Origin of the sequence: Spirosoma liriopis (assembly GCF_023196085.1) — a bacterium.
Taxonomy (GTDB): Bacteria; Bacteroidota; Bacteroidia; order Cytophagales; family Spirosomataceae; genus Spirosoma; species Spirosoma oryzicola.
Genome location: NZ_JALPRF010000010.1, coordinates 57,672 through 115,342 on the forward strand (window position 1 = coordinate 57,672; position 57,671 = coordinate 115,342).

Genomic DNA, 57,671 nt, shown 5'->3' on the forward strand with positions numbered 1-57,671 from the left:
ATTCTGAGAGGCCAGATCCCGAATCTGTTGGTCAGCCTGCGTGCTCATTGTGCGAAACTTAAGCATGTTGAACACGTAAAAATTTGTCCCTGCCCGCTTCGATTTATAGACGATTGGTCCTTTAGAGTCAAGTTTAATCAAGATTGCCACCAGTACAAGTAAAGGTGACAGGAGAAGCAGAATAGAGAAAGACACGGTAATGTCGATTGCCCGTTTCCACCAAGGCAGAACAAAGCGACTACTGGTTACCAAACGGCCATTGCTGGGAGCCGATAGTACTTGCTTGTTTAGTTCTAGGTAATAGCGTATCTGCGACTGCAATGCATAAGCGTCTTTATCAATCGACAGTATATCAGTAACACCAGCGTTGATGGCTGTTTTGAGCAGGGCAGGTTTGATGGAGTAGCTGGTCATCAAAACCGGAACGGACCGATAAGAAGTTCTACTTCTTACCATCGTTGCTACTGCCTGCCCATTATCTGTATCCGATATAATCAGATCGATCGACGGCTCATTCCGTAACCATTCCTGGGCATCCTGAGCGCTTTTGAACCGTACGACTGAACAGATTTCCTCGAGTAGTGATACAATTTGGCTAGCAAGCTGGTCATCTTCCTCAATTAAAAGGAGGTAAGGCAAGGGAGCTATATCCACAAAGTTCAGTTTGAGCAGGCTATCTATCATCGCGCTTTCGGGCTTTGGCATGTATTTTGTTGCCAACCTAAATGCTAACTCCAAGGTGAATGATGAGTTAGCTTCTGTTTACTTTCACCAGTAGTTGTTGACCATTGTTTGGCTTTTAGCGGAAATAGGTATTCTCAGACAACACATGCTCTTTGCTACTTATTACTCTTGACGATTCGTGAGTTCATACGTAACCATTTGACTTTCATTGCTACGTGTGATAACGTTATCGCAGCAAGATCAAGAGATCAGTCTACAAGCGTTGCTCAGCTACAAGATGTATGCTTCTACGTCTTGGTGACTTTGCAAAGCTGGCACACGTTTTGCTGAGTAACTAGGTAAGCTACACCATAGAGGTTAAGCACTATGCGTTGCGAGGGAGCCCCTAAAAAGTAAAGAAAGAATTCGTGATTTAGGAAGCCAGAAGGGTTTGTCTTCGGGCTGAAGACGCGCGGAGGCTGGCTCACGAATCTCATCCCGCGACGAACGGCGTAAAATAGCGTGGATTTTGGCTTTTACTTCCAAGGGATTAAAAGGCTTGGAAATATAACTGTCAACGCCCTGCTCTAAACATTCTATACGAGTGTTGCTGTCAGGAGCATTTGAAAGAACAATTATTGGCGTCTGGAAGATCAGCTTACTCATACGAATAAGTTTGGTCAACTCAAGACCACTAAAAATCGGTAAGTTAAGCTCAGTAAGTACACAGTCAAACCGCTGACCTTGGATTAATAGCCGAGCTGCATCCTGACCTGTGTTCGCTACAGTAATAGAAAAGTCTGTCTTCAAAGTCTGGACAAGAATATCAGCTACGTATGGATTTTCATCCACGATTAGCAAATGATATTTTGGATTCATTGTATTGGCCGTTAAGTTCCAAATGGGGTTAGATCTAAGTTTTAGACTACTTACATCACCTCAGGTTACCTACACATGAAAAAAAACCATAGTTAGCTTCGTTTGCTATTTACTGGTTTGCAGTCGCTGAATAACTCCTCTCTTCGTAGTTTTATAGTTAACTGCTTGGTTTTTAGTATACTTTCTGGTTCTCCTCTTTAGTTTATACGCCTACCAATTATATAGAATCGAACTTGTTTGCGAGTCACTTATAACCAGTAAAATTTTAACACAAAGCCATCTATCGACTCTCATCTATTTTTTATACAATTTTAATTTCGCTTACTACGCTATGAATAAAGCAGAGTTGTAACAAATAAAATACTGTTACAGATGCAGTGAATACATCAACGCTTCACCTTCTTCGGTCTGTGTGAATCGTGTCTAAGGCCGGTCTGGCAAAGTTCAGCTACACATCGTTCAACGATAGGGAGTGGTTCCCATAAAAAAAGGGACCTTTAAGGTCCCTCTCCAATTCAAAAACCTTCTTTTTCGGCTTCTTTGTCTTTTTTCTTTTCTTCTTTCTTTTCCTCCTTCACTACCTTCTGTCCCGGCTGCGGTTTAGGCTTGGGAGCAGGTTTCGCTTTGGTCTTGTACTGATCCAGATACCGCTCGACGAAAGCCGTTTTCTCATCAGCGGTGGCAGGAACGATTTCAACCGTTGCTTTGGCGCTGTTTTTGGTACCTGCCATGAGCCGATCATTGATCTCCTGATCTGACGTAATGATGGCAAGCTGGCCGATTGCGGTAGGGGTGCTTCCTGGTTTGTAATCGTAAAAAACCCAAACGTCAGGTGAGGATTCCAGATAAATACTAGCCTCATCACCGTTGGCCGTTTTTCGGATTTCTACGAAACCGTCCATCTGGGCGTTGATATCTGTTGCCGACATGTTAGAGACGCCTAACTGACCCGTGCTGTAGAATGCGCTGAACTTATCAGACCACCGCAGGTTTGCATTAGCAAGTACAAGCGTCCCGGCTAGTTTGGGCGATGCCTGATTAAGTGGCACATGCTGGTTCTGGGCTTTCGTTCGGTACGCATCGACCGCCTGCTGGCCAATCAGCGGAAGTAACTTATCCGAAAGCCGGTTCAGATCGTCGTCAGCCGCTTCGTCGTTCTTTTCTTCCTGATTGCTTTTAACCAACTTGTCGGCAATACTGCTGTTCAGCGGATCGGGTACTGGAAACGAAAAGGCTAACAGGGTGTTTAGCCGATATTGACTGCTATCGATGTTGATTCGTGCCGAGCCGGAGGCCAGCAGGTATTCGTTCGGACCGGCATTCAGCAGATTCATCTTGCCTTTAAACGTCATCACACCACGGCTATCATTGAATGTAAAGGCGTTTTCAACATCATCTGAACTCGCTGCGCTGCTATCCGAGCGACTTGCGATGTCGGCAGAAGCAATTGCTAAAGCTGGTTGTCCAACTGGTGAGTCATTGCCTTTGGACGAAATCCGGTAAACCTTGTCTTTTTCGTCATAACTCATAATCCCTGTTGCCGAAAAAAGGTCCTCATCTTTCGGATCTTCTTTTGGTGACAGGAAGGTTGGGTAAAGACCGGCGTTACCAACTCGGAAGTGAATACCTGCTACCAGTTGTTGATTGCCTTCGTTTTTCAGGTTTTTATCGACTTTGATTTCAAGGCGCTCTCCAATTTTCTCCTTGAATGGAATCCAACCACTGATCAGATCCTGACGCTTCTTGAGAGCGGGTTTTATAAAACCGTCCAAGGATAAGTCGCGTTCGGGAGCTTGCATGGCAATTGTCCCTTTGTAAAGCATTTTGGGCGCTAATTGCAGATTGTCGTCTTCGTCGACTTCGGCGCGGGCTACCGTAAAGTAGGTGGTTGCGGCCTTTTGCGAGGAGTTGCGTTTGCTTCGAGTGGGTTTCTTGGTATCGGCGGTCAGCGTTGGCGCTTCTTTCAACTCGAAGCTACCCATCTTGATGCTGGCGGTGTCGCCTTTTGCCGTTGCAAACTGGTACGTCGCATCACCAGCAAAACGCGTGCGGGACAACACCTGAATATTACCGTTCTTGAGTCGGTGAAACAAACTAACCGTATCCAGTTCTAAACGGGCATTCTTTAGCGCCAGCATTTCACCGTTACGCCGGATGGCCACGGAGCCTTTATCGGGATAGATTCGAGCGTCTGCCGATGTAATGTACGGCACACCGTTGATGTTGAGCATCATTTTCTCAACGTCATATACAGCCGCCGATCCGTTGAATGTTAAGCCTTCCTGCTCTTCTCCGGTAGCCGTGAAGGTAGACGTTTTTACGTCGCCTTTCATAGCAATTGTCTTCGCGTTTATATTCCACTGGGCGCGGTTGATATTGGTTTTGTAAGCGGCAAATGGAAACTCAACGCTCGACCCTGCCAGAGTATCATCAAGGGTCGTATTCTTGTTAATGGCCAAACTTACAATTCCTTTCGTCTGGTTGAAATCAACGTTGATGTCGTTACCCAGGAGAATAGGCCGGTTGGCATCTTTATCCGACAGGATTTTGAACTGAGCCTTGTCGGCTACGAAACCTTCTTTGTTGAATTTGATACTCTTTGAAATGGCTTCGGAGTCTTTCCGGCGGAGCGTTCCGTTACCGAATAAGCCCGATGACCGTACCGCCAGACCACCTTCCAGGTTCGTTGTTGCTCCGTAGAAGTTAAAGTTATTCTTCTGCGTGGTGATGACCATACTATCGGCTTTGGGCCACCACTTCATGCTGAAATTATTCAATTGCACTTGCGGGAAATACCCCTTGCCGACAAGGCCTTCCTTAATCTCGCCTTTGTCGCCGGACGCGATCAGTGAATCGGTCATGAACAGCATTCCTTTCGTGTTCAGGCTGGCAGTAAGGTGGTTCAGGATACCTTCTGCCCGTAGTCCCGTTTTGTCCATGACCAGCTCGCCCGTAAACTTCACGTTCGATGGAGCCGTTCCTTTTTTGGTACTGTAAACAGGATAGCCAGTAGCCGGAGCTTTATGCACAAAGCCCAACGTATTGTCAGGCATGGTTTTCAGCTCGGCTTTGAAGGGCGGAAAAATACCGTCAGAATGGAACGTACCTATAAACGAAATGTCTCCTTTGCCTAAGCTGTCGTTGTCAATGGCCGGTATTTTGAAATAAACTTTCTGGTTGTAGGTAATATCTCCGCGAACGGGCTGGTTAAAATAAACGGTCATCCCCTCCGGCATCACCAGCCGTTGGGTGGTCTTTTTCCCCGCAATACGGCCCGATTTGTTGTCGGCACTCCCGAAATACACCATCCCCGGGTTCTCGTACTTGATGTCGCCCCCTACTTCGCCTTCCTTTCCCTGAGCCGCCAGCTTCTGCGACGAGAAGGTGATCGAATCGATTTTGTTGAGGTTCATGGCGAACTTGTCGTAATCGAACTTTAGATCCCGGCCCGCGTAGCGAAGTGTTCCCGCCTTGAATTGTCCATTCAGCGTAAAAGCCCGGCCTTTGCCAATCCGCAATGTTTTGTCAGAAGGAATACCGAATATTTTAAGCGAGTCGGATAAGGTAAACCGTTCAACGCCCCGAATGGTCAAAAGCTTGTCGTCCAGGTTGATGGTTGCGTTTTTGGTGCTGTCGTTTGACGCAAAGATTGACTGAACCTGGAAGTTGTCGTAATCGCGCTTGCCGGTATAAGCCAGCACGTACAGGTACCCTTTACGGCTCAGGCGCATCAGGCTTGTTCTCGGATCGCGATCAAGGTAACCTTCGAGCACCATACGGTTCAGCGATCCGCGTAGCGCAACCGGACTAACCTTGGCAAATCGAACAATGTCGTCGTCGAGAAACGTTTGCTGCTTCTTGGTCGAAATATAATTGGCTACGATCTGCAACGGATGAAAGCCGTAATCGACTGTCAGGTCCGAATAACGCTGTGGCTGAAAATAATCGAACGACTCAAAGCGAACGGGTACTTCCCGTTTAGCACCGACCTGATAAAAATCAACTTTTCGGCGGGGTAAGTCCCAGCGTACCACTTCCGGCAAAATGTAAAACTTGTGGTACGAATCGGCGTAGGGAACGCGGGCGTAGTCGGTGCGCTGTTCACGATCAAGCCAGGCAATACGCTGATTTTTATCGTACCGGAATTTTACGGATGGATGCGTAATTGAATCGGTATCGACATAGCCAACGAAGGATGCCGAATTAGCCGAAATCAATGGTTTTGCACTGCCCGTTGTGCCACCGAATCCAGCTGTAGTGGTATCACTCGTGCTAAAGTCGAACCGTCGGCTAGTTGCCGTAAACGCTGGCTTGCCATTGTACTTGACGGTTAGCTGAGCGGGTTGGCTACTCGCCGATGCACCGACTAACTGCGTACCCGACAGCGCCAGCCCTCCGCGGTAATCGATATCGGTGCCTAAGTCCGGTAGTTTGGCGTCGTTTTGCCACGACATAAAACGCGGATAGGTAACCGGACCACCTTTCTTTTTGCTGACGTATTCAAAAACGCCTTTAACAGGCTTCGCCGAACCAGTTGGGTAGGTAAGAGTCACATCATCGGCGGCTAGCTTCGGACTCGTCGCCGACATGGAATAGTCGCTGAGTGTCACGAATATGTCCGGTCGTCCGGCGGTCTCCCACGTAAACTTACCGCCCTGACCGACCCAAACGCCGTCTTTGAGCATAAAATCGCCACTGGTGTTGGCCAACGTAGCCGAATCACCATTGGCAACAATCGCCAGCGACGCATCTTTCAACGAAATAACCGCACCCGATACCGTTGGGATAGGCCGACGCTGAGGAATAAACTGAACACCTATCGTTTTGGGTTGCGTAGAGTCCGACGAAGCGGGCGTGTCCCAGCCGTCGAAGCGCGAACGCTCCGCAGCGGCTTTGGCGGCTGCCAGCGAGTCGGCAGGCGTCGCTACACCCGTGGTGCTAACCGGTTGAGCTGCATCTACGTAACGAATCTGGTAAGAACCGCCCTGTGCGTAAAGCTTGTTGTAGTTACTGGCGTAGAGTTCATGCCGGTCAATGAACCGTCGAACGGTTTCCATACTTCGGGCGAAGACCTTCGGATCATTCGCTTCGAACAGCTTTTCGGCTACCGTCAAGATACCGTCGACGTTGGCTGACGAACCGCCCGACTGCTGGCTGTTGCTGGCCTGGTATAAGGCTTCGTAGAGTGGAGCAAAATGGGCGGCTGCCTGAAGCCGTTTCTGGTTCATTTTGCGACTCAATGCCATAACGCGCTCCTGCTGCTGAGCCGATAAGCGGTTTTCGGACCATAACGATTGTAGATTTGTCCCGGCCCGAACAGCTCCCGCTCCGCCCGTTGCCATCAGTTTCTGCACTTCTGCCATAAATTGATCTGGCTTATCCGAAAACCGGACAGCCTGACCAAAAGAAGGAGATACCGACAGGAAAAGCACAAGCAGAAGTATAGTCTGTAGCGGGGCAACCCATGCGCAGGGTGATTTCCTGTCATAGTTTCTGCTAGGATACAGCTTGTATCGGGCGGTAAAGTAGATGCCGTTCATTCGTGATTTGTTGCGAAAAATGTCTGCGTAGCGTCTGGTGGCTACGCCCTGTTCTATGCTACTTTTTAAATCGGATCGAGGTCCATTCCCGAACCGACTTTGTTTTTTCGGCCCAAAGGCCAGCGTCAATTGCTTTTTGCTGAATATCGGGCGCGTCGTGTTCATAAAAACCGCTGACCAACAGATAGCCGCCTTCGTTCAGTAAGTGTGTGTAGAGTGGGATTTCTGCTAGTAATACGTTTCGGTTGATATTGGCCAGTATCACATCATACCGTCCCTGCTCATCCTTAATGTCGTCAATCGTTCCCTGAAATACCGAAATCTGGGGGCAGTCGTTGATGGCTGCGTTCTCAACCGCATTTTCAACCGCCCATTCTTCAATATCAAATGCCTGAACGGATCTAGCACCCATCTTGGCGGCCAGAATGGCCAGAATGCCGGTGCCGCTGCCAACGTCAAGTACGGTCTTACCCGCAAAATCAAGGTCAAGCTGTTGCTCCAGCATCATCGCTGTCGTTTCGTGATGACCCGTGCCGAACGACATTTTAGGATTAATCACAATGTCGTAACGAAACCGGGCGTCCGGTTCATGGAAGGACGCCCGGACCCGGACACTGTCAGCCACTTCAATCGGCTCATACTCTCGTTCCCACTCGGCGTTCCAGTTTCGTTTTTCTAACGAATTGACTTCGTAGGCTATTGCGGTTTGATTCGTGTATTTAGCAACAAGTTCTTCCAGGGCTTTTTCGTCAAAATCCGTCTCGATAATATACGCATTTAGTCCTTCATCAGTCTCGACGAACGATTCAAAGCCAAGTTCGGCCAGTTCAGCCGTGAGAATATCCGTGTAATCGGGGGTAACGTGCAGTTGAAGTTCAATGTAATTCATACCTCTAAGGTAATGAAAAAGGCAAGTCGTGTAAGCTGCTTCGCGCAGATGAATCCTAATTGGTGACGTTCTCAGCTAGCCGTATCAAAAGCATCCTGATTTTTGATTAGCTTCAGGAACACAAAAATTCATCATCCATGACTCCGGAAACTGCCTTTTCGTACGCCAACCTGCTCGTGTTACCGCAGTGGTTTTTCATGATTGTGGCTCCGCGCTGGCGGCTTACCCAAATGCTGGTGCAGCTGTTACCGATCCCCATGATACTGGGTGGTCTATACATGTATTACCTGCTGGTCGCTCCGGCAGCGTCGGGCGGGCCGGGTATCGATTTTGGGGCGTTTGGTTCGCTGGCCGGAATACAGGCGCTTTTCAAGGGGCCTAAAGAAATTGTGCTGGGTGGGTGGATTCATTACCTGGCCTTTGATCTGGTAGCGGGTAGCTACGTGCTCCGCGACGGACAAAGCCGGGAAATTGCGCATGGTTGGTTGATTCCCTGTTTGTTGTTGTGTTTTATGCTAGGGCCAAGCGGACTACTGCTCTACGGGCTGCTCCGGCTGTTTTTGTCAAACAAACCGGAAACAAAATTTTAATAATATTCTAAACATTTTTAATTGATTTTAGTTGCGCAAAACTCTATCTTCACCGTAGGATTACTATTCGAGCGAAAACACTCGCCTTTACCGTAACTCGTATCAATGAAGATAGGCCACATTCTTTTGTTTGTGAGTTTGCTAGCTGGTCTGGGCCGTCCAGTTGCTTTTGCTCAAACACTTACTCCTGAGCAGGCCCGCACCGATATCAATTACCTAAAGCGCAAGCTTGATCTACTGCATCCAGGCATGGGTTATTACACGCCCAAGCCGCGCATGGAGCAGCTATACGACTCGCTTTACAACCGGCTGACAGCACCCGTCGATTACTGGGCATTCTATCACCACGTAAGCCCTTTGGTTACGGCGCTTAAAGACGGACACACAAATCTGAATCACCGTAAAAATTACATCGGCAAAACGACGCGGTTTATTCCGTTCTATATCCGGCCCGTTGGCGAACAGTACTTCATCAGTCATAATGTGTCAGCCGATACCACGCTTGTGCGCGGTACAGAACTGGTGACGATTAATGGACGTACCATCGCCGATTTGCACCGGGAGTTGATGGAGGCCGATCACTCGGGATCCGATGGCGACAACCTGACCGGTCGACGTCAGTGGAGTTTGGTCCAGTTTGCCGATTATTATGCAGCGTGGTACGGTTCTGCCGATTCGATCAAAATAACATACCGGCTTCCCAATGATACGCTGGTTCGATACGCGCGTCTTGGCTGTTTAACCTTGAACCGGTTCCGGGCTACTGTTCAGCGTCGGTACCCGCAGGAAATCGACCGGCGACCCAATTTGTCGGTACGAATTGTCGATACACTCACGCATACGGCTGTACTTCGGGTGTCAACGTTCATGGGTATCAAAAAGAACGGTCCTTTTCAGTGGGCATTTAACCGGCGACTCAAGCGGGCGTTTCGGGAAATTCGAGAAAAAAACGTCCAAAATTTAGTGGTTGATATGCAGGGCAACGGTGGGGGCATTGTGCTTAATTCCGCGCGGTTGCTGCGGTACTGGATGCCGAAGCCGTTCACGATTATGCAGCACGAAGAAATGAAGCGGGCGGCTCGTAACGAACTCGTTACCCGATGGAATCCTTTTTCGGCGCTCAATTTTAGCTTACAGTACAAGGCCGCCGGCGTCGATGGCTTCGCCAGTCGCTCGTCGCGTCGGCGTTACCGGCCCCGGACCAAAACAGCGTTTAAAGGTAATCTGTACTTTATGATGAACGGGGCATCGTTTTCTGCTGCTACGACCGTACTCGCCAAAACGTTAGACGCTGGTATGGGAACGTTCGTTGGGGAAGCGTGTGGAAGTGCTTACTGGGGTGATTTTGCCGGTCACTTCAAAACAATTACTCTACCCAATTCGCACTTACAGGTTCGGATTCCGCTGAAGAAGCTGACGCATGCCGTCGTAGCTGACCGGGCGAATGGCTTTACCGTCGAACCAGATTTCAAGGTTGCGCGTTCTTATGATGACCTGCTCTCCAACCGGGATTATGTACTGGATTACACGCTCCGGCTAATTCGGGAGGGAGTTGTGGCTCGGCAACCGATCCAGCCAATTAAAGCCCGACCGTTGCAGGCATCACGCTAAAGCTGTACTTTTATACGGTATTCGACTTTCGTTAAATCGAATACCGCAAACCATTTCTGTGTGTATTGTATCGTTGACGTTGAAACCACTGGTGGGGTCAAAGGCCCTTCCCGGCTTACCGAAATCGCTATTTACCGCCACGACGGACAGCAAGTTGTCGATTCGTTTCACTCGCTGCTGAATCCCGAATGTCCAATTCCTCCTTTTATCCGCCACCTGACGGGTATCTCGGAAGAAATGGTTCAGGATGCTCCCCTGTTTGCCGATGTAGCCAACCGGGTCATAGATATTACGCAGGATGCTATTTTCGTCGCCCATAATGTCGGCTTCGACTTTAATTTCATCAAAAAAGAGTTGGAGTGGCTTGGCCATGATTACCTTCGACGGACGCTCTGTACCGTTCGGACGAGCCGAAAAGTCTTTCCTGGTTTTCCGTCATACAGCCTAGGCAAGCTTTGTAACTCGCTCAATATTCCGCTTAACAACCGTCACCGTGCTCAGGGCGATGCTGCGGCTACGGTTCAGCTTTTCGAATTGTTGCTTCAGCACGATGCGCACGGACTTATCCCACGCATTGGAACGGCGAAAGTCAGCATAGACGACTGATCGCTTTATCCATTTCGCTGAATCTCTTATTGATTTCCAGGTTGGTTAGCCTGGAAATTTTTTTTGCTGACTTCTGTAACCTTTCCCATCGTGTGCGGTTTCCAGTCCCAAATGCTGTAAATCCATTCCTACCCGATTGAATGCACTAACGGATAACTCACTCATGCTCCAGGTAAAAGCGGGCGATCTGGATAAGATGGGCTTGCTTTTCGAGCGCTACCATCGACCGTTGTTCGGGTTTCTGTTTCGCATGACGGGACAAACCGAAGCCAGCGAGGATATGGTACAAACGGTGTTTTATCGAATGCTGAAATATCGTCATACGTTCACGGGAGAGGGGGAGTTTCGAACCTGGATGTACCACCTGGCCCGGAATGTACTGGCGGATCAAATTAAGCTAAACAAACGCGCGGCTAATCAGGCCGACATCAATGAGTTGTCCGACCGGATTGGGGGAGGAACCGGGGCTGACGATCATTTGCAGCAGGAACAGAACCAGGATATGCTGAGTAAAGCGATGGAAAAGCTAAGCGGAGAACAGCGCGAAATCTTGATTCTGAGCCGATTTCAGGAGTTAAAGTACAGCGAAATTGCGCAGGTGCTCAATAGTACAGAAGGGGCGATAAAGGTACGGGTACACCGGGCGATCAACGAGTTAAGGCGAATTTATTTGTTACTAGAAACGGGTCGAAAAACACATGAACTGTGAACAGGCTAACGAGCAATTTACGGAATGGCTCAGCAACCAGTTGCCGGATGCTGAGCGGCTCGAAATGGAAGCACACCTGGCTACATGCCCTGACTGCCAGCGGGCAGCTCATGCAACGCAGCAACTCTGGAGCCAGCTGGATTCGTTGGCAGTACCCGAGCCTAGCGAACGGATGCGCGTACGATTCGATGCCATGCTCGATACGTATAAGGATTCCGTCAGCAGTGAACAGGCTACTGGCTTAACCAGCTTTGTGGCGAAACTGCGTACGTTCTGGACGCCACAGATGGCGCTACGTTTAGCCTACAGCCTTGCCCTGATCGGATTTGGAATATTAGTCGGGTACTGGTCGCCGAACCGGCCGGTGTTGGCCTATCAACAGCAAGTGGATTCCTTGTCTTCGCAAGTTCAGGAGATGCGCCAGATGATGTTGCTATCGCTTATTGACAATCCATCGGCTTCCGAACGGCTCCGGGCGGTTAGCTACACTGATGATCTTAATCAGGCCAACGAGCGGGTCGTGGAAGCCTTGTTAACCACACTGAATAAGGATCCAAACGTCAATGTCCGACTGGTGACGCTGGAAGCGTTGGCGAAACTAGCTGACGATCCTACCGTACGGCAGGGCTTGGTGCAATCACTGACGCGGCAGGAGTCTCCATTGGTGCAGGCTGCGCTGGCCGATGTGATGGTGAAGTTACAGGAGAAACGGTCGATCAAGCCGCTTCAGCAACTGCTACGGCAGGAACGTCTCAATGATCTGGTTAAAAGTAAAATCCAAGAGAGTCTAAAAGCTTTGTCCTAGAATCAGTCCGGTACACCTTAAATCAATCACAATTATGAAATCACTTTTGATTCCCTGTTTAACGGGGTTGGTGCTCGCTTGTGCCCAATCGCCGGTTCACGCTCAGGAGTTTAGAGAGCGTGTAACGAAAGAGTTTACGGCGCCAAACGGCGGTACGCTGGCTATTTATAACATCAATGGCTTCATTAAAGTGGAAGGCTATTCGGGTGACAAAGTTGTCCTGAGCGTTGATAAAACAATTACGGCGAAAGACAAAGACGTGTTGGAAACGGGAAAAAAAGAATTCAAGGTTGACTTCGAGCAGCGGGGTGATAGCATTATTGCTTACATCGCTGAGCCATTCGACTCCCGCCCGAATCGTAGCTGGAAGAATCAAAACCATGATCGACGCATCGAGTATGATTTTACGCTCAACTTTACCGTGAAAATTCCGTACAAGATGAATCTTCACGCGTCTACCGTCAACCGGGGTAACATTGATGTGAAGGACGTAAGCGGCTCGTTAAAAGTAACTAATGTGAACGGAGCCATTACGCTTGTCAACGCCAAAGGCGCTACGGATGCGCACACAATCAACGGCGATGTGGTGATCAACTACCTGGTGAGCCCTCCCGACAAATCATCGTATTACACACTGAACGGTGCTATTCGGGTTAGCTATCCGGCCAACTTATCAGCAGACCTGCAATTCAAAAGCTTTCAGGGTGAATTCTACACCGACTTTCCGAATGCAGAGGTTCTTCCTACGCAGGTTACCAAGAACCAGGAGCGTCGGGGAGAAGCAACGGTCTACAAACTCACGAAAAATACCGCCATACGAATCGGGGGCGGAGGGAAAACGTTCCGATTCGAGACCTTCAACGGTAACATTTACATCAAAAAGCAATCCTGATACTCATGGCTAGTAACCGATCAATAATTGCCAGCTTGTTTGTGCCATTTCTGTTCATGGCTTACCCATTAGTCGCACAGAACGATCTCAAAGAACAAATTACGGTTTCGTTGAGCGATCCGGCCAAGCCCGGTTTCCTAAACGTTGGTTTAGTGAATGGGTCAATCCGAGTCACGGGTTACAGCGGAAAAGATATCGTTATCAACGCTATAGCCGCTGCTCGTAAATCAGACAAAGAAGAAAAAGGAGATGCCAGCGCAAACGGTATGAAACGCATTGCTGCTGGTGCTAACATGGACATCAGCGCGGAGGAAAAAGACAACCACGTTAAGGTCAGCTCCGATTCCTGGAAACGTCCGATTGACTTAACCATCAAAGTACCGCAGCGGTGTTCGTTAAAGCTCAGTACGGTTAACCAAGGCGAAATCACGGTTGAGAACGTCAATGGCGCTCTCGAAGTGACGAATGTCAACGGAGCAATCCAGTTGAGCGGTATAGCGGGTTCGGTGGTAGCTAATACGGTGAACGGTAATCTAATCGTTTCGTTCAAAGCCGTTGATGCGAACGTGCCGATGGCTTTTTCGACGCTGAATGGAAATGTTGACGTAACGTTTCCGGCTAATGCTAAAGCGTCGGTTAAGCTGAAATCAGACCGGGGCGATGTCTACAGCGATTTCGATATCGACGTTGACAAAGGCCCACTCAAAACGACTCGGACGGAAAAAAACGGCATGTATCGGGTGACAGTGGAAGATTGGGTGCGGGGTAAAATCAACGGTGGTGGTCCCGAAATGATGATGAAAAATATGAACGGGAATATCTATATCCGTAAGGCTAAATAACAGTGTTTTCCGGCTCCTGTCGCTGTTAGCAAAGGAACCGGAAAACAATTCAGTACGTAGCACTGGGTATAGGAAATAAGAAATTGATGGCCTGGTACCAGTACGTTAACAGTGTGAGTTTATTGATTCCTGATAACAGGGATTAGCTTCTGCAACTCCTTGAACCGTTCTTCGTCGGGTTCAGGCTTACTGATAGGAAGTTTCTTCAATTCTTCGATTATCGCCCGTCCAACCAGCAGACGCATGTTCTTTTTGTCATCGGCGGGGATTACGTACCAGGGTGAATTATCGGCGGCTGTTTCGTTGATACACGTTTCGTAAGCGTCCTGATAGTCGTCCCAGAAGTTACGCTCTTTTACATCGCCTTCTTCGAACTTCCAGTTTTTAGATGCGTCTTCGATTCGGGCAATCAGCCGGTCCGCTTGTTCTTCTTTCGAGACGTGCAGGTAAAACTTAATCGTTAAGAAACCGTTTCGGTGCAGGTATTTTTCCATATCCCGAATAGCCTCAAAGCGCTGCTTGAAAAGTTTGTCCAGATCAGCCGTTGCTTTTTCGGGTAGCCGCTGACTATCGGTTAAAATTTCTGGATGCACCTTTGTTACCAACACTTCTTCGTAATACGAGCGGTTGAAAATGCCAATCGTGCCCCGTTCGGGTAGTTCGCGCCAGCTTCGCCACAGAAAATCGTGGTCAAGCTCCTGATCGGTCGGTCGTTTGAAGGAATAAACGCGTACTCCAGCCGGGTTGGTACCCGTAAATACGTGCTGAATCGTCCCATCTTTACCGGCTGCATCAAGCGCCTGAAAAACGACGACCATGCCGTAGCGGTTGTACGCATACATCCGCTCCTGCCACTTGTCGATTTCGGCGGCTTGTTGCTGTCGTAAGGTATCGTAGTGGTCGTTGTCCTCGTACAGATCATCAACCTTTGTGGGAGCTTTTTTAATCTTGAATGGCTTGTCGCCGTCGTAACGGAAGCTGTCGGTGTCGAAATCTTTCACAGGAAAAGGGCGTAAACTTTACGCGGATCGGTTGTGTTATCAATACAGCTAACAACCAAATTTTCATATAATGGTTGGCGGCTATTTCAACTGGTGTTGCATTGCCATCGGGTTATATATAAAACGCTGGCGGTGAACATTCTTGGTCAAGCACCTCAGACATGACGACAGAACAATCAACAAACTTTCAGAAAGCTACGTTTGGCACGGGCTGTTTCTGGTGTACGGAAGCGATGTACAACTCGCTGGACGGCGTGATTTCAGCCATTTCGGGCTACGAAGGCGGTCAGAACCCAAACCCTACTTATAAAGAAGTCTGCACGGGCACAACGGGGCACGCTGAGTGCGTTGAGGTGACATTCGATCCATCGAAGATTACCTATCAGGAACTGCTTGAAGCCTTCTTCCGCAGCCATGACCCAACGACGCTGAACCGTCAGGGCGCAGATGTCGGTACGCAATACCGCTCCGTGATTTTCTACCACAACGACGAGCAGAAGCGGTTAGCCGAAACGGCCAAAGAAGAACTGAACAAAGCGGGTGCTTACAACAACCCGATTGTGACGGAAATCAGTCCAGCCAGTACCTTCTACGAAGCCGAAGCATACCACCAGAACTACTTCGTTAATAATCCGGGTCAGGGCTATTGTGCTTTTGTCATCGCTCCCAAGCTTGACAAGTTTAAAAAAGTATTCAAAGAGAAATTGAAAACGGCTGAGCAGGCCATTGGTTAGGAACAGAAAGTAGTCACAAGAAGCCCCGAACGGGGCTTTTTTGTTGCTATTGGTATCGTTTCAGCGATACAGAAATTGTAGCTTACTTATAAAAAATAAGAGAAAAAGGTAATCTAGTTGCGAAACGAGTTTAATGCTGTAAGCTTCGGCCTATCCTGTTTATCTTTGTCTAGGTACTGACTGGCGTTAATGAAGAAAAAGAAAAGACATAGCGCGTTGATACACCGGCTGATTTGCCTGTTGATGGCGCTGCATGTCATTAATCTTAGCATTGACCCGCCCGACCAGTACGGAACCACTTCGCGGCCCTACGAGCAAGCCGAAGACTTGTCTGTCAACGACATTGAGAGTTTTGGCGAGCTTCTGTTGGAAGAATGCTTTGGCCTTGTTGACGCTGTTCCTGAGCACGATGAACCCGATGAAGAATCAAGTCTGACTAAACTAGGACAAGACTACGTTTTCGTCAAATCCTTTGTGTTTGCTCCGTTGGTATTGGTGGCTCGATTTCTTGTAGCCGAGTTTATTCCCTTCAACGTCATGCGTGTGCCTACCCACGTGCTGGACATTCTGTCTCCGCCCCCTCAGGTTACGCTTTAAGTTTCTTTCCCTACAATCGCTATCCCGGAAGTAATGCTGACCGGACGGCATCCGTCGTTTGGCAGGATAGCGTTACGTTGCTGTTTTTACCAGACAAACTATATACAGGCGCTGTCAAGCGTGTCTGGGCTTTCCTGCATACCGTTCTGAAGCCATCGACTTACCATGTCCGAACAGGATAGGCAGTCAGTCGTGCGCGCTCGCGTAATTATCAATACTACCTTCATGTTTAGCTTATTTATTAGAAGACCGCTTTTGTCAGCGGTGATATCCGTACTGATTACGTTACTGGGTTTATTGGCGCTCAGTGGCTTACCCGTTACTCAATTTCCTGATATCGTGCCGCCCTCGGTAACGGTAACCGCCACCTATACAGGGGCGAATGCCGAAGTGTGTACTAAAGCGGTAGCGACTCCGCTGGAACGAGCGATCAATGGTGTACCGGGCATGACTTACATGAACAGCGTTTCCAGTAACGACGGCACGACGTTGATCCAGGTTTTTTTCAACGTAGGAACCGATCCCGATCTGGCGGCTATGAACGTCCAGAACCGGGTAACGTCCGTTCTGGACGAATTGCCTGCGGAAGTGATTAAAGCCGGGGTAATTACCGAGAAAGAGGTAAACAGTATGCTGCTCTACCTCAATCTGGTGAGTACTGATCCCGATATGGACGAGAAGTTTATTTACAACTTCGCCGATATCAATATTCTGGCTGAACTAAAGCGAATCGAAGGCGTAGGCTTTGCCGATATCATGGGGGCTCGGGAGTATTCAATGCGCGTGTGGCTGAAGCCAGACCGGATGACAGCCTACAATATTTCGGCGGAGGAGATAGTCGAATCGATTCAAAAGCAAAATGTCGAAGCCGCTCCGGGTAAAGCGGGTGAAAGTGCCGACCGAAGTCCGCAGGTGCTTCAATATGTGATGCGCTATACCGGCAAGTTTAATCAGCCTCAGCAGTATCAGAATCTTGTTTTACGGGCTAATCCAGACGGATCAATACTGCGCTTGAAAGATGTAGCCGAGATCGAATTCGGATCAGCCGATTACAGCGTAACGTCAAAAACCGATGGGCGCCCGTCGGCTTCGATTATGCTTAAACAGCGGCCCGGCTCGAATGCGCGTGATATCATCAATAACGTAAAGAAACGCATGGCCGAGATTAAGGAAACTTCGTTTCCGCCCGGCATGACCTATAACTTTGCCTACGACGTATCGCGCTTTCTCGATGCATCGATTCACGAAGTTGTTCGTACGCTTCTGGAAGCCTTTGTGCTGGTGTTTATTGTCGTTTTTCTGTTTCTACAAGACTGGCGGTCTACTCTGATCTGTGCCTTGGTAGTGCCGGTCGCGCTGATTGGGGCCTTCGCCTTTATGAGTCTGATTGGTTTCTCGATCAACCTCTTGACCTTGTTTGCACTCGTGCTTGCCATCGGGGTTGTGGTCGATGATGGTATTGTGGTTGTCGAAGCTGTTCACGCCAAAATGAGCGAGGAGCACCTTCCGCCCCGCGAGGCTACGATGGAAGCCATGAAAGAAATCAGCAGTGCCCTGATTGCCATCACGCTGGTCATGTCGGCGGTCTTTGTACCGGTGGCTTTCTTGGCGGGGCCTGTCGGGATTTTTTATCGCCAGTTCTCGCTTACCCTGGCGGTCGCTATTCTTATTTCGGGTCTGAATGCATTGACGCTGACACCCGCTCTGTGTGCACTACTTTTACGACCGGCCCATGATCATGCTCCAACCGGCTTGCTGGGTCGGTTTTTTGCGGGCTTCAACCGGGGTTTCGACGCCCTGACCGGTCGCTACCAAAAGCTACTGAGAAGCGTTGTGCGTCGAGGAGTCGTAACGATTGCTATGCTGGTGTTATTCGCGGGTGGTACCTGGGGAGTTAGCTCTTTGCTGCCCAGCGGCTTTATTCCAACCGAAGATCAGGGCATGATCTACGCCAACGTAACAACGCCTGCCGGAGCAACGGTGCAACGAACCGAAAATGTGCTGGATAAAATTCAGCAGGTAGCCTCAAAGATGGACGCCGTTGAAAACGTATCGACCCTGTCCGGATTTAGCCTGATGACCGATGGAGCGGGCGCTTCGTATGGAATGGGAATGATCAATCTTAAAGACTGGAAAGACCGGGGACAGTCCGTCGACGATGTTATTGCCGCGCTGGAATCCAAAACTCAGCACATTCAGGATGCCAGCATTCAGTATTTTTCTCCGCCGACGGTACCTGGTTTTGGTAATTCCAGCGGTTTTGAGCTACGGATGCTGGATCGCACCGGATCGGGCGATTTGCAGAAGACAAAGAAAGTAGCCGACGGATTCATTGCGGCCCTGAAAAAGCGGCCCGAGATTGGCGATGCTTTCACCAGTTTCAATCCGGATTATCCGCAATACATGCTGCACGTCGATCAGGACAAGGCTGCGCAAAAAGGGGTATCGATTGACAATGCGATGAATACCCTACAAACGTTGATGGGAAGCCTGTACGCCACCAACTTTATTCGCTTCGGGCAAATGTACCGCGTCTTTGTGCAGGCGGCTCCTGAGTATCGCGCCAAACCCGAAGACGTTTTAAATCTTTACGTGAAGAACGACCAGGGTGAAATGGTGCCTTATGCCAACTTCGTTACCCTTGAGCGCGTGTACGGGCCAGAGCAGCTGACGCGCTACAATATGTATACATCGGCGCTCATCAACGGGGAAGCGGCAAAAGGGTACAGTAGTGGGGATGCCCTGCGCGCAGTCGAGGAAGTTGCCAGCACGACCCTGCCGCGTGGTTATTCGTTTGAATGGTCAGGTATGTCGCGCGAAGAAATTCTGTCGGGCGATCAGGCAATCTATATCTTTCTAATCTGTCTGGTCTTTGTCTACCTGTTGCTGGTTGCCCAGTACGAAAGTCTGTTTTTGCCCTTGCCCGTACTGCTGTCTTTACCTGCCGGTATATTCGGTTCGTTTTTGTGCCTTCAGCTTGCTGGCTTACAAAACAATATTTATGCGCAGGTAGCGCTGGTGATGTTAATCGGTCTGCTGGGAAAAAACGCGATTCTGATTGTTGAATTTGCCAATCAGCGTCAGCAGGAAGGGTTATCCATTGTTAAAGCGGCAATAGAAGGTGCTGTTACCCGGCTAAGACCGATCCTTATGACATCGCTGGCATTTATTGCGGGCTTGATTCCTCTTTGTATGGCGTCGGGCGCTGGTGCGTTGGGAAACCGCTCTATCGGGACAGCCGCTGCTGGTGGAATGTTTATAGGAACCGTATTTGGCCTTATTCTAGTCCCTGGCTTGTACGTTTTGTTTGCTACGCTTGCCCTGCGGTTCCAAAGCAAAAAGCTTAAGCTGGACGACGATCTGATTTTAAACGCCTTAGCCAAGAAAACCAAAATCAGCGATTCCAACAATTAACACGTATAACTTCTGGCTTACGGCTTGGCACTTACGTCTGTAAGCCAGAAGTTATACGATTATGTGTTTTGTAACTAGCTGTAATGTAGCATTTTATCGTTTAATTGTGCTTTGTTCGATGTGGTATATCCCGTTGTTTAGGTTGTCTTTCCTTATAGATAGTACCGTCTAGTAAATTTGAAATTGTCAATTACCATACTATAAGCCAAATAATTTACTCCTTGAGCGAGCAAATTCCTTATTATTTAAGGGTTTTAGTGAATATTGCTAGTTATCTATATAAATGTTTCTACTAATGATGTACGTACAATATCTGTTTAAACAATCTGGTGTTGTAACCGTTAGTTGACTTATAAAATTCTGTATTATCTTTGTTTCTACAATAATTCACACCGCCGTTAAAAAGCATCAACACATTTGCTATGAAAAAGGCCAAGGTAGCGGATGAGCAGTTAGTAAAAGCATTCCAGGGAGCAAACGAAGAGGACTCTTTCGAAGCGCTTTACAACCGCTATGTTACTAAAGTTTACCAAAAGTGTTTGTCCATTACCAAAGATTCTGAAGCTGCTCAGGACTACACACAGGATATTTTTCTGAAGGTATTCAATAAGTTAGATACGTTTCAGAACCGCTCTACTTTTTCCACCTGGCTGTATTCGATTTCTCATCACTACTGTCTTGATCAACTGCGGTTGACCAAGCGGCTTAACATGGAATCCCTGTCGGACGAAATCATAAGCGGAGTGGCGGAACCCGAAGCTCCCGTTTCCGTTGAAAACCAACTACAGGTGTTGGAACGGGTTATGAACGACTTATCGCCCGACGAAGTAAAGCTGCTTCGGATGAAACACGAAGAAGGGCTAAGCGTCAAGGAGATCAGCTCGTATTACAACATTTCGGAAAGTGCAGTTAAAATGCGCCTGAAACGGACGCGCGACAAGCTACAGGAACTATACCTCAGCCATTATTAGTCAAGTGTTACCCTACCGTTCTAGGTTAAGGGTAGCAAGCCTACTGCTATGCGTGAGTTTGATCTATGTATTCCAATCGCTCAATTTTCTAGACACTTGTTCCGAAAGGTTGTTTAGTTGGTTATTGAGTTCATGTTATACATAAATCATAACTACCATGGCAGATGCACCCGTTCAATTTCAACCCGGCGATCAGGTAGCTTTACTTGAAGGCGGGCCGCCGATGACGGTAAAAGCAGTAAACGATGACGGTCGAACTGTTACGTGCGAAAGTAGCAGCGAAGACAAGCCTAGTCAACAGGATTATGATGCAACGAAGCTCACCAAGCTTACCAGCGGTCAGGAGTTAGGAGCAAAATCATAAGAACCACTGAAAACGTCAGTCGCATCAGGACTGACGTTTTTTTGTACGTAAAATGGGGAATCACCACATGTTTGCTTTCATAAAAACGTCGGCTCATAGCATTGCCGACGTTTTTATTATTAAGCTGTGCATCTGTTGACTAGAAGTGATTAGTGGCTAAAAAGAGTTTTGAAAATGTAAGCTGTAAAGCTATTTATAGAGTAACGAAATGCTTGTTTTCTAGCTATTCTATTGATTAAAGAGTAATAATTTGATACTACCATCTTCTAACCGCTTACTCAAACGTATCTACACTTAATTAGGTAATAGAACACGTATAATTAAATGAAATATGTGTACAATATGCTGTGGGACAACTGTTTATTTCGCCAATGGAGTCATTGAAAATATTGTAAATAAAGCGTTTATCCAACCGATAAATAAGAGCTTAAATAAGCGAGTTTGTAAAGCAAAACGAATATAATTTAATTTGTCCCCAGTTTTACATAAACAGTTATACCACATGAAAAAATTTCACTTTTCGTTTTTGTTCGTAATAGCCCTATTGTTGAGCACTCAATCATTTGCCCAATTAGCTATTGATAAAGGCACTAAATTTATAAACCTTGGTATCGGCGTAGGCGGTTACGGTTACTACTCTGGTGGTGGTGGTATTGGCCTAAATGCTGCTGCGGATTTTGGCGTGGCTCCAAATATTACCGTCGGTGGTGTAGTTGGTTATAGAAGTTATGGCAGTGTTGCATCATACAACTATAACTCGTTTGATATTGGTGCCCGAGGCTCTTACCACTTTAATCAACTGCTCAATCTGACTACCGATAAAGCCGATTTATACGCAGGTTTAGGCCTTTCTTACTTCTCGTTTTCTTACGGTGGTTTTGCTGACAATTATGGAACCGTGTATGTACCTGTTCATGTGGGTGGCCGTTATTTCTTCAGCGAAAAATTAGGTGCTTTTGCAGAGTTAGGCTCCAGCTTAGCTACACTGAAACTAGGACTTACGCTTAAACTATAAGAATCAGGTATCATACAAAAAGCGGGCATCTAACAGTAGATGTCCGCTTTTTGTATGTAAACCAGACTATTTGCTAGCTATTTCCTTCAGATTGCGGACGCCCATGTTCCATAGAATGAACGAATAAATATCAGCGGTTGTCTCGATATTCTTTTTCGTGTTACTAGCCCCGTGTCCTGAATTGGTATCGATACGAATCAGCACCGGGTTCTGGCCTTTATAAACCTCCTGCAACGTAGCCGCGTATTTAAACGAGTGCGCAGGAACAACCCGGTCATCGTGGTCGGCGGTGGTGATGAGCGTAGCCGGGTAGTTGACTCCCGCTTTCAAATTATGAATAGGCGAGTACGCGTATAATGCTTTAAATTCGTCGGCGTTGTCGCTGCTGCCATAGTCGGCAATCCAGTTCCAGCCAATCGTGAATTTGTGAAACCGAAGCATATCCATTACACCCACCTGCGGAATAGCAACCCGAAACAGGTCGGGCCGCTGATTGATCACTGCACCCACGAGTAACCCACCGTTTGAACCGCCCTGTACCGCAAGCTTCGCGGGACTGGTATATTTCTGCGCTATCAAGTATTCGGCAGCTGCTATAAAATCGTCAAAGACATTCTGCTTCTTGAGCTTCATACCCTGTTCGTGCCATTTCTCACCATATTCGCTGCCGCCCCGCAAGTTGGCCTGAGCATACACGCCACCCTGTTCCAGGAAAGGAATTCGTAACGGACTGAAGGCCGGCGGAAGGCTAATATTAAAACCGCCGTAGCCGTACAAAAGCGTCGGGTTGGTACCGTCGAGTTTTATTCCTTTTCGATAGGTCAGAAACATAGGCACTTTTGTGCCGTCTTTGCTGGTGTAAAAAACCTGCTTCGTTTCGTAATCGGTTGGTTTGAAGTCTACCTCCGGTGCCCGAAATACAGTGCTTTTGCGGGTAGCTATATCGTAGCGATAGATCGTTGGGGGAAACGTAAAAGAGGTGAACGTGTAGAAAACGAACTTATCGTCTTTCTCACCGCCGAATCCGCCTGCTGAACCAATGGCTGGCAGTTGAATGTCGCTTTCCCGCTTTCCAGCGTAGTCGAATACCTCAATTTTCGACGTCACGTCTTTTGAGTATTCAACGAATAGTTTTCCCCCGGCTGCGCTAACGCTACCTTCAGCAATTGGCTCCGGTTTTTCCGGAATCAGTGGCGAGAAAGCTTTTGTCTTTGTCGAAAAGGCTACGACCTTGCTATTGGGGGCTTTTTCGTTCGTTAAAATCAGTAGGCGGTCGCCGTCGTTGTCAATGACGCCATAGCTGAAATCGGTTATTTCTTCGACGACCGGTGTAAACGTCTTTTGACCGGATTTCGAATCGACAAAAAGCAACGCGTTACCATCTTTACCCTTGCCCCGATCGCTAATGCTCAGCAGCAGGAAGCGTTCGTCCTCCGTTGTGCTGGCAATGTGGAAGCGCTGCGGATGTTGCGGATCTTCGTAAACCAACCGGTCGGCTGACTGTGGGGTATTCAGCTTATGATAATAAACCTGGTGGTTTTCGTTTTTAGCCGCCAGCGCACTGCCTTCTGGCTTTGGGTACCGACTGTAATAAAAGCCGTCGCCCTGCCAGGCCGCGCCCGATACCTTTACCCACTCGATCTTGTCGGAAAGATACTGTTTGGTAGCCAAATCCATTACCTGATACTCCTGCCAGTCGGAACCGCCCTTCGACAAACCAACTACGGCGTACTTACCATCTTTGGACAGCGAAAACGCACCCAACCGGGTTGTTCCGTCAGCCGATAGTTTGTTGGGATCGATTACCAATTCAGGTTTTCCGTCAAGCCCTTTCTGACGGTACAGCACCGATTGATTCTGTAATCCGTCGTTTTTTGAAAAATAGAACCATTCGCCTTTCCGGCTGGGCGCTGAGTATTTTGGGTAGTTGTAAATTTGCTCGAGTCGGTTCTGAAGTTGCTGCCGGTACGGAATTTGTCCCAAGTAGTCAAACGTGACTTTGTTTTCGGCTTTGACCCATTCGGCGGTTTCCGCAGAGCGGTCGTCTTCCAGCCAGCGGTAAGGATCGGCAACCGTCGTACCGTGATAGGTATCGGTCTGGTCAACTTTTTTCGGTTTAGGGTAGGCTAAAGACCCGCTAGTGGTATTGCCTTCCGATTGAGCCAGAGCCGCAGATGAACTGAGCATAAGCGATAAATAAACAAGGTTGAGAGAACGCATAAAATGAGGAGCCGTTGATGAGAGGCAACGTACTACGAAGAACGGTTTAGAAAACTGAAATTACAAGTTAGCTTTTACAATCGGCTTCCTGCCGTTTTGATCATTGGCATACGTATTGATCCTACCGAATCGATTGATACATAGAAAAATGTACCTTCATTTATAGGTAAGAATGCGATTGATTCCTCAAAACGTACTTATTCTTTCACTAATTTTGACTAGTCTATCGGTGACCTTGTTGCCGTAAGGCTTTTGTTAGCGAGGAAAAGCCGGTTGCTTTTGGCGCTACCTCAGTTTTCGTAGTAGCTTAGACTAACTTTCATGTCCACATTTACTAAATGGGTCCTGTTGTTGATAGGACTACCTTTTTTTGCGGTTGCTCAGCTTCAAATTACACACCCAATGTCGCGTCTGGTCGTTCAGCGCGGGGCCGACGGCAACGGGCGGCTTTACCTGTCAGGACGGTTACCAAGCGCCGTAGATCGGGTAGAGGCTCAGCTTGTACCCGCCAACGCCGGGCAGGGAACAGCAACCGACTGGCAGGTTGTACAAAGTAATCCAACCAACAATATTTTTCTGGGTTACGTAACTGGTTCCGGCGGCTGGTATGTGCTCAATGTCCGGACCATCGTTGGCGGTACGGTAACGTCACAAGCGTCAGTACAGCCTGTTGGTATTGGCGAGGTGTTTGTTACCGCCGGTCAGTCAAACTCGCGGGGATTGGGTATTGGCGACAACGATCTCGGTACGGCAACCGACCGCGTAAATGCTATTGATTCGATTAACCATTCGTATCCGCCTGGAGCAAAATCGCTGGTGTCATCTGGCGATCCGATGCCTGTGCCTGTATACAAGCCCCTGACAGCTGGTCGAAGAGTCTTCCCAATGGCCGAAAGTTCCTGGGGGTGGGGTGAATTAGGTGACTACATTGTTAATCGTTACAATGTACCGGTTGCCTTTTATGTAGCGGGCTGGGATGGATCGACCGCCGAAAACTGGTATAATACCGCCAATGGCATTCCAACCTGTAATCGCTACTATTGCGTAGAGAACTGGGCTAATTTGCAGCCTTACACAAACCTGAAAAATGTACTCCACTACTACAATTCAATTGCTGGTATTCGAGCTGTCCTTTGGCATCAGGGTGAGGCTGAATATAGCTTTCCCGATGGTACATCAAGTATTCCGTATTACTACGATCGACTAGTCGGGATCATTCAAAAATCTAGACAGGATTTTGGCGGGCGGTCAATGCCGTGGATGGTAGCCCGTGCTTCGTTCGATGGTACTGAGTTTCGTCCAGCCGTGATCAATGAGCAGCAGCGAGTCATTGATACGCAGGGGCTAAATGTCTATCAAGGGCCTTACAACGATACGATTGTCAACCGAAAATCTGGAGGGAACGATGTTCACTTTGGCAATCGCTATCGTCCTTCCCCACATCCCCGCTACTATCTGAATCCATCGTCGATTCCAGCCGATATGGGCCTTTCTCGGTTTGCGCGTAACTGGAATAACAGTCTCAATAATAATTTCTTTCAAAACGCCCAACCCATCACGCCTACCCAGTTTGCTGTTACAGGAACAATAGCCGACTATGTCCGGCCTGGAGATAACTTATCCGTGGCGTTTGCTACAACGGGGGCATTCGGGGGGGACAATCAATGGCAGGTGCAGTTGCTTGATTCCCTTGGTCACTACGTATCGGTATTGGGTAGCGGAGCCGCAAGTCCAATCACGGTAAAACTGCCTGACAACCTTCAACTAGGAAGCCATCTTCAGGTACGGGTCGTTTCTACATCGCCATTCCTGCCCGCTGTTCCATCCAATTTTTTTCAGATTAGTCTAACCGCAAATCAGGCGGATGTTAGCCTGGCCATGAGTGTTAATCAGCGCTTGACAGACCTAAACAGCCCCGTTACGATTAATCTTGCCGTACAAAATAGTGGTCCGGGAAAGGCGGAGAATGTTGTCGTCAGGAACCGGCTGCCTGATAATTTAGCTGTTGTTTCAACGTCGGGCTTGTCACTCAACGGTAGTGTGCTGACCAGTAACGCGCTGAACCTTGATCCCGGTACAACACAGCTAATCAGTTTTGTGGCTCAACCAACCGCCGGTGGTGTGTACACAAATGCCGCCGAGATTGCGCAGGCTACATCACCCGATCCCGATAGCCAGCCCAACTCGGGTACGGGTGACGGGCAAGATGATATGGCCGTGATTGATTTTCGGACAAAGCAGACGGGTTCTGCGCAGTTCACGTCGCCGAATCCAAATCAGGTGCCTTTACCAGCGGTTCAAAGTAATCAGCCGGCTCCTGACCCTGCCAAAGCGGATATTAGCTTGCAACTGTCGGTCAGCAACCGGGCGCCGTCGGTCAACGACATCATTACGTATACAATAACCTTGTCGAATGCCGGGGGCTTGACGGCGACTGGCCTGGGTGTAACGGCTTATTTGCCCACTGGTCAAGAGTTTGTACCGGGGGATGATCTGGCTGCGGGCAATGGTGGATTTACCGGAGGTATCAGTAGCCTATCCCCGAACAGCAGTTATACGTTCCGCTTTAAAGCAAGAGTTACTGGTGCGAGTACGGGCGTTTGTTCGGCACAGCTTACGGCTTCAAACCAGCCCGATCCCGATTCAACGCCAAATAACGGAATAACGAATGGCGAAGATGATACTGCTCAGATCGATATTCGGGTAAGATAAAAAACAAAACATGATGAGGATTTAGCCGTGTATGTCTTTGTGCTAGAGAGGCATGGCAAATAGAGCATAGAAACGAAACCGCCGTTTGCCCATCAATCGGAGATGATGAATCCGTGGATTAGTTGGGGCGTAGTTGGAGTAGCGGTTATGGTTACGCTCTCGTCGTTTCTTGGTGTTTTCGAGGATCGGGTGGATTACAATACCCAGATCAAGCCGTTGCTCAATAAGCAATGCATAGCCTGTCATGGCGGAGTGAAAAAAGCATCTGGCTTCTCCTTGTTGTTTGAACACGAAGCGCTCGCTCCGGCTAAATCGGGCAAACCAGGAATTATTCCCGGCGACGCCGATGCCAGCGAAATGATCCGGCGGCTGACGCTGGATGATCCTGACGAGCGCATGCCGCTAGAGCATCCAGCGTTAAAACCCGATGAGATCGAACTGCTGCGCAAATGGATTGATCAGGGCGCTGAGTGGGGTGATCATTGGGCGTACCAAACCGTCGAGAAGCCTGACGTTCCCAAAATCGGTACGTTTCTAAGCCGCCTGGGTATTACGGAGAACGATGAAACAAAGTGGGCCAAGAACGAAATCGACCATTTTGTTCTTCAAAAACTAAAGTCTGAGGAGTTAAAACCATCGCCGGAAGCCGACCGTGCAACGCTGATTCGTCGCGTGTCACTTGACCTGACCGGATTGCCGCCAACCGAAAAAGAAGTCACGAATTTTATAAATGATCGATCACCGGATGCGTATGCGAAGGTCGTTGATCGGTTGTTAGCCTTACCAGCTTATGGGGAACGTTGGACAGGGATGTGGCTTGATCTGGCGCGTTACGCAGATACGAAAGGGTACGAGCGTGATCCGGGGCGAAAAATCTGGCGCTACCGTGACTGGCTCATCAAAGCGTTCAACGATGATAAACCGTTTGATCAGTTTACCATTGAGCAGCTAGCGGGCGATCTGCTTCCAATGCCGACCGACGCGCAGCTTATCGCGACGGGCTTTCATCGAAACACGATGAACAACGATGAAGGGGGGACGCAGGACGAGGAATTTCGTACGGCAGCCGTGCTTGATCGAGTCAATACGACCTGGGACGTGTGGCAGGGCACTACCTTTTCGTGCGTACAGTGTCACAGTCATCCGTACGATCCGTTCGTTAACGAAGAGTATTACAAGTACCTCGCTTTTTTCAACAACACCCGCGACGAAGACGTAACCAGCGATACCCCGACATTGCGATTCTATTCCTCCACGGATTCGCTTAAATTAGTCAGCTTACGACAGTTTATTGCCAGAAGCGTTGCTGATCAGCGGCAGGCCACTGTCCAGGCGGATTACTTCACGAAACTAGCCCGAACGGTTGAACCGAAAATCAATTCGCATGACTTCGATCAGTTCGTCAATGCTTCGCTACTAGACGCTAAATATTTTGGTTTTCAGGACAAAGGCTCGGCCCGGATCAAGAACGTAACGTTAACGGGGCGTCCTCGATTGTTGATCGCCTGGGGGACAAACGCGCCGAACGCAACAGTCACGTTTTATAGTGATAGCCTGAAAGGAACGGTGCTGGCCACCGCTCCCGTACCGAAAACGGGTAGTGCCGGCAACGATACCGTTCAACTGATACCCTTACCAGTTGTTCGGGGAAAACACCATCTTTTCATGGCGCTCAGTAGCCCGAAAGCGCCCAAAGAATGGGTACAGATAAAGTGGGTTTCCTTGCAGCCCTCGCTTCCCGGTCAGCCGCTACGTGCCATTGGAGATCAGGATAAACTGCTGCTCGAGCTTTTGAACGCCAGTCCCGAGCAAACACCTATTATGCTCGACGGTTCGAGTGATCTGGCGCGGGAAACGCACCTTTTTGAACGCGGTAACTGGCTGGTAAAAGGAAAACGTGTAACGCCCGACGTGCCGAAGGCTTTCCCCGCTATGGAGTCAACCTTACCGAAAAACCGCTTGGGATTGGCGCAGTGGATGGTTAATCGGCAGCATCCGCTGACAGCGCGGGTAGCGGTCAACCGGTTCTGGGAGCAGCTTTTTGGAACAGGAATTGTTGAAACGGTAGAAGATATGGGCACGCAGGGCATTCCGCCAACCCACCGCGAACTGCTGGATTACCTGGCTACCGAATTTATGGAAACCGACAGGTGGAGCGTGAAAAAGCTGCTGCGAAAAATGGTCATGTCAGCTACGTATCAGCAACGATCCGGGGTCTCGGCGGAGCTACTTGCTAATGATCCGTTCAACAAACTACTGGCTCGCGGGCCTCGCGTTCGGCTGTCGGCGGAGGCTGTACACGATCAGGCGCTGTCGGTTAGCGGCTTGCTGAGTGCTAAAATGTATGGGCCGAGTGTTATGCCGGTTCAACCTGACGGTATCTGGCAATCACCGTACGACGGCGAATCATGGAAGCAAAGCACCGGCGACGATTTGCACCGCAGGGCTTTATACACCTACTGGAAACGGACTGCTCCTTATCCATCGATGATAACGTTTGACAGTCCCAGCCGTGAATTTTGCCAGTTACGCCGACTCCGAACCAATACGCCATTACAGGCTCTCGTCACGCTCAATGATCCCGTGTATATAGAAGCTGCTCAAAAGCTGGCCGAATACATGCAGCGGAAGGGTCGTCTACCCGAAGCACAGATACAGGCCGGCTTTCGGCGGGTAACAGTGCATACGCTGACGCCTAAAAAACTGGCGGTGTTGACGCAGCTTTACCGAAGTACCGAACAGCATTACCGGCAAAATCCCGACGAAGCCCGCAAGTTGATGGCTAGACAGGATGCTACTCCGCAACTGGCAGCGCTAACCGTAACGGCCAATACGCTATTGAATCTGGACGAAGTAATTACGAAAGAGTAGGAGAACAAAATACGCTATGGATAAGCTCCGCAACGAACTTCAGCAGACAGCAGCCGAACGGGAGACCCGGCGACATTTTCTGCACACCTGCTCGACCGGGCTGGGCGCAATGGCTCTTGGCTCGCTGTTGGGTGGTTGTGGTTTTTTTCGTTCCGACAACCCAACAAAACGTACGACCGGAACGGCTTTGTTAGCGGATGAACCTACTGCTCCTCATCCGTCCCACCGTCTGCCGAGTGCCAAACGGGTAATTTATATTCACATGGCTGGTTCGCCAAGCCAGCTGGAACTGTTCGATTACAAACCAGAATTAGTCAAATACAACGGTAAAGATTGTCCGCAGGAGTTGCTGGAAGGTAAGAAGTTTGCCTTTATCCGGGGTGTTCCCAAAATGCTGGGCCCACAGGGAAAGTTTGCCCAATACGGTCAGTCGGGCGCGTGGGTGTCTGATTACCTGCCCCACTTTCAAAAGGTTGTTGACGATGTTGCCTTCCTGAAGGCTATGCATACCGATCAGTTCAACCACGCGCCCGCTCAGTTGCTTATGCACACCGGTAGCGCGCGCCTGGGCCGACCCAGCATCGGCTCCTGGGTAACGTATGGATTAGGTACGGAAAACGACAATCTGCCTGGTTATATCGTCTTGGCGTCGGGGGGCAAGCAACCGGATGCGGGGAAGTCGATTTGGGGAAGCGGTTTTCTCCCGACCGTTTATCAGGGTGTTCAATGCCGTACCGACGGTGATCCGGTGCTGTACGCGTCTAACCCGGCGGGCATGGATCGGAACATCCGGAAGCAAACGATTGACGCGATCAGCCAGATCAATCAGCAGCAGTACGATGACGTTAAAGACCCGGAAATACTAACCCGCATTTCTCAGTACGAACTGGCATTTCGAATGCAGATGTCTGTTCCCGACGCGATGGACATCAAAAGCGAGCCGCAGTATATTCTCGACAGCTACGGTGTTGATCCGAATAAAGGGTCGTTTGCCCGAAATTGTCTGCTGGCCCGGCGGCTGGCTGAGCGGGGCGTTCGATTTATTCAGCTGTTTGACTGGGGCTGGGATACCCACGGAACGAGTGCCGACGGTGCAATTGAAATTGGATTACGAGATAAATGCAAAGAGTCAGATCAGGCCGTTGCTGCACTGTTGAACGACTTGAAACAACGGGGTTTGCTGGATGATACGCTGGTGGTTTGGGGTGGCGAATTTGGTCGAACGCCCATGCAGGAAAACCGTGACGGACAGGTCTTACCTTTCATGGGCCGCGATCATCACCTGGATGCATTCACCGTCTGGATGGCGGGCGGTGGAATAAAACGTGGTTTTTCGTACGGCGAAACCGACGATATCGGCTACTACGGCGTGAAAGATAAAGTTCATATTCACGATCTTCAGGCGACCATTCTACACACGCTTGGCTTTGACCACACCAAGCTGACGTATCAGTTTCAGGGGCGGCCATTTCGGTTGACCGATGTGGCGGGTAAAGTGGTTACGCCTGTGCTTGCGTGAACCAATTAGCTAGTATCTGGACTTTACTGGTCGAGAATTACTTGAATTATGGTGCGTATCTTTCTTATTCATGGGTATGTCGAAGACCCCACTATTTTCGACAAACTCATTCCGTTATTACCTGCTGCTAATTTTGTCCGGATTAATCTGGCCGATGAATTCGAGCGTTGGGCACCTCGCGGGCCTGTCAATGTCCGGTTGCTCGCCCAATACCTGACGGATTACTACCAGATTACGGCGGATGATGTAGTTATTGGCCACTCGATGGGAGGCTGGGTAGCGATCCACATCAAACAGCTAGCGAAGGCGAAAGCAATACAAATAGGTTCGTTTACCGACCAACGAAGAATACGGCTGCCGCTGCACAACTTGCTTTTGCTAAAGGGATTACTTTATTCAGGGATTACGCAAAGCCGCTTGCTCCTGAATTATTTTCGCAAACAGTACCCGTTTCCTGAATCCTACGACTTGTACTGCACCCTTACGGACGGCATGAAAACCATGAGCCGACGGTATCTTTACCAGCAGCTTCAAACGCTATTTGCGCAGGTGCCTTCCTTAACGGTTTCGCCGGATTTGCGCATTCACGCCCGCCGGGATAGTATCGTAGCGCGCCCCAGCGAACCGTTCGTCGAAGTACCCGGTGATCATTTCAGCCTCGTTTTCCACGCCGAAAAAGTAGCCGAACCCATTCGGGAGTTACTGGCTACGTCAGGATCGCGCTAAAAAGACGACCGCGCCGATTCGCACACAAGCGTAAAATTGACGCCGTTATTCCAGTACTTTAGGAACCTCGAAGAATTGCTCGTCGTGTTGCGGAGCGTTGGCGAGTGCTTTCTCACGGGGAAGGTGCTCGCCAACAACGTCGTCGCGCAGTACGTTGACTTCGGGCGAAATATGCGTCAGTGGTTCGACGCCCGTGGTGTCTACTTCGTTGAGCTGCTCCATCCAGGTCAGTACGCCGTTGAGGCTTTTCAACAGCTCAGCTTCTTCTTCGGGCCGAACGTCCAGCCGGGCCAGGTGCGCAATTTTGTGTAAGGTTTCCTGATCTACTTTCATGGTTTCTGTTGCTGGAAATCCCGTCTGGATTTCAGTTTATCTCTTAACGATCTGATAATTGGGTCGATGATTGACCGGCCGCGCTGGTGTCTGCTGACTGACTAAGTTCCGCATCAATAATCCGATATGTCTCTTCGCGCAGCCAGGCCACATTTTCCTGGGTCAAACCTGTCGTCGAGATAGGTGGATGGATTACGGCCCGAAGCGGAAACCGGTGCATTCTGACTTTTTCGGTGTCAGGCAGGATTTTGTAATTCGTCAGCAAGGTGATGGGTACTACCGGGACCTGCTGCTGAATCGCCATAATAAATGCGCCATCTTTAAACGGGTGGTGCATTTTAGGCGGCTCTTTTGCCCGGATGCCTCCTTCGGGAAAAATCATGATGCTTCGGCCCGATGCTAGTGTTCGGATTGATTTCGCTAGTGAATAAGCCCGGCTTTTGGCCTGTTCGCGATCTACCTGAACGTGCAGTTTAGCGAACATGTATCCTAACAACGGAACATGTTTGACTTCGCTTTTTCCGATGAAGGCGTAATAGTTTTTGACAATCACACCCATTGCGGCTATATCGAGGTACGAGAAGTGGTTGGCGCAAAACACGTACACTTGCCTGGGGTCCGGTTTAAACCGCCGTTCGACGTGAATCGAGATGCCGATGCCAGCAAAAAACAGAATACCCCAGATGTAATTAATCGTATGCGCCAGGGGTTTCCATTGATCGCGCTGTAAAAACACAAACTGGATCGGAAACAAGATCAGATACAACGCTACGAAATAAACAGCGCACCAAATCGTATACAGAAGCCGCATAGGTGGTTGAACCGCACTGGCGAACGGATTCGTATGATTTGCGTGCGCAACGCTGATTTATACCATTTCCATCAGCCAGGCACGCAAATCATACGGATTCCTACTTTAAAATTAGTGTTTGAAGTGTCTGACGCCGGTTGTAACCATCGCCAGACCGTGCGCGTTGCAGTAATCAATCGAGTCTTGGTCGCGAACCGAACCACCCGGCTGAACCACCGCCGTGATCCCCGCCTGACCGGCAATTTCAACGCAGTCGGGGAAGGGGAAGAACGCATCGGAAGCCATCACCGCGCCGTGCAGATCGAACCCAAACGAACTCGCCTTTTCAATAGCCTGCCGCAGCGCGTCTACGCGCGAGGTTTGACCGACGCCACTAGCCAGCAACTGGTTTTTATTCGACAGTACAATTGTGTTCGACTTCGTATGCTTGCACACTTTCAGGGCAAACTCAAGCGCTTGCAGTTCGTCCGCCGTCGGTGCTTTTTGGCTAACTACCTTAAAGTCGTCGGCCGTTTCGGTCTGATTGTCTTTGTCCTGTTCCAGAACACCATTCAGGATCGTTTTGAACATGACCGTTGGCAGGGCAACCGACTTGCGTTTCAGGAGAATCCGGTTCTTTTTCGATTTCAGCAGCTCTAACGCTTCGGGCGCGAAGTCGGGCGCGATCAGAATTTCCATGAACAGTTTGTTCAGCTCTTCCGCCGTTGCCCGGTCGACCGTCGTGTTGGTGATGATTACACCGCCAAACGCCGATACCGGATCGCAGGAGAGCGCTCTGAGGTAAGCGTCCTGAGCCGTTGCCGCAGTAGCAATACCACAGGCGTTGGTGTGTTTGATAATCGCGAACGTACTGCCTTCCGATGCTGCAAACTCGTCAATCAGTCCGACGCAGGCATCTACGTCCACGAGGTTGTTGTACGAAAGCTCTTTGCCGTGCAGCTTGTCGAACATCGCGTCCAGATCACCGTAGAACGTCGCCTGCTGGTGCGGGTTCTCGCCGTAACGCAGGTGGTTGGCCGGTAGGTTTTTGAAGTCGTTGATGTCGGCGGCCGACGGAGCTTTTTGCGTTGATTCCTGATCGTCTTTGGCGAAGTAAGCCTGAATAGCAGTGTCGTAGTGCGACGTTACAGCAAACGCTTCTTTGGCGTAGAAACGACGATCGCTCAGGTCCGTTGCGCCGTTTTTCTCCGTCAGCAGTTGAACCACGTTGGCGTACTGATTTCGCGACGAGACGATCAGCACGTCGTTATGATTTTTGGCAGCCGCCCGGATCAGCGAAATACCACCGATGTCTATTTTTTCAATAATGTCCTCATCCGACGCGCCCGATGCTACCGTTTCTTCGAATGGATACAGGTCTACAACGGCCAGGTCGATGGGCGGAATCCGGTGCCGCTCCGCCTGGGCAAGATCTTCGGGCAATTCCCGACGGTAAAGAATCCCCCCCATAACGGCTGGGTGAAGCGTTTTAACGCGACCGCCGAAAATAGACGGGTATCCGGTTAGATCTTCAACGGCGGTAACAGGAATACCGAGTTGTTCGATGAATGCCTGAGTGCCTCCGGTTGAGTACAGCCGCACGTTGTGTTCGTGCAGAAGCCGTACGAGTGGTTCGAGACCATCTTTGTAATAAACGGAGATCAGTGCAGAGGAGATTTTAAGAGACATGCTGTCGGGTGAAACAGCGCTAGTGCTGCTTCTGAAATTTAGTGATCAACACAGGCCAATCAACAACGAAGCCAACCCCGGACGTTTGTGGCCCGGTATTCGTGGTGCGGCCTGAAGCACAAAGATAACCAAACGTCTTAACTTTGTCTGCCCAAGCACGAAAGCCTGAACTTGCCGCTGGGCACTATCAATGAGTACATTCAAAAAATTAGCCAGCGATACGGCGCTGTACGGGGTTAGTACCATTCTGGGACGGATGCTCAATTTTGCGCTGGTGCCGTTACAAACCTATGTTTTTACGCAGCCCGGTGAGATGGCCTCCAATGTGGAGCTGTACAGCTGGGTTGGTATTTTGCTGGTTGTCTACACGTTCGGTCTGGAGACCGCTTTTTTTCGATTTGCCGCCCGCTCCAACAAGTCGGGTAATCCTGACGACCGGATGAAAGTTTTCAACGAGACACTTAGTATCGTGCTGGTCATTAGTGCACTATTCACCACACTAATTATTCTGCTGACTCCGCAGATTGTGGTTTGGCTGGATTATCCGGGTCAGCAGCTGTCCGTGATCTGGGTCGCGTTTATCGTTGCTATTGATGCCATTATGGCGATTCCGTTTGCGCGGCTGCGGGTCGAGAATCGGGCGCGTCGGTTCGTTCAGGCCAAGATCATCAACATCTTTATCGTTGTTGCACTGAACGTCTTCTTCCTGGTTATTTGCCGAGATATTTATAACGAAAAGTACCTGACATTCCTCAAACCCGCTATCGACCTGATCTATTACCCGAGCATTGGACCCGGTTATATTCTGCTCGCTAACCTGCTGGGAAACGCCACGTATTTCGTGCTATTGCGTGATGCCTTTGCGGGGTTCCACTTCCGACTGAAAAAAGAAGAAGCTGCGGTTATGCTAGCGTACGCTGCTCCGCTAATGTTGACCAGTCTGGCTGGGCTAGTAAATTCCATGACCGACCGGCTGTTTTTGCAACATCTGCTTCCCGAAGGCTTTTATCCGGGCAAGACGAGCAAGGACGCGCTGGGTATCTACGGAAACTGCCTGAAACTGTCGGTATTTATGGCGCTGGTTATTCAGTCGTTTAAGTTTGCCGCCGATCCGTTCTTTTTCTCGCGAGCCGAAGATAAAAACTCGCCGAAGCTGTTGGCCGACGTTACCAAGTGGTTCGTGATTGTCTGCGTGCTGATCTGGGTGGGGGTGAGTCTGAACCTGGACATTGTGGGCTTTATGGTTTCGGAAAAATACCGCTCCGGTCTGTCGATTGTGCCATTCCTGCTGCTGGCTAACCTTTTTCTGGGTGTTTACTACAATATATCGTTCTGGTTCAAGCTTAGCGATAAAACCAAGTTTGGAACATTGATTACTGTTATTGGGGCGGGGATCACCATCGCTGGCAACATCATTTTGATACCTATAATGGGCTACATGGGTTGCGCCTTGGCCTTTCTTATTTCCAGCTTTGCGATGATGGTGATTTGCTACGTACTGGGCGAAAAGTATTATCCCGTACCTTATCATGTGCAGTCGGCGGTGGGTTACGTGCTGGCAGGAGGGCTGCTGATTTACGCGTCCCAGTACGTTAAGATTTCGGACTTATGGCTTTCTGTGCCCTACCATCTGGCGCTGTTTGGCTTGTTTTTCGCAGCTATTCTGGTCGTTGAGCGGGAAACATTTACACCCGTTCTAGCCCGACTCCGCCGGAAGAAGGGCAAAAATATATCCGTTCCTGAAGACCCGTCAGACGAACCGCTGATTCAAAAAGAATAATTACCTGTATGTGATGAACCCCTGTGGTGTTAGGTATTCGTACCTGAACCACAGGGGTTCATCATATACAGAGCCTCTTTAACGATTATCGTCTGGTCGTATATTCTCGTTGACGATACGAGCCGTCCGGCTGCGAACGGCTGACGTAATAAAGAAACCGACCGGTTTCCGTCCACTCGGATTGGTATTGGTAATGTTCGTTGGAACGTTAGCGGGTGGTGTTGCAAACAGTCCTCCGTTTGTAATTTGTGTTCGAAGCGCATCCCAGAAATTATAGGCTTCCAGTGATAACGACTGTACTTCTACCTTGACTTCCTCGTTGAGCGCATACAGGCTATCGGGATTAACCGACCGGCGAATGGGCTGGATAAATAATAAACCGTCGGTGTCGGCGCTTCCTCGAAAAGCCGCGTCCTGAACAATAATAATATCACGGGCTCTGGCCTGCAATGTACCATTCCGGTAATAGCGAATCCGGTAGTAGTCAACGGCGCCGGGAAGGTCGCGGGTGTAAAATTCGGCCCGGTAGCCTTCTACCTTGGAAAGCGGATTGATTTTGGTTTTTGCAAATACCAGCGAGTCAACGATGGGAACCCGATTGATAGCAGAACTCGCCCGGTAGGTTTCTCCACCCAGATTAATTGTAAGCTGATAAGTGCGGCCAACGTGTCCGAGGGTATCCGTCGTAGAAGCGGGTTGCCAGACGTAATAACCGTCGTTGTTTTCGTCCGTAAAAGCATAGGACTTACCGACATTATCCGTTACGATTACGGTTGCGCTTAGCGCGGCTGAGGGTGTACCGCTGTTAAAATAAGGGGCTGTTTGGGTCAGATGGATCGTTTGCGGACCCGGCTGGTCAGTAAGAATAGCATCGACCGACAGTTGCGTTGGACCAGTATCTAACTTGGCATCAATGACAGTCTCGCATCCTGACAAGCTACCCAGAACCAGCAGGCAAAGGACCAATGGATATAAAAACGAAAGTCGTTTCATGGACTAAAATGGCTAATGAGGTGTGTTCAAACGGGCGCGATGTACAACAGCCTCGTGAATTCGTTAGAATTTGAAGTTGTAGGTCACCGACGGAATAAGCGTTGCGAAAACTGAGTACTTGATCGCTTCCGTTACGCGGGGATTGTCTTCGTTTGGCTGGAAAAAGACCGAGAACGGATTCTTACGGGCGTAGACGTTATAGACGGAGAAAACCCAGTTGTCTTCTTTCCGCTTGCCGGGACGTTTCCGGCCTTGTAACGTGGCCGCCAGGTCGAGCCGGTGGTACGCCGGAATCCGGTAGTTGTTGCGTCCGTTTATGACTTGCCCTACGTAGCCCTGAAATTCAAATCGGTTGGTTGGGAATGTGGCGGGGGTACCGCTGGCTAAGGTAAACGTCGCCGAAAAATTCCAGCGTTTTGCCCGTGGCGGATCGAAGAGCAGCACCGATGTCAGAGTATGCCGTTTGTCGAAGCGCGTCGCGTACCAGTCACCGTTGTTGATGCCGGCGACCTGCCGTTCCGTTTTAGCCAGGGTGTAGCTAATCCAGCCGTTTACTACGCCCGTGTTGCGCTTCACGTAAAATTCTGCTCCATAAGCCCGACCCCGACCACTCAATAGTTCGCCTTCCAGGTATTTGTTTAAGATCAGGTTAGCGCCGTCGATGTAATCGATTTGATTTTGCAGCCATTTGTAATACACTTCAACGGAGGCTTCAAACTCCTGACCCGACCGGCCAAAGTTTTTAAAGTAACCACCCGCTATCTGGTCGGCAATCTGCGGACGGATATTATTTGTGGAGGGTGTCCAGATGTCCAGCGGTGTTGAAGCCGTGGTGTTTGAAATCAGGTGAATATACTGCGCCAGTCGGTTGTAACTCAGCTTGACCGAGCTATTGTCTCCTAGTTCATACTTAGCCGCAAAACGCGGTTCCCAGTTGCCGTAGGTCTGAATCGTTTTGCCGCCCCGGTAATCAAGCGTTGTCAGCACGTTCCGTCGTTGGCCGACGGGCACATCCGTCTGAAAAATGTACGCCTGACCTGGTCCGATGTAGTTGAACAACGAGTAACGAAGTCCGTACTGAAGCTGTAATTTGCCCGTAAGCTGCTGCTCGTTGCCAATGTACAGCGCGTTTTCTAAGCCGTATTTGCTTTCCAGCCCAAACGTGCGAATGGAGCCAGAACTGGCGGCTGTAGCCGTTCCGGGTTGAAAGTCGTGCAAAATAGACTGGCCGCCAAACGTGATTGTGCTTTTACCGAGAAACAATGAGAAATCGGGTTTGATACTATAATCGACGATGCGCGAGCCAGTGCGGAAAAAGTCGTTTTGCCGCTTACGCTTCAGGTCGGAGTCGAGCGAATAATCGTAGTTGCTGTAGTAGGCCGTAGTATTCAGAAACAAGCGGTCGCTGAACACGTGGTTCCAACGGGCTGAAAGGGTAGTGCTACCCCAGTTGAAGCCGAAATCAGAGCCAAACACATCACGCCCCAAGTAACCCGACAAATACACAATGTTCTTGTCGTTGATGCGGTAGTTGCCTTTGGCGGTCAGGTCGTAGAAGTAAAATTTAGCACCACGGAGATCACTGTTGAGGAATGGCTGCGCCAGAATATCCGCGTAGGAGCGCCGACCCGCTACGATAAACGAACCTTTGCCTTTGAAAAGCGGTCGTTCGTATGACAACCGGCTAAAAATAAGGCCGATACCGCCGTTTAGTTCTGGCTTTTTGGCGTTGCCTTCTTTCAGTCGTACGTCGAGAATTGACGCGATCCGACCGCCGTAGTTGGCCGGAATTCCGCCCTTAATTAGCTTTACGTCTTTAACGGCGTCGGGATTGAAAACGGAAAAGAAACCAAATAAGTGAGACGAGTTGTAGACGGGCGCTTCGTCTAAAAGTACCAGGTTCTGATCGATACTACCCCCGCGTACATTGAAACCTGTAGCGCCTTCGCCCACCGTTGAAACACCCGGTAAAAGCTGAATGCTGCGCACAACGTCAACTTCGCCGAGCAGCGCCGGAATCCGCTTCAGTGTTTTGACCTCAATCTGATTAACGCTCATGGCGATACTCTTTACGTTATCGTCTTCACGTTTGGTCGAAACAACAACTTCCTGTAGTTGCTTGCCTTCTTCGCTTAGTTCAAGATCAAGCCGAAGGTTGCGGTCGGTTAGTGTTACCGATTTATTTTGTTTCTCGTAGCCTACGTAAGAGATAATCAAGTTGTAGTTGCCGGGAGGAACGGTTACGGCGTAGAACCCGTAGTTGTTGGTTACGGCTCCGGTACCCGTTTCTTTTACGTAAACGGATACGCCAATCAAACCTTCACCGTTCGACGCGTCTTTAATATAGCCGCTTACTGTCAATTGGGCAGGTGCGGCTTTCCCAACACCCATTGTGTTCTGATCGGTCTGTGCCCGTACCGTACTGATCGGTATAAGAAACAGGCATAAGAGCCGGATAAGTACCTTGTTTTTCATTCGGTTGTTTGTAAATTACAAGCTAGAGGTTTTGTTCAAACTGCTTTTGCCTATAGAGTCGTAAAAGTAGACAAGCGATTGGCTGTCTTTACGAAAAATTAGATGAAACAGCGAATTTCGATTGTGAATGGCGTGGTTTATTGTACTTAAACAGTAAAACTGCCTGGGTGTGGGCTAAATTGTGTGTTATTAGTATCCGCTTTTTCGTACATATAGTGATGACTTCGTTACGCATTCTCTTTTTTGTTCTACTGGCGCTTCCCCAAACGGGCCTAGCTCAATCCTTGCTGTGGGAAGTCTCCGGCAATGGGCTCAAGCAGCCTTCGTACCTGTTCGGAACCTACCACATTCTTAAAGACAGTTATCTCGACAAAGCCCCTACGGTCCGAACGGCTTTCGATGCGGCCCAGGGAGTCGTCGTCGAAACAACGGTCGATTCATCGGCCATGCTCAACATGGCGATGCGCGCCCTGATGCCAGGCAATAGCTTGAAGAAACTACTGTCTGAACCGGATTACCAGTTAGTTGCTACGGAGTTCAAGCAGGTGACAGGCTATGACCTGGCTATGTTCAACATGATGAAGCCGATTATGACGGCAACGACATTAAGCCTTGGCTATGCCGAAAAAGAGGTTGATACGCTCCGTAAGTTTACCGGACAGCCGCTTGATTTATACTTTGCGGTTGAAGCGAAAAAGAAAGGAAAAGCCGTTACTCCGCTCGAAACGATGGAGCAGCAAATGGCTTTTTTGTTCGACCACGATCCGGTGGAAAAACAAGCTGCGGATCTGGTTAAACTGGTGGAGGAGAAAAAACACACAAAAGGTCAGAGCCAGCACCTCACCGACCTCTACTTAGCGGGTGACCTGGAAGGGATGTGGAAACTGGGGCAGCAACACGAAGAAAAATACGGTGATCTGTCATATCTCGTCAAAGAGCGAAACCAAACCTGGATGGGGAAATTACCGACGATCATGGCTGTTCGACCCACGTTTGTAGCGGTTGGTGCGCTTCATTTGCCTGGTCCGGAAGGCTTGATTGCCTTGTTGCGCAAAGCGGGTTATGAAGTGAAGGCCAAGTGAAACTTTGACATAAAGCTGGGTAAGCGGGGCCGCCCGTGCGGTTCTCAAACGAATATTGTCCGGAACGTTGGCTTTACCCTAATTCGATATGTTTCTATGGTGGTGGTGTCGGTTTTGAGAAACCGACACCACGTAGAGCAAAGAGGGGGCAGGTTCTCAAAACCTGCCCCCTCTTTGCTCTACAGCTTTTCCCGCAGGTAATCGGCGGTGTAATTGCCCTCCGGTAACTTTACCATTTCTTCGGGTGTACCCGTAAATGTGATGTAGCCACCCGTTTCACCGCCTTCGGGACCGATGTCGATGATATGGTCGGCGCTCTTGATCACCTCCATGTTATGCTCGATAATAATCACTGAGTCACCCTGATCAACGAGGGCGTTGATAGCCGACAGTAGTTTTCGAATATCGTGGAAATGCAATCCGGTCGTTGGTTCATCGAAGATGAATAGCGTGCCCCCTTTGTTTGGATTGCCTTTGCCGAGGAACGATGCCAGCTTGACGCGCTGTGCTTCACCACCCGAAAGCGTATTCGCCGATTGTCCAAGCCCGATATACCCTAAGCCAACCTCCTGCAAAGGCCGCAGTTTGTCCGCCATTTTGGTATCAACTTTCTTAAAAAAGTCGATGGCTTCATCAACGGTCATATCCAGAATGTCCGAGATGTTTTTGTCGTGCAACGTCACTTCCAATACTTCCTGCTTGAACCGCTTGCCATCACAGCCTTCACATTTGAGGTAAATGTCGGCCATGAACTGCATCTCGATCTTCACCTCGCCTTCGCCCTGGCACACTTCGCAGCGGCCACCGTCAACGTTGAAAGAAAATTGACTTGGCTTATAGCCGCGTGATTTGGACACCGGCTGATCGGCCATGACCTGACGCAGATAGTCGTAGGCTTTGATGTACGTAACCGGATTCGACCGGCTTGATTTACCGATTGGATTCTGGTCGATCATTTCAATCGCCGAAACCCGGTTCAGTGAGCCGCCAAGGCTGTCATATTTGCCCGCTTCTTCGGCAGTTTCGCCTTTCTCCCGCATCAAAGCCGGATAGAGCACCTTGCGAATCAGCGTACTCTTGCCAGAACCCGACACACCCGTTACGACTGTCAAGGTATTGAGCGGAAAACGCACGTCTACATCTTTGAGGTTGTTTTCGCGTGCCCCTTTCAACTCGATAAAATTTGTCGATTTGCGTCGGAAGGCAGGCACTTCAACCGTTTCGCGGCCCGTCAGGAAGTCGAGCGTGTGCGATTGCATTGCACCTTCCTCGGCTTCTTGACGTTGCTCTGTTCCCTGGGTCATGCTCTGCTCAATCTCCTCCCATGTACCCTGGAAGACCAGATGACCGCCCAGCGAACCCGCATCAGGGCCAATATCGACTAACTGATCGGCGGCCCGCATTACTTCTTCCTCGTGCTCAACGACAATAACTGTATTGCCCATGTCGCGTAACGATTCGAGCACACTAACCAGGCGTTTTGTATCACGTGGGTGTAGGCCAATGCTGGGTTCGTCCAAGATATACATCGAGCCAACCAGTGCTGAACCGAGTGAAGTTGCCAGCTTAATACGCTGGTATTCACCGCCAGACAACGTATTCGTCAATCGGTTAAGAGTCAAATACCCCAGGCCGACCCGCTCCATGTAATCCAGGCGATTACGAATTTCGGTCAGGATACGGCTAGCAACCTGCTGCTGGTGCGAAGGTAAATCAATCGTACGGAAGAACGTGGTTGCTTCGGTAAGGGGCATTAGGACCAGGTCCGTAATTGACTTACCGGCAATCTTTACGTAACCCGCGTCCTTGCGTAAGCGCGAACCTCGGCATTCTGGACAGGTCGTTTTACCCCGGTAACGCGACAGCATGACCCGGTATTGCACCTTGAACGTCTGGCTTTCCACGTAGCTGAAAAAAGCGTTCAACCCATCGAAGTACTTGTTGCCCGTCCAGAGAAGTTCCTGTTCAGCGGGGGAGAGGTCTTTATAAGGTCGGTGGATGGGAAAATCGAAGCGGATGCCGTTTTTAAGCAAAGGCTTCAAAAACTCCGCATTCATTTTCTCGCTACGCCAGGGTGCAATCGCCCCCTCAAAAACCGAAAGATTCTTATCAGGAATAACCAGATCCGGGTCGATACCCAGTACCTTACCGAAGCCATCGCACCGGCGGCAGGCACCGTACGGATTATTAAATGTGAACAGGTTGACGCTCGGCTCCTCAAAGACAATCCCGTCCAGTTCGAACTTATCGGAGAAAACCCGCGATTCTTCAGTTGCGCCAGATCTTCCTACGACCGCTACCCGGCAGGTGCCTTCTCCTTCGTTAAAGGCTGTCTGAACCGAATCCGAAAAACGGTATTGATTGTCTTCGTCCGGGTTCCCGTTGTCGTCGAAGATAACAGTACCACGGTCGATAAGTATTTCGAGTGATGAGTAGGCGAGGTCAACCGCGTCTTCTTTGCCTTCGCCCAAAACGTCCTCAATCTGAAGAACCTGCTGACCAGCGGGGCCACCATCAGCCACAATCCGGGTGTAGCCTTTTTGAAGCAGAATAGGCAGCTCGTTGGCTAACGTTCTGTCGTCGCGGATGCGGAGCGGGGCCAGAATCATAACCCGTTGCCCAGCTGCAAAACTGTGAATAAAATTAACAACGTCCGTAACCGTGTCTTTACGCACCTCATGGCCCGAAACCGGCGAGTACGTAACGCCCGCCCGCGCAAAGAGCAGCTTGAGATAATCATAAATTTCGGTAGACGTTCCAACGGTTGAGCGGGGGTTTCGGGTCGATACTTTCTGTTCGATGGCAATCGCCGGTGAAACACCCTTGATGTATTCGACTTCGGGCTTTTCCATCCGGCCCAGAAATTGCCGGGCGTAGCTGCTCAGGCTTTCGACGTACATGCGTTGCCCTTCGGCAAACAGTGTATCAAATGCCAACGATGATTTTCCTGAGCCCGACAGCCCAGTCAAAACAACTAATTTATTGCGGGGAATAGCAACGTCAATTCCTTTCAGATTATGTACTTTCGCCCCTTTAATGATAATAAACTGTTTGGGGTCGAGGTAGTCAACCGACTGTGCTGATTCGGTTTTCGTGCTTTGAGTCATTCTAAGTCTGTAGGGTAAACTCTATCTAAATTTTAACGGTTTATTCGTCGATATGGTTTCTCTTGGCGAATATTCTTAGCGGCTTGAGACGGTGAAGAATAAACATTTAGGCGTAGCTGCAACAGCGCGTCCATTCGTGTCGTAATGGGTATCGAGAACAATGGATTTTGCCAGTGAAGATATTATCCGATTGGTCGTTCCGCTGCTTATGGGCGGTGCGATTGGTGCGGAGCGCGAGTATCACGGCAAATCAGCTGGTTTTCGAACCATGATTATGATCTGTGTGGGTTCGGCCTTGTTTACCCTCGTGTCAGGGCGTCTTGGCAATGGCTCCAATGATCGGGTTGCCGCTAACATTGTTAACGGAATAGGCTTCCTCGGAGCGGGTATTATTTTTCGGGAAGATAATCGGGTAAAGGGGCTAACCACAGCCGCGACGGTATGGTCGGTAGCGGGTTTGGGAATGAGTGTCGGCAGCGGGAATTATGATATTGCCCTCATTGGATTTGTGCTTGTGCTAAGTTCCTTACTTTTTCTGGGCAATCTGACGGACCAAATTCAGAAAATAAATCAAACGCGTGAGTACCGCCTTGTGGCGGAGTTTCCAAACCGGACGCTGGAAGATTACGAGGCTTTTTTTAAGCAATACAATCTGGTACCAACACGAGGACAACGGCAACGCATCGGGACTAAGATTACAGGCCGCTGGCGAGTGCGAGGCCGGGCTACTAATCACGAAAAATGCATTAAACATTTGTTAAACGACCCTGACATAAAAGAATTTACGTTTTGATTTCGTTACATTCGGGAAGCTGGGTGACAAGACGCTGATAAATAAAATAAGCACGTTTTATCGTTTACCAGCCAGCTTTCTTTTACCACAATCCATCATGAATCATATTCAAAGAGTACTGTTTGTTATAGCTTTATTGAGCAGCAGCGTTGCATTTGCACAACTCACCGAAGATCCGGAAGATCGTCGGGATCAGGGTAAAGACCCACTAAAAACACAGACGGTGGACGGCCAGCCTCTTCCTTTTGCGCAGCGGTTGCGCTTTGGGGGTGGCATCAACGGTTTCCGCTTTGGTAATCCGTTCAGCATTGGCGTTTCGCCCGTTATTGCTTATCAGGCCACCGAACATCTGATCGTCGGAATCGGGGGAACTTACAATTACACGCGCTATAAGCCTTATTTTAACGGATTCAATAACGTTGGTGGACAGACTTACAACCAATACGGAGGAAGAGGTTTCCTGATGTATGAATTCATTCCGTCTATTTTGCCTAACCTTTATTTACACGGTGAAATAGAAAATAGTACCGTTCAGCAAAAGGTTGACGGAGTCGCTGGGAGTTATAGCGGGCAAGTAACGGCACCTTTGATTGGCCTTACGTATTCGCAGCCGATCTCTCGTCGATTCGGAGTTAACCTGACCGCGCTTTACAATCTGAACTATGATGCAAACACAGGGCTATCGCAGTACATTTATGGTAGCCCTTTAGTCATTCGGTTATCTTTCTTCTAAGCGCCTAGCATAAACATAGAACAGAAAAGGCATCGCTGTAGAGCGATGCCTTTTCTGTTCTATGAGTTTTAAGTAATCTGCTGCCAGATTGGTAATGCATTGTCGAGGAACCAGTTCATTCAGTCAACCAAGGCTTACTCTTTTTCGACCGTAATTTTTTGGGTGGAAGCATCAATCTATGGTGTTGGGATAATGCTTGATATGGTGAATCAAGTATTATATAACTTAAGTATTTTTAAATTGTCTAAATCCATTATAAGCTAAAGAAAGGTCGTAGATCCATTACGGAATAGGTCTAAGTCGCATCTGATTTCTTAAACAAAGGCAGGAGATTCTTACTTCTTATCTAAACGGCTTGGTGTCTACAGCAAATAATCAATTTGTTAACTGCCAGGTCTAATTACCTTAATTACATAATGATAGGAAGCGTATGAATACGATACGTGTACTGGCATCAGGATTACGATTTCCCGAAGGCCCGATGTTTGACCATACCGGACACCTTTGGTGTACAGAGCAAGAGGGCGAAGGTTTACTTTGCTGGAGTTCAGATGGCGCAACGAGACGAATCAAAACGGGAGGGAAGCCAAGTGGAGCAGTCGCACGTGGCAACTACATCTGGTTTTGCGATTCGGGACAGCAGGCCATCCGACGCATGGCGATTGAGACAAAAGCAGTAGAGACCGTAATCGACCGAATTGGCGTTGATCCATTGCATTGGCCAAATGATTTGCATTTCGATCAGCAGGGTAATCTACTATTTAGCTGCCCCGGTGATCCCGAAGCCGATGAACCTGGCTACGTTGCGGTTTATACACCCAAAGGAGCCGTTGAAATCATCGCCGAGGGGCTGGACTATCCCAATGGCTTGACCTTATTGCCTGACAATCAGACGTTACTTATTGGCGAAACCCATCAGCAGCGTATCTGGCAGGGTTACTGGGATGCCGATAGCTTGAGTTGGGAAAATATAAGCGTTCTGACCCCTGTCATTGAAGCGCCGATGGGACATGACATACCCGGACCAGACGGAATAAAAATAGGGCCGGACGGAAACATTTATGTAGCCGTTTATGGGAGTGGCATTATTAGGGTGTTCTCGCCCAACGGTGTTTTTCAGAAAGACATTAAACTGCCAGGACAGAACCCGTCAAACTGCGTTTTCGATCCCTCGGGCGAATTAGGGCTGGTCGTTACTGAAACCGAACGGGGTGAACTGCTGAGTATTAGCTTATAAGACTGAAAAAGCGGGGGCCTAAATCGTGCAACACGATTTAGGCCCCCGCTTTTTGGAAACGTAATGATTTATTTCAGTTCGGCTATTACCGTTACTCCGCCTTTGGTTCTATCGCCGATCTTCACGTTGACTTCTGCATCGAGCGGTAGGAACACATCAATCCGGGAGCCGAATTTAATAAAGCCCATTTCCTGACCCTGTTCTACTGGCTGCCCTTCTTTTACATACCAGATAATGCGTCGGGCAACCGCACCGGCGATCTGCCGGAAAAGTACTTCAACACCGTTTTTCGCTTGGATTACTACCGTTGTTCGCTCATTCTCGGTACTGGACTTAGGATGCCACGCTACCAGGTATTTGCCAGGATAATACTTGAAATAACGAACAATACCCGTAACCGGATTTCGGTTGACGTGCACGTTGAGCGGTGACATGAAAATCGAAATTTGCCGCCGACGGCCTTTGAAGTATTCGTCTTCGTCGGTTTCTTCGATGACGACAACCGTACCGTCTGCCGGAGCAATTACCTGCGCTTCGTGAATGGTCAGTGGCCGGTTTGGCACCCGGAAAAACTGAACAATCAGCCCGAACAAGATTAGACTGGCTATTGCTAGTAGTACGATAGCCGTCGAATTATCGGAAAACAGGTAGTAATAAGCCAGTAGGTTCAGGGCTAATAAAACTAACCCTGTTGTAATCATGATGGTGAAACCTTCGCGGTGTAAGCGCATAAAAAGAATAGGATGTATACGATATGATGTATTGCTGATGCGTCAGATATGAGCAAAATTATGCATCATACCGTACACATCATACCTTTTTACGAAAATCAATAGCCTCCGCGGAATTTGTAGGTGCTTGATACTTTGTCAATAGCGACAATATAAGCGGCCAAACGAAGCGGAACCTGATACCGTTGTGACGTCTCGAATACCCGGTCGAAGGCATCTTTCATAACCCGGTCGGCCCGGCGGTTGACCCGGTCGAGCGTCCATTTATAACCGATCCGGTTCTGAACCCATTCAAAATAAGAAACCGTAACGCCACCGGCATTAGCCAGAATATCAGGCACAACAAGAATACCTTTGCTGTTTATAATCTCATCAGCGGAGGCAGAAGTTGGGCCGTTTGCCCCCTCAACGATCATACGGGCTTGTATGGATGCTGCGTTGTCGTCCGTAATCACATCTTCTTTGGCCGCAGGGACAAGCACGTCAACCGCTAACGAGAGTAGCTCTTCGTTCGATATCTTCTCGGCACCTGTAAAGCCTTCTAATGTACCTTTATTGGCATTCCGGTAAGTGACGGCTGCGGTAATATCGATGCCGGACGCGTTGTAGTAGCCACCCGATATGTCACTGACAGCGACAACCGTAACACCCCGTTCGTGGAGTAGTTCGGCGGCAAAGGACCCGACATTACCAAATCCTTGTACAGCGGCTGTAGAACGGTAAGGGTTGATCCGTAATTTGTCCATTGCCGCCAACGCTGCTACCGTAACCCCACGTCCAGTCGCTTCAGTGCGGCCAAGGGAGCCACCCAGTACCAAAGGCTTACCCGTCACCACATTGTTGACCGTCATACCTTTAGCCTTCGAGTATTCATCGACGATCCAAGCCATTTCGCGCGGGCCCGTTCCCATATCAGGAGCCGGTATATCGCGGTCTGGACCAATAACGTCGAGCATAGCAACGGTGTACTGACGAATCAATCGCTCAATTTCACCCGCCGACATCTCACGAGGGTTGCAGGCGATTCCACCTTTTGCTCCCCCATAAGGGATATCCACTACGGCGCATTTCCAGGTCATCCAGGCAGCCAGCGCCCGAACTTCATCCAGATTGACCGCTGGATCAAGGCGAATACCGCCTTTGGCAGGTCCCAGAATGTTTGAGTGAATAACGCGGTAACCTTCAAAAACTTTAATAGCCCCGTTGTCCATTGTAACGGGGAGTCCCACGATAACCTGTCTGGCCGGTACTTTCAAGATATCGTACATTTCGTCCGAAATGCCCAGTAAACGAGCAGCCGCGTCGAACCGCGACATCATGGACTCAAGGGGATTTTCCTTATCTTTTATTGGGGCTGGTTCAATGTATGCCATAGCCATAATGTTACTTCACTTTTTAAAACTATTTTATCGATGAAGTGTGTCACAAAACTAATTAAAAGCAATGTATTGTTATGAAAAGTATATTTTTTCTATGATTAGTATAAAATAAAAATCCTAAGAATCGTCTATATACGACCGTTAGACCGAAATTGTAATAAACTGATACCGACGGTTTCAAAAGAAAAATCGGTTATAGCGGCAAATTGCAATTCAATAAAATTCTATAGGACCACTATTCTTATTGATAGATTCGTTGAAAATCAGGGTAAAAAGCGTTAATTTTGGGGAAAGATACATCCATACAGCTAGTAACTATGGTTCAGGAGGAAAAGAAGCGCTACTCGGAAGAAGACCTGAAAGAGTTCGAAGAACTGATCGGTCAGAAACTTGAAGCGACCCGTAGTGAGTTGAATTATATCAAGGAAACGCTAAGCAAGCGCAACGATAGTGGTACCGATAATACATCAGGCAATTCTAAATTGCTCGAAGATGGCGCTGATACCAGTGAACGTGAGAATCTTAGCCAATTGGCCGCTCGGTTGCAAAAGTTCACGCAGCAGTTAGATGCAGCAATGGTACGGATCAAGAACGGAACCTATGGTATTTGTAAGGACACCGGAAAGCTGATCCCTAAAGAGCGTCTGCGGGCGGTTCCTCATACGCAACAAACGATCGAAGCTAAATTGCGGCAATCAAATTAGTACGCGCTGCTGTTGCGGCTAAACATAACTGTCATCAGGAACGGTGCACAGCCTAACTCGCTGACGCCTATATATAAACTTTAAGAAGGTCTGGTAGCTAGTCTATCAGACCTTCTTTTGTGGTTAACATTCGTTAAGTGAATCGCGTCGAGCGCTAAATCAGCGTTCACTCGGCTCATAAAAATCGGTCTCTCTGAACCTATGGCCAGCTGTAATGAACGCTCGGCGACTAAGCCAGAAAGGTTCAGAACAGGGCATACACGAAAGGATATACCATTAGAGCGCTGAAAATGGATAAATTCTAAACAAAATGAGCCGTTTTTGGTAAATAACGCAGAGCAAAGTTAAACACATACAATCATGCTGGAACGCTTGGAAGAAGTTCGAGAAAATATCTTCCGCTATCTGGAGGCTCGTATCGAGTTATTCACACTCGAAACAAGAGGCAAAGTGGAGGAAGGAGTTGTCGTCGGTATTCACGGTATTGGCTTGGCGCTTCTTGGCACCATGACAGTTATATTCTTATTCAGTCTGCTGGCCGCGTATTTAAACGAAGTAACGGACAGCCGGTACATCGGTTTTTTGATCGTAGCCGGATTTTTTCTGCTTTTGACGATAATTTGGGGTGCAGCAAGTGGTTTTGTGAAATCAAAAATCAGGGTGGCTGCCTACAGTGCTATTAAGAAAAGCCAGGAGAAAAAGGCCGAAGAAAAAACGGAAGCTGTCAGCGAACTAATGGAAAAAACACGCGCTAGTTTAGATCAAACCAACCGTTATGCCCAGTAGGGGCTTTTCAATAGGCGATTAATTGTAAACTACACATACCAAGTCGAGGAAAGAAAATTATGGAAGACCCAAAAGTACCTTTTGCCGATACTACGGCTCGTCGGGCTCAATTGATGGCTGCTACTGAGCGGTTTAAATCGTCCATTACAGATAGCGTAGATTCGATTAAAGACGACGCTTCTGAAATCGGGAAAACAGCCGCGTTTGTAGCAGGTGTTGGTTTAGCCGTATATTTGGTCGTAAATGCTATTCTGCCAAAGTCTGATGAGTACCGATACGCTGAAAAGTATGGTGAACCAGAAGATCGTGATTTTTCGTACGAAGAGTATGACGAAGATGAACCATCGAATGCGCATCCTACTCAAAGAGCAATAAAGCAGCAAGCAAAAAAGACACAAAAATCAGCTGCCGCAAGTGGTTTGATCGGAGGTTTAATTACCACTGTTCTGACAAATATTGCTCGCGAGCAGCTAACCGGCTTTTTAGCTCGTATCCGTCAGAATAATGCGATCAATCCAACCGCAGACCCCAGGACCGGAGGACAATACCACGCCAAGGCAACTACTGAGCCTGCGCAATACACTACGCAACTATAAATCAGCTGGTCGAAAATCACTGGCCGTCTTGCTTGATCCCGACAAGATCAAGCAAGATGAGCTTTCAGTACTAGCAACTCGCGCCGACCAATTCGCTGTTGACTTCTTTCTCGTCGGTGGTAGTTTAGTCACGGAATACATCCATAAGGAAGTTATTGCTACCATTCGCCAGCACACCGACATACCCGTGATTTTGTTTCCGGGTAATCCATTACACATCGAACCGTCGGCCGATGCTATTCTTCTGCTTTCACTTATTTCTGGTCGGAACCCCGAGTTTTTAATAGGCCAGCATGTTATTGCTGCACCCCTTCTCAAACGAAGCGGTTTAGAGATACTGTCGACTGGTTACATGCTGGTTGATAGTGGAACTCAGACTACCGTTTCGTATATTAGTGGCACCACTCCCTTGCCGCACGACAAGCCCGATGTAGCGGCCTGCACGGCCCTGGCGGGCGAAATGCTTGGTCTACAGATCATGTATTTAGACGCGGGAAGTGGAGCACGCTGGCCAGTACCGCCTGCGATGATCGCTGCTGTTCAAGCCGCAGTCGATTGTCCTGTTTTAGTTGGGGGAGGAATCAACTCGGGCGAAAAAGCATACAACGCGTTGAAAGCAGGAGCCGATGTTATTGTTATAGGCAACGGTATTGAGCAGAATCCAGAGCTGCTTCCTGAATTAGCAGCCGTTGTGCGGGAGTTCAATCAATCAGTAGTGCAAGCGTAAACGTATGAAAAACATTGCTTTGATCATTTTGTGCATTATTGGCACAATTGGTTTATTTACACCAGTTTCTGCCGTTGCACAAGGACGCAATGAACCTGTTTTTACGGTAGCTGAGCAGCAACCGGAGTTTCCGGGAGGAAATACGGCACTAAGTCGCTACCTGGCCGAAAATATTAAGTTTCCTAACTCCTTGTCGCGTAAGAATTACAATACCGGACCGGTTTCAGCCAAGTTTATTATTGGTAAGGACGGAGTCGTGCGTGACGTACGCGTTACATCGAAACCACTCGATAAAAAGACCCAGAAAGGAATGCAGGACTTCATGACAACCATTATCTCGGCCATCGAAAAAATGCCGCGCTGGCAGCCCGGCGAGGTTAATGGGAAGCCAGTCGCCGTTTTTTATACACTGCCTATAGAAGTAAGTATGCAATAAACGAAAAGAGCCAGTCACTACTAACTGGCTCTTTTCGTTTTAGACGTTCATCAGTGATTCCCGGCGACGCATCTTGCCCGCAGGAATACCAAACATCATCTTAAAACGACGGCAGAAATAGGCGGTATCCTTATACCCAACTTCCGCTCCAATAGCTCGGATGCTCTTTTTGCTCGTACGTAGAAGACCGACGGCTGCTTCCATCCGCTGGTATTCGATATAATCCTGTGGATTGATACCTGTCAGCATTTTGAAGTACTGTCCAACGTAATCTTCCGAAACATTAGCAACGTTGGCCAACACCTTGTTTGACAGATCGCCACCTAGGTTTTCCTTGATGTAAGCGAAAATATCGATTAAGCGCGGATCTTTAAAATAAGTGCTGTTGGTTACCAGCTGTTCGACGAACAGACGGTTCTTAAGGATGTACCGAACAACTTCAATAACGATTTCTTCGGTCTTGATCTTAACGATACGACCCTTACCCGCCAGATCCGTCATGTCCTCGGCCAGAATCTGGTCGATTGTATTCGCCAGGTGATCTTCCCGTTTGATGATGAAAGGCGGTACATCGAGTGAGTTGAAGAAGTTCACCGAGTCGAAAACCTTAGCCTCGAAGGACACATACCCAAACGAATTAGGCAAATGCCCGATCAGTTTTGGATCGTGGTTTCCTTCCCAGTACGATTCCCGGTGCGTCATAAACTCCTCGTTGGAAACCGTTTTAGAACTGGTAGGGTCTCCATAGGTAACCGTTACGTGCTTTCCACCCGGAATAAACAGCATATCGCCTACGTTAACTTTAACGCGTTCTTCGCCGATGGATACCTCGCCATTATATAAGATCAGCAACGTGTTTTCAACATCATAGAAGTTTCTGATGGTGATAGGTTGCAAAATCCGAATGTTACGGGCCTTAATAAACTTCACGCCCAGTGATTCAATTATTTTATTGTAGTCTTCCATAGCTGAAAGGAAAGTGCGCGTGAATGCTACATGCTTTCAAAGTTGCACAAAACTAATAATTTGTACAAAACTAATACAAGTATAAAAGTTTCCAAAAAATAAAAAAATAGTGCGTATTCTTATTGAACACGCACTAGCCCTTTGAAAAAATTCTATTTTATTAGGAATAGAGTTAGCGAATGAGTTCACGCGCTATAACTAGTTTTTGGATTTCGGACGTACCCTCGTAAATCTGAGTAATTTTGGCGTCACGCATCAGACGTTCTACGTGGTATTCTTTTACGTAACCGTAGCCACCATGAATCTGTACAGCCTCTGTGGTAGCCCACATGGCAACATCCGAAGCAAATAACTTAGCCATGGCAGCCGCCTGAACGTAATCGCCGTGTTCGTCTTTTATCCGCGCTGCCTTATAAACCAAAAGCCGGGCTGCTTCAATTCTGGTGGCCATTTCGGCTAATTTGAATTGAATAGCTTGGTGGTCAAACAGTTGTTTGCCAAACGATTTTCGTTCCTGTGCGTACTTAAGCGACAGTTCGTAAGCACCAGCCGCAATACCCAGTGCCTGAGCGGCTATACCAATGCGGCCACCGTTCAGGGTCGACATAGCGAATTTAAAGCCAAATCCGTCTTCGCCAATTCTATTTTTTTTAGGTATTTTAACGTCAGTAAACAACAAAGAATGGGTGTCGGAAGCGCGAATCCCCATCTTGTCTTCCTTCTTTCCTACGACGAAACCAGGCGTTCCTTTTTCGGCAATCAGGCAGTTGATACCGCGGTGTTTTTTTTCGCGATCCGTTTGCGCAATGACCAGACAAACACTGGAGGAGTTACCGTTTGTGATCCAGTTTTTTGTACCGTTTACTAAATAATAATCTCCTTTGTCTTCCGCCGTCGTGGTTTGTGACGTTGCGTCGGAGCCTGCTTCGGGTTCCGAGAGGCAAAACGCGCCGATGATTTCACCAGCGGCTAGTGGTGTCAAATACGTTTGTTTTTGCTCCTCAGTACCGTACGCTTCAAGGCCGAAACAGACAAGCGAGTTGTTTACCGACATGATCACGGAGGCCGATGCGTCTACTTTGGAAATCTCTTCCATCGCCAGTACGTACGATACCGTGTCCATTCCGCCACCGCCGTAGTCGGGCGAAACCATCATGCCGAGGAATCCCAATTCGCCCATGCGTTTTACTTGCTCTGCCGGAAACCGGGCTTCGTTATCGCGCTCGATAATGCCAGGCAGCAGTTCGTTATGGGCGAAATCACGGGCGGCTTCCTGTACGGCGCGGTGTTCCTCCGACAAATTAAAATTTAATCCCTCTAGTCCAAGCGCTGCCGTTGCCATCTGAGTGAATTGGTTTTTTCTTATGATGATCGTCTACCTTAACGTAGGTAAAGATAAAAAAAACCTGGATAAATAGTATGCAAGCATACTACTATTCAAACAACAGTACGATCAATTCGGCTACGCAAGCTGGCTTTTGCTCACCTTCTACTTCAAATACACATTCGATGATGGCTCGTGTCCCTGATGTGTCCTCGTTATCATTCTGCGGTTCAGCATGGTGTAGCCAGCCTTTCATGCGCAGTTGGCTGCCGACGGGTACGGCATTCGAAAAGCGGATTTTGTTAGCGCCGTAGTTGACGGCCATCTTTACAGAATCGATCTGGTACAATTCGGCTAGTAACTTAGGAGCCAGCGAAAGCGTTAGAAAGCCGTGCGCAACAGGCGTTGTGTACGGCGATTCCTGCTTGGATCGCTCGGGATCGGTATGAATCCACTGGTTGTCGCCAGTCGCCTGAGCAAAGAGGTCAACGGCTTCCTGCGTAATGGTCATGTATTGTGTTTCGCCGAGCGATTGACCAGCGTGAGCCGCAAATTCGGCTAAGTTTGTGAAGTGTTGCATAGTTATTTTGAGGGACAACGCTCAACTTTGTCGCTATGACGAGAGCTGCCGATGTTGACCTGTTTACGTTTGAAAATAACCAACTGGCATACCGTCGATTTGGTTATGGACCAACTACACTATTGGCTTTTCACGGCTTCGGACAGACTGGGCAGGTATTTGCCAAATACGAAAAGCTTCTTGGTGACCGATATACCCTGTTAGCCATCGATCTGTTTTTTCACGGTAGCAGTCAGTATCGGAGTAATCACTTGTTAACGAAAACTGTTTGGCAACGCTTGATTGACGCATTTTTACAGGCAAACGCCGTTGATCGTTTTTCGGTGGTGGGTTTTAGCCTGGGGGGACGGTTTGCGCTGACAACCGCCGAATTGTTAGCTAGTCGCGTCGATCAGCTGATTCTTATTGCTCCGGATGGTATTACGCCGAGTCGTTGGTACAAGTTCGCAACGGGTTCTTCCCTAGGCAGACGGTTGTTTCGGTTTGTGTTGACTCATTTAACGTTTCTAAGCACCATCGGTCATTTCTTGACACGGGCGGGGTTGCTGAATCGAACATTGATGCGCTTTGTTGAGATCTCGCTCGACACGCCCGAACGTCGCAATTTGGTGTATCAAAGCTGGACTCAGTTTCGGCTTATTTTTCCTGACCTTGAGCGGGTCGGTGATTTAATTAATGAAATGCGCTTAGAGACCCATTTTTTTATGGGCTCTTTCGACCGGATAATACCAACCAGTTATGTTCTCCCGCTTACAAAACGACTCTATCAGTTCGAATTGACAATCGTCAAGACAGGCCACAATTTGCTTATAGAGCTGGCGGGTGAACGGCTGGCAAAGCAGGTGTGAGAATGGCTTTACTTCAAGGCTCGTTGGATCACCTGCCACAAGCCCGCAATCGACACAATGACGAGGACAACGATGATGATCTGCGTCCAGCTGCTTTGGTTTGGGTTTTCCAGTAGCGTTCGGATCTCACGCGCTTCGTGGCCCGACCAAATCGCAAGTAACGTTCTGGGCATCATACCTAGCAGACCGCCCAGCAATATGTTTTTCAGCTGAGCTCCCGAAAGAGCAAACAGTAGATTCGTAAGCCCGAAGGGAAGAATAGGGGAGAGCTTGGCGAAAAAAATAACTTCCAGTTCTTTGTTCAAAATTCGGTCGAGTACCGATTGTGCTTTGGGATTTCGGCGTAAAAAGCTCAGAAAGCGTTCATGATCGAGCCAGCGTACGAGGAGGTTGATGAACAGAATACCTCCCATGTTGACCAGAAAAAGCGGAAGTACGGCCTGCCAACCCAGAAAATAGCCAAAGATTAACGCCAGCATGGTCGGTGGCGTCAATGCGGCAGATGTGATTGCGCACAGAAGCGTAATACCGGCCCATTGCCAGGCTGTAAAACCGGCAATTTCTGACTCGTGAAGAATCGCGTAATAAGTCAGTAAAGACGTAAACACAATAGGCGTTACCGACATCAGGATGCCAGCAATAACAGGCCCGGTAAAGTGCTTTAGAATGGATGATTTCACGATATATCAAACTGCCAGACACCTGTTCTGGTTTGGTTTCTGTAACCTGGTCGTTTATCTACTGACTAGTTTTACTACTTTAGGACATGAAATTCGGAACCAAAGCCATCCATGCCGGTATTGAGCCGGACCCTACAACGGGTGCTATCATGACACCCATTTATCAGACATCGACTTACGTACAGGAGTCGCCGGGCAAGCATAAAGGGTACGAATACGCCCGAACGCAGAACCCGACCCGAACGGTGTTGCAAAATAACCTGGCTGCTCTTGAAAACGGCAAACATGGCATTTGCTACTCATCGGGGCTTGGTGCGACAGACGCTATTCTCAAACTGTTTAAACCCGGTGACGAAATTATAGCCAGCAACGATTTATACGGTGGCACGTACCGAATCATGGTGCGCGTCTTTCAGGAGTTCGGGCTTACATTCAAATTCGTCAGCCTGGATAACTCCGCCAATCTGGAAGCGGCTATTACGCCAGCTACCAAAATGGTCTGGATCGAAACGCCTACAAACCCATTGTTACGGCTGGTCGATATCGCTGCGATTGCGGCTATCACCAAACAACGGAACATTCAATTGGTGGTTGATAACACGTTTGCATCGCCGTATTTGCAGAATCCGCTTGATTTGGGTGCCGATATTGTGATGCATTCGGTTACCAAATACCTCGGCGGTCACTCCGATACAGTTATGGGCGCTATTGTGCTCAACGGCGATGAGACGG

General features: G+C 48.9%; 47 protein-coding genes (2 of these 47 cut by a window edge). 29 read left to right on the forward strand and 18 right to left on the reverse strand.

Features of this window, described 5'->3' with window-relative positions; all coding sequences use genetic code 11:
• The 4 genes from M0L20_RS27660 to prmA all read right to left on the reverse strand — a co-directional run.
• Nucleotides 1-705, reverse strand: partial view of a sugar transferase gene (locus M0L20_RS27660; protein ID WP_290428931.1) — the 5' portion only. 540 nt of this gene lie to the left of the window's left edge; the window shows 705 of its 1,245 coding nt (coding positions 1-705); it begins with the start codon at nt 703-705; its stop codon lies beyond the left edge, outside the window.
• A gap of 336 nt (nt 706-1,041) precedes the next feature.
• Nucleotides 1,042-1,542 carry a response regulator transcription factor gene (locus tag M0L20_RS27665; RefSeq protein WP_248480422.1) on the reverse strand — a complete coding sequence of 167 codons (501 nt, stop codon included), beginning with the start codon at nt 1,540-1,542 and terminating at the stop codon, nt 1,042-1,044.
• Nucleotides 1,543-2,057: 515 nt separating this feature from the next.
• Nucleotides 2,058-7,082: a hypothetical protein gene (locus M0L20_RS27670; protein WP_248480423.1), complete on the reverse strand. Its 5,025-nt coding sequence runs from the start codon at nt 7,080-7,082 to the stop codon at nt 2,058-2,060.
• A gap of 58 nt (nt 7,083-7,140) precedes the next feature.
• Nucleotides 7,141-7,971, reverse strand: coding sequence for a 50S ribosomal protein L11 methyltransferase (gene prmA, locus M0L20_RS27675; protein WP_232560536.1), 831 nt, complete (start codon nt 7,969-7,971; stop codon nt 7,141-7,143).
• Nucleotides 7,972-8,108: 137 nt separating this feature from the next.
• On the opposite strand from prmA, the gene M0L20_RS27680 reads away from it, so the two are divergent.
• From M0L20_RS27680 to M0L20_RS27710, 7 genes are all read left to right on the forward strand, one after another.
• Complete coding sequence (locus M0L20_RS27680) at nt 8,109-8,561, forward strand: ABA4-like family protein (protein WP_248480424.1); 453 nt, start codon at nt 8,109-8,111, stop codon at nt 8,559-8,561.
• 105 nt (nt 8,562-8,666) lie between these two features.
• Nucleotides 8,667-10,172, forward strand: coding sequence for a S41 family peptidase (locus tag M0L20_RS27685; protein WP_232560538.1), 1,506 nt, complete (start codon nt 8,667-8,669; stop codon nt 10,170-10,172).
• 60 nt (nt 10,173-10,232) lie between these two features.
• Nucleotides 10,233-10,778, forward strand: a complete 546-nt coding sequence (locus tag M0L20_RS27690; RefSeq protein WP_232560539.1) for a 3'-5' exonuclease — start codon at nt 10,233-10,235, stop codon at nt 10,776-10,778.
• Between the two features lie 163 nt (nt 10,779-10,941).
• Entirely contained in the window at nt 10,942-11,487 is a 546-nt protein-coding gene (locus tag M0L20_RS27695; RefSeq protein WP_248480477.1) for an RNA polymerase sigma factor, read from the forward strand.
• Nucleotides 11,477-12,292, forward strand: coding sequence for a HEAT repeat domain-containing protein (locus tag M0L20_RS27700; RefSeq protein ID WP_248480425.1), 816 nt, complete (start codon nt 11,477-11,479; stop codon nt 12,290-12,292). The genes M0L20_RS27695 and M0L20_RS27700 overlap by 11 nt, the downstream gene beginning before the upstream one ends.
• Nucleotides 12,293-12,326: 34 nt before the next feature.
• Nucleotides 12,327-13,184: a DUF4097 family beta strand repeat-containing protein gene (locus M0L20_RS27705; RefSeq protein WP_232560541.1), complete on the forward strand. Its 858-nt coding sequence runs from the start codon at nt 12,327-12,329 to the stop codon at nt 13,182-13,184.
• Nucleotides 13,185-13,189: 5 nt separating this feature from the next.
• Nucleotides 13,190-14,026, forward strand: coding sequence for a DUF4097 family beta strand repeat-containing protein (locus tag M0L20_RS27710; protein WP_248480426.1), 837 nt, complete (start codon nt 13,190-13,192; stop codon nt 14,024-14,026).
• 119 nt (nt 14,027-14,145) lie between these two features.
• Here the strand turns inward: M0L20_RS27710 and M0L20_RS27715 are convergent, their stop codons facing one another.
• A complete protein-coding gene (locus M0L20_RS27715; protein WP_248480427.1) occupies nt 14,146-15,027 on the reverse strand; it encodes a PPK2 family polyphosphate kinase in 882 nt (293 codons plus the stop codon).
• Between the two features lie 161 nt (nt 15,028-15,188).
• Between M0L20_RS27715 and msrA the strand changes: the two genes are divergently transcribed.
• The 6 genes from msrA to M0L20_RS27745 all read left to right on the forward strand — a co-directional run bounded on the left by msrA (nt 15,189) and on the right by M0L20_RS27745 (nt 22,122).
• Nucleotides 15,189-15,761: a peptide-methionine (S)-S-oxide reductase MsrA gene (msrA, locus tag M0L20_RS27720; protein WP_232560544.1), complete on the forward strand. Its 573-nt coding sequence runs from the start codon at nt 15,189-15,191 to the stop codon at nt 15,759-15,761.
• Between the two features lie 189 nt (nt 15,762-15,950).
• A complete protein-coding gene (locus tag M0L20_RS27725) occupies nt 15,951-16,358 on the forward strand; it encodes a hypothetical protein (RefSeq protein ID WP_232560545.1) in 408 nt (135 codons plus the stop codon).
• A 225-nt stretch (nt 16,359-16,583) separates the two neighbouring features.
• Nucleotides 16,584-19,772 carry an efflux RND transporter permease subunit gene (locus tag M0L20_RS27730; protein WP_248480428.1) on the forward strand — a complete coding sequence of 1,063 codons (3,189 nt, stop codon included), beginning with the start codon at nt 16,584-16,586 and terminating at the stop codon, nt 19,770-19,772.
• A gap of 422 nt (nt 19,773-20,194) precedes the next feature.
• Nucleotides 20,195-20,743: an RNA polymerase sigma factor gene (locus tag M0L20_RS27735; RefSeq protein WP_232560547.1), complete on the forward strand. Its 549-nt coding sequence runs from the start codon at nt 20,195-20,197 to the stop codon at nt 20,741-20,743.
• Between the two features lie 157 nt (nt 20,744-20,900).
• Nucleotides 20,901-21,107: a YodC family protein gene (locus M0L20_RS27740; RefSeq protein ID WP_232560548.1), complete on the forward strand. Its 207-nt coding sequence runs from the start codon at nt 20,901-20,903 to the stop codon at nt 21,105-21,107.
• A gap of 502 nt (nt 21,108-21,609) precedes the next feature.
• Nucleotides 21,610-22,122: a hypothetical protein gene (locus tag M0L20_RS27745; protein ID WP_232560549.1), complete on the forward strand. Its 513-nt coding sequence runs from the start codon at nt 21,610-21,612 to the stop codon at nt 22,120-22,122.
• A 66-nt stretch (nt 22,123-22,188) separates the two neighbouring features.
• On the opposite strand, the gene M0L20_RS27750 is transcribed toward M0L20_RS27745, so the two are convergent.
• Nucleotides 22,189-24,309: a prolyl oligopeptidase family serine peptidase gene (locus M0L20_RS27750; protein WP_435531852.1), complete on the reverse strand. Its 2,121-nt coding sequence runs from the start codon at nt 24,307-24,309 to the stop codon at nt 22,189-22,191.
• Nucleotides 24,310-24,663: 354 nt separating this feature from the next.
• Here M0L20_RS27750 and M0L20_RS27755 point away from each other — a divergent pair, with 354 nt between their 5' ends.
• From M0L20_RS27755 to M0L20_RS27770, 4 genes are all read left to right on the forward strand, one after another.
• Nucleotides 24,664-27,054 carry a sialate O-acetylesterase gene (locus tag M0L20_RS27755; protein WP_248480430.1) on the forward strand — a complete coding sequence of 797 codons (2,391 nt, stop codon included), beginning with the start codon at nt 24,664-24,666 and terminating at the stop codon, nt 27,052-27,054.
• A gap of 102 nt (nt 27,055-27,156) precedes the next feature.
• Nucleotides 27,157-29,925: a DUF1553 domain-containing protein gene (locus M0L20_RS27760; protein WP_248480431.1), complete on the forward strand. Its 2,769-nt coding sequence runs from the start codon at nt 27,157-27,159 to the stop codon at nt 29,923-29,925.
• A gap of 16 nt (nt 29,926-29,941) precedes the next feature.
• Entirely contained in the window at nt 29,942-31,444 is a 1,503-nt protein-coding gene (locus tag M0L20_RS27765; RefSeq protein ID WP_248480432.1) for a DUF1501 domain-containing protein, read from the forward strand.
• A gap of 48 nt (nt 31,445-31,492) precedes the next feature.
• Entirely contained in the window at nt 31,493-32,170 is a 678-nt protein-coding gene (locus M0L20_RS27770; protein ID WP_248480433.1) for an alpha/beta hydrolase, read from the forward strand.
• Between the two features lie 45 nt (nt 32,171-32,215).
• Here M0L20_RS27770 and gatC read toward each other — a convergent pair whose 3' ends face one another.
• The 3 genes from gatC to purH all read right to left on the reverse strand — a co-directional run bounded on the left by gatC (nt 32,216) and on the right by purH (nt 34,982).
• Nucleotides 32,216-32,503 (reverse strand): Asp-tRNA(Asn)/Glu-tRNA(Gln) amidotransferase subunit GatC, encoded by a 288-nt coding sequence (gene gatC, locus M0L20_RS27775; RefSeq protein ID WP_248480435.1) that lies wholly within the window; start codon nt 32,501-32,503, stop codon nt 32,216-32,218.
• 43 nt (nt 32,504-32,546) lie between these two features.
• A complete protein-coding gene (locus tag M0L20_RS27780) occupies nt 32,547-33,314 on the reverse strand; it encodes a lysophospholipid acyltransferase family protein (protein WP_248480436.1) in 768 nt (255 codons plus the stop codon).
• 111 nt (nt 33,315-33,425) lie between these two features.
• Entirely contained in the window at nt 33,426-34,982 is a 1,557-nt protein-coding gene (gene purH, locus M0L20_RS27785) for a bifunctional phosphoribosylaminoimidazolecarboxamide formyltransferase/IMP cyclohydrolase (RefSeq protein WP_248480437.1), read from the reverse strand.
• A 190-nt stretch (nt 34,983-35,172) separates the two neighbouring features.
• Between purH and M0L20_RS27790 the strand changes: the two genes are divergently transcribed.
• Nucleotides 35,173-36,762 (forward strand): polysaccharide biosynthesis C-terminal domain-containing protein, encoded by a 1,590-nt coding sequence (locus M0L20_RS27790; RefSeq protein WP_248480438.1) that lies wholly within the window; start codon nt 35,173-35,175, stop codon nt 36,760-36,762.
• Between the two features lie 78 nt (nt 36,763-36,840).
• Here M0L20_RS27790 and M0L20_RS27795 read toward each other — a convergent pair whose 3' ends face one another.
• Together M0L20_RS27795 and M0L20_RS27800 are read right to left on the reverse strand one after the other, a co-directional pair.
• Nucleotides 36,841-37,755 (reverse strand): DUF4249 domain-containing protein, encoded by a 915-nt coding sequence (locus M0L20_RS27795; RefSeq protein ID WP_248480439.1) that lies wholly within the window; start codon nt 37,753-37,755, stop codon nt 36,841-36,843.
• A 63-nt stretch (nt 37,756-37,818) separates the two neighbouring features.
• Nucleotides 37,819-40,146 (reverse strand): TonB-dependent receptor, encoded by a 2,328-nt coding sequence (locus M0L20_RS27800; RefSeq protein ID WP_435531853.1) that lies wholly within the window; start codon nt 40,144-40,146, stop codon nt 37,819-37,821.
• Between the two features lie 302 nt (nt 40,147-40,448).
• Here M0L20_RS27800 and M0L20_RS27805 point away from each other — a divergent pair, with 302 nt between their 5' ends.
• A complete protein-coding gene (locus M0L20_RS27805; protein WP_248480441.1) occupies nt 40,449-41,312 on the forward strand; it encodes a TraB/GumN family protein in 864 nt (287 codons plus the stop codon).
• Nucleotides 41,313-41,491: 179 nt separating this feature from the next.
• Here M0L20_RS27805 and uvrA read toward each other — a convergent pair whose 3' ends face one another.
• Nucleotides 41,492-44,419, reverse strand: a complete 2,928-nt coding sequence (gene uvrA, locus M0L20_RS27810; protein ID WP_248480442.1) for an excinuclease ABC subunit UvrA — start codon at nt 44,417-44,419, stop codon at nt 41,492-41,494.
• A gap of 160 nt (nt 44,420-44,579) precedes the next feature.
• Between uvrA and M0L20_RS27815 the strand changes: the two genes are divergently transcribed.
• From M0L20_RS27815 to M0L20_RS27825, 3 genes are all read left to right on the forward strand, one after another.
• Nucleotides 44,580-45,212, forward strand: coding sequence for an MgtC/SapB family protein (locus M0L20_RS27815; RefSeq protein ID WP_232560563.1), 633 nt, complete (start codon nt 44,580-44,582; stop codon nt 45,210-45,212).
• A 97-nt stretch (nt 45,213-45,309) separates the two neighbouring features.
• Nucleotides 45,310-45,945 (forward strand): hypothetical protein, encoded by a 636-nt coding sequence (locus tag M0L20_RS27820; RefSeq protein ID WP_232560564.1) that lies wholly within the window; start codon nt 45,310-45,312, stop codon nt 45,943-45,945.
• Nucleotides 45,946-46,375: 430 nt separating this feature from the next.
• Nucleotides 46,376-47,182, forward strand: a complete 807-nt coding sequence (locus tag M0L20_RS27825; protein ID WP_248480444.1) for an SMP-30/gluconolactonase/LRE family protein — start codon at nt 46,376-46,378, stop codon at nt 47,180-47,182.
• Nucleotides 47,183-47,250: 68 nt separating this feature from the next.
• Here M0L20_RS27825 and M0L20_RS27830 read toward each other — a convergent pair whose 3' ends face one another.
• Both M0L20_RS27830 and M0L20_RS27835 read right to left on the reverse strand, forming a co-directional pair.
• The gene (locus tag M0L20_RS27830) at nt 47,251-47,913 is read right to left on the reverse strand and encodes a phosphatidylserine decarboxylase family protein (protein WP_248480445.1); all 663 of its coding nucleotides are present in this window, start codon (nt 47,911-47,913) and stop codon (nt 47,251-47,253) included.
• A 98-nt stretch (nt 47,914-48,011) separates the two neighbouring features.
• A complete protein-coding gene (locus M0L20_RS27835; protein WP_232560567.1) occupies nt 48,012-49,286 on the reverse strand; it encodes a Glu/Leu/Phe/Val family dehydrogenase in 1,275 nt (424 codons plus the stop codon).
• Nucleotides 49,287-49,609: 323 nt separating this feature from the next.
• Here M0L20_RS27835 and M0L20_RS27840 point away from each other — a divergent pair, with 323 nt between their 5' ends.
• The 5 genes from M0L20_RS27840 (at nt 49,610) to M0L20_RS27860 (ending at nt 52,541) form a co-directional block, all read left to right on the forward strand.
• Entirely contained in the window at nt 49,610-49,996 is a 387-nt protein-coding gene (locus M0L20_RS27840) for a TraR/DksA family transcriptional regulator (protein ID WP_167204884.1), read from the forward strand.
• A gap of 360 nt (nt 49,997-50,356) precedes the next feature.
• Nucleotides 50,357-50,782, forward strand: coding sequence for a phage holin family protein (locus M0L20_RS27845; protein ID WP_248480446.1), 426 nt, complete (start codon nt 50,357-50,359; stop codon nt 50,780-50,782).
• A 59-nt stretch (nt 50,783-50,841) separates the two neighbouring features.
• The gene (locus M0L20_RS27850) at nt 50,842-51,378 is read left to right on the forward strand and encodes a hypothetical protein (RefSeq protein WP_232560569.1); all 537 of its coding nucleotides are present in this window, start codon (nt 50,842-50,844) and stop codon (nt 51,376-51,378) included.
• Complete coding sequence (locus M0L20_RS27855) at nt 51,287-52,105, forward strand: phosphoglycerol geranylgeranyltransferase (RefSeq protein WP_435531851.1); 819 nt, start codon at nt 51,287-51,289, stop codon at nt 52,103-52,105. Before M0L20_RS27850 ends, M0L20_RS27855 begins: the two co-directional genes overlap by 92 nt.
• 4 nt (nt 52,106-52,109) lie before the next feature.
• Nucleotides 52,110-52,541, forward strand: coding sequence for an energy transducer TonB (locus M0L20_RS27860; protein WP_248480447.1), 432 nt, complete (start codon nt 52,110-52,112; stop codon nt 52,539-52,541).
• Nucleotides 52,542-52,580: 39 nt separating this feature from the next.
• Here M0L20_RS27860 and M0L20_RS27865 read toward each other — a convergent pair whose 3' ends face one another.
• From M0L20_RS27865 to M0L20_RS27875, 3 genes are all read right to left on the reverse strand, one after another.
• Entirely contained in the window at nt 52,581-53,507 is a 927-nt protein-coding gene (locus tag M0L20_RS27865; protein ID WP_232560571.1) for an AraC family transcriptional regulator, read from the reverse strand.
• 172 nt (nt 53,508-53,679) lie between these two features.
• Nucleotides 53,680-54,849 (reverse strand): acyl-CoA dehydrogenase, encoded by a 1,170-nt coding sequence (locus M0L20_RS27870; protein WP_248480448.1) that lies wholly within the window; start codon nt 54,847-54,849, stop codon nt 53,680-53,682.
• A gap of 91 nt (nt 54,850-54,940) precedes the next feature.
• Complete coding sequence (locus M0L20_RS27875) at nt 54,941-55,411, reverse strand: MaoC family dehydratase (RefSeq protein ID WP_248480449.1); 471 nt, start codon at nt 55,409-55,411, stop codon at nt 54,941-54,943.
• A gap of 35 nt (nt 55,412-55,446) precedes the next feature.
• Here M0L20_RS27875 and M0L20_RS27880 point away from each other — a divergent pair, with 35 nt between their 5' ends.
• Nucleotides 55,447-56,259: an alpha/beta hydrolase gene (locus M0L20_RS27880; RefSeq protein ID WP_248480450.1), complete on the forward strand. Its 813-nt coding sequence runs from the start codon at nt 55,447-55,449 to the stop codon at nt 56,257-56,259.
• A gap of 8 nt (nt 56,260-56,267) precedes the next feature.
• Here M0L20_RS27880 and M0L20_RS27885 read toward each other — a convergent pair whose 3' ends face one another.
• The gene (locus M0L20_RS27885) at nt 56,268-56,939 is read right to left on the reverse strand and encodes a TVP38/TMEM64 family protein (RefSeq protein WP_248480451.1); all 672 of its coding nucleotides are present in this window, start codon (nt 56,937-56,939) and stop codon (nt 56,268-56,270) included.
• An 86-nt stretch (nt 56,940-57,025) separates the two neighbouring features.
• On the opposite strand from M0L20_RS27885, the gene M0L20_RS27890 reads away from it, so the two are divergent.
• Nucleotides 57,026-57,671 carry the 5' portion of a cystathionine gamma-synthase gene (locus tag M0L20_RS27890; protein ID WP_248480452.1) on the forward strand. Its footprint extends 494 nt past the window's final position, so only the first 646 of its 1,140 coding nucleotides appear in the window; its start codon is at nt 57,026-57,028; the stop codon falls past the right edge of the window.

Coding starts and splice junctions, on each gene's coding strand:
- M0L20_RS27850 (WP_232560569.1), top strand. CDS start 50,842: ATGGAAGACCCAAAAGTACCTTTTGCCGATACTACGGCTCGTCGGGCT.
- M0L20_RS27770 (WP_248480433.1), top strand. CDS start 31,493: ATGGTGCGTATCTTTCTTATTCATGGGTATGTCGAAGACCCCACTATT.
- M0L20_RS27835 (WP_232560567.1), bottom strand. CDS start 49,286: ATGGCATACATTGAACCAGCCCCAATAAAAGATAAGGAAAATCCCCTT.
- M0L20_RS27780 (WP_248480436.1), bottom strand. CDS start 33,314: ATGCGGCTTCTGTATACGATTTGGTGCGCTGTTTATTTCGTAGCGTTG.
- M0L20_RS27820 (WP_232560564.1), top strand. CDS start 45,310: ATGAATCATATTCAAAGAGTACTGTTTGTTATAGCTTTATTGAGCAGC.
- M0L20_RS27735 (WP_232560547.1), top strand. CDS start 20,195: ATGAAAAAGGCCAAGGTAGCGGATGAGCAGTTAGTAAAAGCATTCCAG.
- M0L20_RS27875 (WP_248480449.1), bottom strand. CDS start 55,411: ATGCAACACTTCACAAACTTAGCCGAATTTGCGGCTCACGCTGGTCAA.
- M0L20_RS27760 (WP_248480431.1), top strand. CDS start 27,157: ATGATGAATCCGTGGATTAGTTGGGGCGTAGTTGGAGTAGCGGTTATG.
- M0L20_RS27730 (WP_248480428.1), top strand. CDS start 16,584: ATGTTTAGCTTATTTATTAGAAGACCGCTTTTGTCAGCGGTGATATCC.
- M0L20_RS27790 (WP_248480438.1), top strand. CDS start 35,173: ATGAGTACATTCAAAAAATTAGCCAGCGATACGGCGCTGTACGGGGTT.
- M0L20_RS27765 (WP_248480432.1), top strand. CDS start 29,942: ATGGATAAGCTCCGCAACGAACTTCAGCAGACAGCAGCCGAACGGGAG.
- M0L20_RS27880 (WP_248480450.1), top strand. CDS start 55,447: ATGACGAGAGCTGCCGATGTTGACCTGTTTACGTTTGAAAATAACCAA.
- M0L20_RS27830 (WP_248480445.1), bottom strand. CDS start 47,913: ATGCGCTTACACCGCGAAGGTTTCACCATCATGATTACAACAGGGTTA.
- M0L20_RS27695 (WP_248480477.1), top strand. CDS start 10,942: ATGCTCCAGGTAAAAGCGGGCGATCTGGATAAGATGGGCTTGCTTTTC.
- prmA (WP_232560536.1), bottom strand. CDS start 7,971: ATGAATTACATTGAACTTCAACTGCACGTTACCCCCGATTACACGGAT.
- M0L20_RS27750 (WP_435531852.1), bottom strand. CDS start 24,309: ATGCTCAGTTCATCTGCGGCTCTGGCTCAATCGGAAGGCAATACCACT.
- M0L20_RS27845 (WP_248480446.1), top strand. CDS start 50,357: ATGCTGGAACGCTTGGAAGAAGTTCGAGAAAATATCTTCCGCTATCTG.
- M0L20_RS27740 (WP_232560548.1), top strand. CDS start 20,901: ATGGCAGATGCACCCGTTCAATTTCAACCCGGCGATCAGGTAGCTTTA.
- M0L20_RS27825 (WP_248480444.1), top strand. CDS start 46,376: ATGAATACGATACGTGTACTGGCATCAGGATTACGATTTCCCGAAGGC.
- M0L20_RS27710 (WP_248480426.1), top strand. CDS start 13,190: ATGGCTAGTAACCGATCAATAATTGCCAGCTTGTTTGTGCCATTTCTG.
- M0L20_RS27815 (WP_232560563.1), top strand. CDS start 44,580: ATGGATTTTGCCAGTGAAGATATTATCCGATTGGTCGTTCCGCTGCTT.
- M0L20_RS27685 (WP_232560538.1), top strand. CDS start 8,667: ATGAAGATAGGCCACATTCTTTTGTTTGTGAGTTTGCTAGCTGGTCTG.
- M0L20_RS27795 (WP_248480439.1), bottom strand. CDS start 37,755: ATGAAACGACTTTCGTTTTTATATCCATTGGTCCTTTGCCTGCTGGTT.
- M0L20_RS27855 (WP_435531851.1), top strand. CDS start 51,287: ATGCGATCAATCCAACCGCAGACCCCAGGACCGGAGGACAATACCACG.
- M0L20_RS27680 (WP_248480424.1), top strand. CDS start 8,109: ATGACTCCGGAAACTGCCTTTTCGTACGCCAACCTGCTCGTGTTACCG.
- M0L20_RS27870 (WP_248480448.1), bottom strand. CDS start 54,849: ATGGCAACGGCAGCGCTTGGACTAGAGGGATTAAATTTTAATTTGTCG.
- msrA (WP_232560544.1), top strand. CDS start 15,189: ATGACGACAGAACAATCAACAAACTTTCAGAAAGCTACGTTTGGCACG.
- M0L20_RS27665 (WP_248480422.1), bottom strand. CDS start 1,542: ATGAATCCAAAATATCATTTGCTAATCGTGGATGAAAATCCATACGTA.
- M0L20_RS27800 (WP_435531853.1), bottom strand. CDS start 40,146: ATGGGTGTTGGGAAAGCCGCACCTGCCCAATTGACAGTAAGCGGCTAT.
- M0L20_RS27725 (WP_232560545.1), top strand. CDS start 15,951: ATGAAGAAAAAGAAAAGACATAGCGCGTTGATACACCGGCTGATTTGC.
- M0L20_RS27805 (WP_248480441.1), top strand. CDS start 40,449: ATGACTTCGTTACGCATTCTCTTTTTTGTTCTACTGGCGCTTCCCCAA.
- M0L20_RS27865 (WP_232560571.1), bottom strand. CDS start 53,507: ATGGAAGACTACAATAAAATAATTGAATCACTGGGCGTGAAGTTTATT.
- gatC (WP_248480435.1), bottom strand. CDS start 32,503: ATGAAAGTAGATCAGGAAACCTTACACAAAATTGCGCACCTGGCCCGG.
- M0L20_RS27755 (WP_248480430.1), top strand. CDS start 24,664: ATGTCCACATTTACTAAATGGGTCCTGTTGTTGATAGGACTACCTTTT.
- uvrA (WP_248480442.1), bottom strand. CDS start 44,419: ATGACTCAAAGCACGAAAACCGAATCAGCACAGTCGGTTGACTACCTC.
- M0L20_RS27860 (WP_248480447.1), top strand. CDS start 52,110: ATGAAAAACATTGCTTTGATCATTTTGTGCATTATTGGCACAATTGGT.
- M0L20_RS27700 (WP_248480425.1), top strand. CDS start 11,477: ATGAACTGTGAACAGGCTAACGAGCAATTTACGGAATGGCTCAGCAAC.
- M0L20_RS27670 (WP_248480423.1), bottom strand. CDS start 7,082: ATGAACGGCATCTACTTTACCGCCCGATACAAGCTGTATCCTAGCAGA.
- M0L20_RS27745 (WP_232560549.1), top strand. CDS start 21,610: ATGAAAAAATTTCACTTTTCGTTTTTGTTCGTAATAGCCCTATTGTTG.
- M0L20_RS27705 (WP_232560541.1), top strand. CDS start 12,327: ATGAAATCACTTTTGATTCCCTGTTTAACGGGGTTGGTGCTCGCTTGT.
- M0L20_RS27840 (WP_167204884.1), top strand. CDS start 49,610: ATGGTTCAGGAGGAAAAGAAGCGCTACTCGGAAGAAGACCTGAAAGAG.
- purH (WP_248480437.1), bottom strand. CDS start 34,982: ATGTCTCTTAAAATCTCCTCTGCACTGATCTCCGTTTATTACAAAGAT.